This is a genomic window from Acetobacter orleanensis, assembly GCF_001581005.1.
Taxonomy (GTDB): Bacteria; Pseudomonadota; Alphaproteobacteria; order Acetobacterales; family Acetobacteraceae; genus Acetobacter; species Acetobacter orleanensis.
In genome coordinates this window covers 229,371-285,147 of the sequence record NZ_LHZV01000067.1, presented here as the reverse complement: position 1 = coordinate 285,147, position 55,777 = coordinate 229,371, and the positions used below count along the sequence as shown (strand labels likewise).

The following is a 55,777-nucleotide window of genomic DNA, read 5'->3' as shown; positions in this document are numbered from 1 at the left end:
TCTCCATCTCCGGTCGTGGCACCGTGGTGACGGGTCGTGTTGAGCGTGGTGTTGTGAACGTGGGTGACGAAGTTGAAATCGTCGGCCTGAAAGACACCGTGAAGACGACCGTTACGGGCGTTGAAATGTTCCGCAAGCTGCTTGATCGCGGTGAAGCTGGTGACAACATCGGTGCGCTGGTTCGTGGTACGAAGCGTGAAGACGTTGAGCGTGGTCAGGTTCTGGCTAAGCCGGGCTCCATCACCCCGCACAAAAAATTCAAAGCTGAAGCGTACATCCTGACGAAGGAAGAAGGTGGCCGTCATACGCCGTTCTTCACCAACTATCGTCCGCAGTTCTATTTCCGCACGACCGACGTCACTGGCGTTGTTCACCTGCCGGAAGGCACGGAAATGGTCATGCCTGGCGATAACTGCGCCATGGATGTTGAGCTGATCGCACCGATCGCCATGGATGAAGGCCTGCGCTTCGCTATTCGCGAAGGTGGCCGCACCGTTGGTGCCGGCGTGGTTGCTTCTATCACCGATTAATCGGTTAGAAGCCTAGGACTGGATGGCCCCGGCTGAGTCTTCAGCCGGGGTCTTACTTGGCGGCCGGGTAACCCCGGACCAGTAAAGTGTTGGACTAAGAAACAATGGACAACCAGAACATCCGCATTCGCCTGAAGGCGTACGATCATCGTGTGCTCGACAACAGCACAAAAGAGATCGTCAATACGGCGAAGCGTACGGGTGCGCGGGTTCGGGGTCCTATCCCGCTGCCGACGCATATCGAGCGGTTTACAGTGAACCGTTCTCCCCACGTGGATAAGAAAAGTCGCGAACAGTTCGAAATTCGGACTCACCGCCGCCTGCTCGACATTGTCGAGCCGACTCCGCAGACCGTGGACGCTCTCATGAAACTCGACCTCGCCGCTGGCGTGGATGTCGAGATCAAACTTTAAGGTCCAGACGATGCGCACCGGATTGATCGCAAAAAAGTTGGGCATGTCCCGACTGTTCAAGGAAGATGGCACACATGTGCCCGTTACCGTCCTGCATGTGGATTCCGTGCAGGTGGTTGATGTTCGTACCCCGGATCGGGATGGCTACACGGCCGTTCAGCTGGGTATGGGCAAAGCCAAGGTAAAAAATGTCTCTAAGCCGAATCGCGGCCATTTTGCCCGCACGAAGGTTGAGCCGAAGAAGAAGCTTGTTGAATTTCGTGTGGCGGATGATGCTACGCTGGAAATCGGCGCTTCTCTTTCCGCAGCTCACTTTGTGGTGGGGCAGAAAGTCGACGTGACGGGTACCAGTAAAGGTAAAGGGTTCGCGGGCGCCATGAAGCGCTGGAACTTCGCCGGTCTGGAAGCCTCGCACGGCGTTTCCATCTCTCACCGTTCACATGGTTCTACCGGTAACCGTCAGGATCCGGGCAAGACCTTTAAGAACAAGAAGATGGCTGGTCATCTCGGCGATGAGCGTATTACCACGCTGAATCTTGAAATTGCTGCGATCGATCCGGAAAAGAACCTGATCATGATCCGTGGTTCCGTCCCCGGAGCTAAAAACGGTGTCGTTCTGGTCCGTGATGCGATTAAAAAAGCCCGCCATGTCGATGCGCCGTATCCGGCCGCTCTCGTGACGGCGGAGGGCTGAGGTCATGGAAATCGAAATCAAAACGCTTGATAACGGCACCGCGGGTTCTGCAACGCTCCCAGAAGCGCTGTTTGCTGTCGCGCCGCGTAACGACATCATGGCGCGCGTTGTGCACTGGCAGTTGGCCAAGCGCCGCGCTGGTACGCACAAGGTCAAGGGCATGGGCGAAGTGTCCGGCACGACCAAAAAGCCGTACCGCCAGAAAGGCACCGGTAGCGCCCGTCAGGGTTCTCTCCGTGCGCCGCAGTACCGCACCGGTGGTGTGGTCCATGGTCCGGTCGTGCGTGATCACGGATATGACCTGCCGAAGAAGGTTCGTCGTCTCGGTCTGATCTCTGCGCTGTCCCAGAAAGCAAAAGAAGGCAAGCTGGTTGTCCTTCAGTCCGCTTCTGGCGTTGCACGCACGAGTGAACTGGCTGCGAAGCTGAAAACGCTGGGCTGGACGTCTGCCCTGATTGTTGATGCCGCTGTTGATGAAGGCTTTCTGCGCGCAGCAAGCAACCTGCCGCGCATTGATATCCTGCCGACAATCGGTGCCAACGTTTATGATATTCTTAATCACGAGGTCCTGGTGATTACCCAGGCTGGCCTCGAGGGTCTGAAGGAGCGCCTGGCATGACGAACATTCTTGCTCTGCGCAAGAAAGCCGAGCGTCTTTCTCGGGAAGCGATGTACGACATTGTTCGTGCGCCGTTGATCACCGAGAAAGCAACCGCGCTTTCAGAGAAGAATCAGGTGGTTTTCAAGGTTGCGATCTCTGCAACCAAGCCTGAAATCAAAGTGGCTGTGGAAACACTGTTCGGCGTCAAGGTTGTTGGCGTTAACACGCTTGTCCAGAAGGGCAAGACCAAGCGCTTCAAGGGGCGTCTGGGGCAGCGTTCTGATATCAAGAAGGCGTTCGTTCAGCTCGCGGAAGGTCAGTCCATCGACCTTACCGCCAAACTGGCGTGACGTGGGGTAGGAACAAATGGCACTGAAGCACTTTAATCCCGTCACGCCGAGCCTTCGTGGTACGGTTCTGATTGACCGTTCCGACCTTTGGAAGGGCAAGCCGGTCAAGCAGCTGACGGAAGGTAAAAACAAGACAGGTGGCCGTAACAATAACGGTCGCACCACGTCTCGTTTCCGTGGCGGCGGGCACAAGCAGTCTTACCGTTATATCGACTTCAAACGTCGTAAATTTGACGTGCTGGGCACGGTTGAGCGTCTGGAATATGATCCCAACCGTACCGCCTTCATCGCGCTGGTGAAGTATGAGGACGGTGAGCTGGCTTATATCCTGGCACCGCAGCGTTTGAAAGTTGGTGACAATGTCATCGCTGGCAGCCGTGTGGACATCAAGCCGGGTAACGCTATGCCGCTGGCCGCGATTCCGGTTGGCACGATCGTGCATAACATCGAGATGAAGCAGGGCGCTGGCGGCAAGCTGGCCCGTGCTGCGGGCACGTATGCGCAGCTGGTCGGTAAAGATTCCGGCTATGCGCAGATCAAGCTGCAGTCTGGTGAACTGCGTGTTGTGCGTGGTGAATGCATGGCTACTGTTGGTGCTGTGTCCAACCCGGACAACATGAACCAGCATATTGGTAAAGCTGGCCGCTCACGCTGGCTGGGTCGTCGCCCGCATAACCGCGGCGTTGTGATGAACCCGGTCGACCATCCGCATGGTGGTGGTGAAGGTCGTACCTCTGGTGGTCGTCATCCGGTTACGCCGTGGGGCAAGCCGACCAAAGGTTACAAAACTCGGGTCAACAAGCGTACGGACAGTCTGATTATCCGTCGTCGAAAGACCGGCAAGTAAGGGGCAATAGAAGATGGCACGTTCCGTCTGGAAAGGCCCGTTCGTCGACGGGTATCTGCTGAACAAAGCTGAAACGTCCCGCGCGTCGGGTCGTAACGAAGTGATCAAAATCTGGTCACGTCGTTCTACGATCCTTCCGCAGTTCGTTGGTTTGACGTTCGGTGTTTATAATGGTCAGAAGTTCCTGCCTGTGCAGGTGACGGAGAATATGGTCGGACACAAGTTCGGCGAATTTTCTCCCACCCGTACGTTCCATGGGCATGGGGCCGATAAGAAGTCGAAGCGGGGCTAAGATGAGCAAGCCGAAGCATCCGCGCACGCTCGCGGAAACAGAAGCGCAGGCTATTACGCGCAACATCCGGGTTAGTCCCCGTAAGTTGAACCTTGTTGCGGGTCTTATCCGCAACAAGCCGGCGTCTCAGGCTGTCGCAACCTTGACGTTCTCCAAGCGTCGCATTGCCCAGGAAGTCAAAAAGACTCTGGAAAGCGCGATTGCCAATGCCGAGAACAATCATCAGCTGGACGTTGACCAGCTGATTGTGAAGACGGCTGAGGTCGGGAAGTCCATTGTCATGCGCCGCTTCCATGCGCGTGGCCGTGGTCGTTCCGCCCGTGTGGAAAAGTTCTTCAGCCATCTGAAGATTGTTGTTGCCGAACGGGCTCCGGAACCCGAAGCAGCTTCTCCTGAGCAGAAGGCGGCCTGACGTATGGGACATAAAGTCAATCCAATCGGGCTGCGGCTCGGAATCAATCGCACATGGGATAGCCGTTGGTACGCTGACTCTGACTATTCCCGTCTGCTGCATGAAGACCTGAAGCTGCGTGCGTTCCTCCGCCGCAAGCTGTCTGGTGCTGGTGTGTCCCGCGTTGTGATCGAACGTCCGGCCAAAAAGCCGCGCGTGACGATCTATGCGGCGCGTCCGGGCGTTGTGATCGGTAAAAAAGGTCAGGACATTGACGCTCTGCGCAAAGAGCTGACCAAGATGGCTGGCACGGAAGTGGCTCTCAACATCGTTGAGATCCGCAAGCCGGAAATCGATGCAACGCTGGTTGCCGACAACATTGCTCAGCAGCTTGAGCGTCGTGTGGCGTTCCGTCGCGCTATGAAGCGTGCTGTGCAGTCCGCTATGCGTCTCGGCGCACAGGGGATCCGGATCAACTGCTCTGGTCGTCTGGGTGGTGCTGAAATCGCGCGTATCGAGTGGTATCGTGAAGGGCGCGTGCCGCTTCACACGCTGCGTGCCGATATCGACTATGGCACCGCTACCGCACATACGACGTATGGCAGCTGCGGCGTGAAGGTCTGGATCTTTAAAGGCGAGATCCTTGCGCATGACCCACTGGCTCAGGACCGCCGGGCGGCCGAGCAGGCCCCTCAGCGCTGAGGCGAAGGATAGAAGACAATGCTCTCTCCGAAGCGAACTAAATTCCGTAAGGCTCACAAAGGTCGTATTCACGGTCTGGCCAAAAGCGGTACGACGCTCAACTTCGGTACGTTTGGTCTGAAGGCTCTTCAGCCCGAACGTATCACTGCACGGCAGATTGAAGCCTCTCGTCGCGCTATCACTAGGGCGATGAAACGCGCAGGTCGCGTGTGGATTCGTATTTTTCCTGACCTTCCGGTCTCGACAAAACCTGCAGAAGTGCGTATGGGCTCCGGCAAGGGATCTCCCGAATACTGGGTGGCCCGTGTGAAACCCGGTCGCATTTTGTTTGAAATCGAAGGCGTGCCGCCCGAGATCGCGCGTGAAGCGCTGGCTCTCGGCGCTGCAAAGCTGCCGATCAAGACAAAGTTTGTGACCCGAATTGGAGATGCGTAAGATGGCGAAGGCAACAAAGCCCGCTGACCTGCGTGCCAAAACGGCCGATGAACTGAACACGATTCTGCTTGAGCTGAAGCGTGAACAGCTCAATCTCCGGTTCCAGAAGGCAACCGGGCAGAACGAAGGCCAGAGCCGCATTCGTGTGGTCCGTCGTGAAATTGCGCGCATCAAGACGATTGTCGCGCAGAATACTGAGAAGTCTGCGGCAGGTGCGAAAACATCTGCTGCCATTTCCTGAAGGGAGTTGGACGATGCCAAGGCGCGTCCTTACCGGACGTGTGACCAGCGACAAGATGGACAAGACCGTAACGGTTCTTGTCGAGCGTCGCGTCATGCATCCGCTGTATAAGAAGTTCATTCGTCGCTCTAAGAAATATGCGGCGCATGATGAAGAAAATGTCTGCAAAGTAGGCGATAGCGTGCGCATCATTGAATGCACGCCTATTTCCAAGCGCAAGACATGGGCCGTGGTGGCACGCAACGGCGAGGTCGTTGATGCGTCCTCCGCTGGCGTGTCAGCGTAAGGTAAGGATATCTAGTTATGATCCATCCCGAGACCAACCTCGACGTGGCCGACAATTCTGGTGCGCGTCAGGTGCAGTGCATCAAGGTGCTGGGCGGTTCCAAACGGAAATCCGCCTCGGTCGGCGACGTGATCGTCGTGTCTGTCAAGGAAGCCATCCCTCGTGGGAAGGTGAAAAAAGGCGACGTCCACCAAGCTGTTATCGTGCGTACCTCTTATCCGGTTCGTCGCCCCGATGGGAGCGCCATCCGCTTTGATAAGAATGCTGCTGTTCTGATCAACAAGCAGCAGGAGCCGATCGGCACCCGTATCTTCGGCCCGGTTGTTCGTGAACTGCGTGCGCGCAAGTTCATGAAGATCATCTCTCTGGCGCCGGAGGTTCTATAAATGGCTGCTCGCATTAAAAAAGGCGACACGGTTGTTGTCATCAGCGGTTCCTCCAAAGGAACCCAAGGTGAAGTTCTCTCCGTTCGCCCGGCTGAAAATCGTGCGGTTGTTCGTGGTGTTGCGCTGATCAAGCGCCACCAGAAAGCAACGCGTATGGGTGAAGAAGGCGGCATCATCACGCGTGAAGCTCCTATTCATCTGTCAAATCTGAAACTGGTCGACCCGGCCTCCAAGAAGCCGACCCGCGTTGGGTTCCGTGTTCTGGAAGATGGGCGGAAAGTTCGTGTTGCGAAAGCAACCGGCGAAGTGATTGAAGGCTGAGGGGGCGAGAATGAGTGAGTCCAAGGGCGTTCGTTCCGTTCCTCGTATGCAGGAACGCTATGAGTCCGAATTGCGTGCCAAGCTGCGTGAGCAGTTCGGTTACAAAAATATCATGCAGGTTCCTCGGCTGGAAAAAATTGTCCTGAATATGGGTGTTGGTGAGGCTGCGGGCGACCAGAAAAAGCTGGACGCCGCTGTTGCTGAAATGACGCTTATCGCAGGGCAGAAGCCGGTCAAGACTGTCGCTAAGAAAGCAATCGCTGGCTTCAAGATCCGTGAAGGTCTGCCGATTGGTTGTAAAGTGACGCTGCGTCGTGCGCAGATGTATGAATTCCTTGATCGTCTGGTCACAATCGCGATGCCTCGCATTCGGGATTTCCGTGGCTTGCCGGCGAACAAGGGATTTGACGGACGTGGCAACTTTGCTCTGGGTCTGAAAGAGCAGCTCGTTTTCCCGGAAATCGACTACGATAAAGTAGACGAAGTTCGTGGGATGGACGTTGTGTTCGTGACCAGTGCAAAGACGGATGCGGAAGCAAAAGCGCTTCTTAAAGCATTCGATCTGCCCTTTGCTGCCTGAGTGAAATAGAGTATCTGTCACCAGGTGTTGTTGTCTTGGAAAACCGTCGAAGGTTTTCGAAGGGTTCCGGAGGATAAAATTATATGGCTAAGACTTCTGCCATCACGCGTAATGCCAAGCGGGTACGCATGGCTGCGCGGGACAAGGAAAAGCGTGCGGCGCTGAAGAATATTGTTATGGACCGCTCGCTTCCTGTGGAAGATCGGTTTGATGCGTCTTTAAAGCTGGCTGAACTGCCGCGTAATGGTTCACGCGTTCGCGTGCGCCTTCGTTGCAAACTTACGGGACGCTCTCGCGGTAACTACCGCAAGTTTGAGCTGTGCCGCATTGCACTGCGTGATCTGGCGTCCAACGGGCAGATCCCGGGCCTGGTCAAAGCTAGCTGGTAAGGGCGCATAATGTCACTTTCTGATCCGCTGGGTGATATGCTCACCCGTATCCGTAACGCGCAGCGCGCACGTCATGTGTCCTGTGTGTCTCCGGCTTCCAAATTGCGTTCGAATGTTCTCGATGCTCTGCAGCGTGAAGGCTATATTCGTGGCTATTCCCACGAAGAAATCCGCAAAGGCATCACGCAGCTGCATATTGAGCTGAAATATTCCGAAGGCGAGCCGGTTATTAAGGAAATTCAGCGCGTGTCCCGTCCGGGCCGTCGTGTGTATTCCAAAATTAAAGAATTGCCGCGGGTGCGTGCTGGTCTTGGGGTTTCGATCCTGTCCACACCACGTGGTGTATTGTCTGATGTCGAGGCTCGCGCTGCCAATGTTGGCGGTGAAGTCCTCTGTCGTGTGTTCTGAGGAGGGATAAATGTCACGTGTAGGCAAATATCCCGTTGATGTTCCCGCCGGGGTGACTGTCTCGATTGCAGACGGTGTTTTCAAGGCGAAAGGAAAGCTGGGCGAGCTCGCTCTGCCGCTTTCTTCTCACATTGAGGCGGAAATTTCAGACGGGAAAGTTGCGGTGCGTCCGATTGGGACAGCAGCGCAGGCTCGTATGATGTGGGGTACAACCCGCGCTCTGATTGCCACGGCAATTAAAGGTGTTTCTGAAGGGTTTTCAAAGGCTCTTGAGATTAACGGCACCGGTTATCGTGCTGCGGTTCAGGGTTCTAATCTTGTGATGAACCTGGGCTATTCTCACGACGTGGTCTATCCGATCCCGCAGGGTATCAAGATCTCCACGCCGCGTCCGACAGCTATTCTTGTCGAAGGTATCGACAAGCAGCGCGTTGGTCAGGTTGCTCTTGATATTCGCAGTTTTCGTAAGCCTGAGCCCTATAAAGGCAAAGGTGTGCGTTATGAGACGGAAACCATTCGTCGCAAGGAAGGCAAGAAGAAATAATGAGCACTCAGCAGGAACTGCGGAACCGTCGGCGTGCTCGCCTGCGTTTTCAGCTCCGTCGCAAGGCTGGTGGTCGTCCGCGTCTGTCGGTCTTCCGGTCTGGCAAGAACATCTATGCACAGGTCATTGATGACGTGCGTGGATGCACCCTTGCTGCCGCTTCCAGTCTGGATAAAGAACTCCGTCCGTCTCTGAAAAGCGGCGGCAACAAGGACAGCGCTGGCGCTGTTGGTAAACTTGTTGCGCAGCGTGCTGTGGCTGCCGGCGTCTCCCAGGTTGTTTTCGACAGGGGGTCGTATCTTTATCATGGGCGCGTGAAAGCCCTGGCGGAGGCTGCCCGTGAGGGCGGTCTCTCCTTCTGAGGAAAGGATCACGTAATGGCTCGTGAACCAAGAGAAGGCGGTCGAGGCGGCCGTGATCGTGAACGCGAAGGCGATGAACTGGTTGATAAGCTGGTAACCATCAATCGCGTTGCTAAGGTTGTTAAGGGTGGTCGGCGCTTTGCCTTCGCTGCTCTGGTTGTCGTTGGTGACCAGAAAGGTCGCGTGGGTTATGGTGCTGGTAAAGCCCGTGAAGTGCCGGAAGCCATCCGTAAGGCAACGGAACGTGCCAAACGTGGCATGATCCGTGTGCCGATGAAGGAAGGCCGTACGCTGCATCACGATGTGGCTGGTCACTTCGGCGCTGGTAAGGTTATCCTTCGCTCTGCTGAGGCAGGAACGGGGATCATTGCCGGTGGCCCGATGCGCGCTGTTTTCGAAAGCCTGGGCATCAATGACGTGGTGGCCAAGTCCCTCGGGACGCGGAACCCGCATAACATGGTGAAAGCGACGTTCTCGGCGCTTGAGCGGTGTGCTAGCCCGCGTTCTGTTGCAAACCGTCGTGGTAAGAAGGTTGCTGAAATCTTCGGTAAGCGCGATCAGGGTGCTTCGGCTGTGGAGGCTACAGATGTCTGAGGCGAAAACCTTTAAAGTCATCCAGATTGCTTCCGGTAACGGTCGCAAGCCTGGTCAGAAAGAGACCCTTGTGGGTCTTGGCCTGAACAAGATCGGTCGTGAGCGGGTGTTGGAAGACACCCCCTCAACCCGCGGTATGGTCCGTAAGGTGGCCCACCTTGTGAAGGTGGAGGATTGATATGAATCTGAACGAACTGCGTGATAACGAAGGCTCTCGTTATCGCAAAAAACGTCTCGGTCGTGGTATCGGTTCTGGTAAGGGCAAGACGTCCGGTAAAGGTGTGAAGGGGCAGAAAGCACGTGAAGGCGTGTCCCTGAACGGCTTTGAGGGTGGTCAGCTGCCTATCTACCGTCGTCTGCCGAAGCGCGGCTTTAAGAACATCTTCCGCAAGGTTTATGCGCCGGTTAACCTCGGTGCGATTGAGAAAGCCTTTGCTGAGGGCAAACTTGAAGCTAACGCTGCCGTCACGGAAGAAACGCTGAAAAATGCTGGTCTGATCGGCACGGGTAAATATGCCGGTGTGCGTATTCTGGCTGAAGGCGAATTGACCCGCGCTGCCACGTTCGAAGTGTCTGGTGCGTCTGCTTCTGCAGTTGCAGCAATCGAAAAGGCTGGTGGGTCCATTAAGGTCCTGGTGGCTCCTAAGGCTGCTGAAGCCAGCGCATCCTGATGTTTCGGTCAGAAGGACAGTCCTGTACTGTTCTTCTGGCAGATTCGTCTCCAGATGTGGTCTGGGTTAACTCTTAGACTATCATGACAGCGTCCCGCGTTATGTGGTGGCGCTGTTTGTGTGAAAGGACGGATGCATGGCTTCCGCGGCCGAACAGCTGGCTGCCAACTTTAATGTGGGCTCCTTTGCCAAGGCAACCGAACTCAAAAAACGGATTTGGTTCACCCTTGGTGCGCTGATTATTTACCGTCTCGGCACATACATTCCGGTTCCGGGTGTGGATGCTACGGTCATGGGGCAGTTACTGGCCCAGCATCAGGGCGGTATTCTGGGCATGTTCAACATGTTCACAGGTGGTGCGCTCGGGCGTATGACCGTTTTTGCCCTGAACATCATGCCGTATATCTCTGCTTCGATTATTGTGCAGTTGATGTCGACCGCCGTGCCGTCACTGGAAGCCCTGAAGAAAGAGGGCGAGCAGGGACGTAAAAAGCTTAATCAGTACACGCGCTATCTTACTGTGTTTATTGCTTTGTTTCAGGCTTACGGCATTGCTGTCGGGCTTGAGAATATGCAAAGTGCGGCAGGGTCTGCTGTTGTACATCCCGGTGTATTCTTTCTGGTTTCATGCGTGATTACCCTTGTTGGTGGCACCATGTTCCTGATGTGGCTGGGTGAGCAGATTACGTCCCGCGGTGTGGGAAATGGGATCTCGCTGATCATTTTTGCTGGTATTGTGGCCAACTTGCCGCACGCCATGGCAAGCCTCTTTCAGCTTGGGTACACAGGGGCTCTTTCGCCCTTCTTCGTGCTGGTCTTTCTTGTTCTGGCTGCGGTGACGATTACGTTCATCGTCTTCATGGAGCAGGCGCAGCGGCGTGTGGTCATTCAGTATCCCAAGCGTCAGGTAGGGCAGAGAATGTTTGGGGGGGATACCACCCACATGCCTCTGAAAGTAAATACAGCCGGCGTCATTCCGCCGATTTTTGCGTCCTCCGTGCTGCTGATTCCGGTGACGATCTCAGGCTTTATGAACGGCAAATCCATGCCGGGCTGGCTCTCGTTTCTGGGCGAGGAACTGGGGCAGGGACAGCCGCTTTACATGCTGTTTTATGCCGCCATGATCGTATTTTTCTCGTATTTCTATGCGGCCGTCACGTTCAATCCGGCAGAGACGGCGGATAACCTGCGCAAGCAGGGGGGCTTTATTCCCGGGATTCGTCCCGGTGCGGCAACGGCGACGTATTTCGACAAAATCCTCACGCGTCTGACGACAATTGGCGCCGCGTATATGGTTCTTGTCTGTTTGCTGCCGCAAATTCTGATCAGCCGTTACAACGTCCCGTTCTATTTTGGCGGAACAAGTCTGATCATTATTGTCTCGGTAACGATTGATACCGTAACACAAGTCCAGTCGCATCTTGTTGCCCATCAGTATCAGGGGCTGATGCGTCGCTCCCGTGGTAGCAAGAAGCAGAGGGTTATCAGGCGATGAACGTGATTTTTCTGGGCCCTCCCGGTGCCGGGAAGGGAACGCAGTCCAAGCGGCTGGAAGAGCAGTACGGTCTGGTGCAGATTTCAACAGGTGACATGCTACGGGCCGAGGTGGCACGTGGCTCGGACATCGGCAAACAGGCGAAATCACTCATGGATGCCGGGCGGTTGGTGCCGGATGAGTTGATTATCGCCATGCTGCATTCCCGCATCGGGCAGCCTGATTGCGCGAAAGGATTCATCTTGGATGGATTCCCGCGCACACTTGGGCAGGCTGACGCGCTGGACAAAATGCTTTCTGCCGAGAATAAAAAAATAGATGTGGTTCTGTTTTTGGATGTTGATGAGGACATTCTGGCAGACCGAATCTCCGGACGCTTTACGTGCAGCAAGTGTGGCGCGACGTACAACGAAGTCTCCAAGCCTCCTAAGAAGGCCGGTGAGTGTGATGTGTGCGGCAGTCATGAGTTCACGCGCCGGGCGGACGACAAGCGTGAAACAGTTGTGGAGCGCCTGAAGGAATATCGGAAACTGACGGCTCCGATTCTTCCTTTTTACGAAAAAACCGGACGGCTTTATAAAATAAATGGAATGCTTTCGACCGCTCAGGTCACGGCAGACATTGAAGCTGTCATGGCGGGAAAGTAACAGCTCACGAAAAAGTGATCTGTTTTCGTTGACTTGTGCGGGTGGCCGGTATATTTCGCGGCCACTGATTGAAATCATGCATCCCCATGGATGCCAGTAGTGTTCGACCAGCGAGTTGAACCGACAGGAGTGTAAAGCGTGGCACGTATTGCCGGCGTGAATGTCCCGACGAACAAACGGGTTGTTATCGGGCTTCAGTATATTTACGGAATTGGCGCAACCAAAGCGGCTCAGATCTGCGAGAAAGTTGGTATTGCCGACGCAAAGCGCGTGAACGAGCTGAGCGATGACGAAATCGCAAAGCTGCGCGAAGTGATCGACACCGACTATCGGGTTGAAGGTGATCTGCGTCGTGAAGTCGCAATGAACATCAAGCGCCTGATGGATCTGGGGTGCTACCGCGGTCTTCGTCATCGTCGTGGCCTGCCGGTGCATGGTCAGAGAACCCACACCAACGCCCGTACACGTAAGGGTAAGGCTGTGGCTATCGCTGGTAAGAAGAAAGCCACGCGTTAATCTGATTTTTTGAGGATTTCCGGACGGCTTTTGCGGGCTTCTGGGCAGGGACTGAGGTAGGAAAACAATGGCGAAAGCCGCTACACCGCGTATTCGTAAAAAAGAGCGCAAGAACATTATTTCTGGCGTGGCACATGTTCTGTCCACGTTTAACAACACCATGATCACCATCTCTGATGCGCAGGGGAATGCTATCTCCTGGTCTTCCGCTGGTGCTCAGGGCTTCAAAGGCTCCCGTAAGTCTACGCCGTATGCGGCGCAGGTTGCTGCTGAAGATGCAGGCCGTAAGGCCCGTGAACACGGCATGGAAACGCTGGAAATCGAAGTATCCGGTCCCGGGTCAGGGCGTGAAAGCGCCCTGCGCGCTCTGCAGGCTGTCGGTTTTTCCATTACCTCTATCCGTGACATGACGCCGGTGCCGCACAACGGCTGCCGCCCTCGTAAGCGTCGTCGCGTCTAAGCATTAAGGCTGTGCGGCTACGGTATAGTAGCCGCCGTCTTTTCGCTGTTCTGTTAATTTTCGGAGAAATCGCTGCGATCCGCAGTGTTTTTTCATATTGAAAGGCCGGTACCTTGGTCCTTCAGAAAAACTGGCAATCTCTGATCAAGCCCGAAAAGCTTGAAGTCGAATCCGGTGTGGAACCGACACGTATTGCGACAGTTGTGGCAGAACCGCTGGAACGCGGTTTTGGTATGACACTGGGAAACGCCCTGCGTCGTGTGCTGTTGTCTTCCCTGCAGGGGGCTGCTGTTACGGCCGTGCAGATTGACGGCGTCCTGCATGAATTCTCTTCCGTTGCTGGTGTGCGGGAAGATGTGACGGACATTGTCCTGAACATCAAACAGCTCGCGCTGCGTATGCATGGTGAAGGGCCGAAGCGCATGGTGCTGACGGCGACTGGCCCCGGTGAAGTGCGTGCTGGCCAGATCCAGACAGGGCATGACATTGAAGTCATGAATCCTGATCTGGTGCTGTGCACACTGGATGACGGTGTGAAGCTGGGCATGGAATTTGTGGTAAACATGGGCAAAGGGTATGTCCCTGCCGCTGCGAACCGCCCGGAAGACGCGCCGATTGGTCTTATTCCGGTTGACGCCATCTATTCTCCCGTCAAGCGCGTCTCTTACAAAGTGGAGCCGACCCGTGTTGGGCAGGTGACTGACTTTGACAAGCTGCTGCTGACGGTGGAAACGAACGGCGCCATCACGCCGGAAGATGCTGTTGCTCTTGCTGCACGAATCCTTCAGGATCAGTTGCAGTTGTTCATTAACTTTGACGAGCCGCGTCCGGTTCAGGCTGAAGAACCGCAGGATGATCTGCCCTTCAACCGGAACCTGCTCCGTAAGGTTGATGAGCTTGAACTGTCTGTTCGTAGCGCAAACTGCCTGAAGAACGACAACATCATCTACATCGGGGATCTGGTCCAGAAGAGCGAGCAGGAAATGCTGCGCACTCCGAACTTTGGACGTAAGTCTCTGAACGAGATTAAGGAAGTCCTGACCTCCATGGGGCTTTCGCTGGGTATGAATGTGCCGGCATGGCCGCCGGAAAATATCGAAGATCTGGCAAAGCGGCTTGATGAGCCGTTCTAAGTCCATATCTCATTGACTAGGAACTGAACTATGCGTCACCGGATGGCCGGCAGAAAGCTCGGCGTAACCTCTTCTCACCGCGCGGCAATGTTTCGCAACATGGCCGTTGCTCTCATCAAACACGAGCAGATCACGACCACTCTGCCCAAGGCGAAGGAACTGCGTCCCGTCGTCGAAAAGCTGATTACGCTGGGCAAACGGGGTGATCTGCACGCTCGTCGTCAGGCTTATGCCATGCTGCGTGACGAAGTGATCGTGAAGAAACTGTTCTCTGCGGTTGCTGACCGTTACAAAGGCCGCACCGGTGGGTATTCCCGCGTGATGCGCGCTGGCGTGCGCTATGGCGATGCTGCTGATATGGCTGTGATCGAACTGGTCGACCGCGATATCAGCGCGAAGGGTCAGGATAGCGGCCCTCGCCCGGAAGTGACGGAAGCTCACGATCTGGCAGCCTAAGGCTTCCAGATTTTGAGTAAAGAGGCCGACGCTTGCATGTCGGCCTCTTCTGCCTTTCTGGCAGAGGCGTTCACACCTTAGTGGATGTTTTATCAGCTTGGATGTTGAGTTTTGCTCCGTCCTTTTGGCTGTATTGGGGAGGTCGCAAGATCTGCCTGTGTCGTCAGAAAGCTGACGATGAATCAAGCAAGAATTTTTTCGGTCTTTCCGAGCCGTGCTGCAAGGCTTCCATAAGCTCGTGGCGCGAAGTTCCTTTAACGAGGCGAGGCGTCTTTGATTCCATGTCGTCGCCGCATGAAGAGAGCATGGTAACCCAGCAGCTATATAGCTGGAAAAGCCGTATTTCGTAGAAAGGGTGGCAACTTGCTGCGCTGGCTCGGATCGAGCGGCAGCAATGCATATGGCCAAGAATCAATAAATCCGGGATGTCGGGAGCCCCAGCGTGCTGCTGTGGGAGCAATTCCACTGCAAATATTCCATTTTTTAATCACGAAAAATAATCGCGAAATTCACAAGTGACGTAAATACGATTAAAAAGCGATGTTGACAGGATATAGAATTTTAACACTACTAAGTATGGTATTAAACGCTTCTGCTTAGCGTGGTGGTAAAATGAAACGGTTCTTTTCCCGAGTGATGGTTTTAGCTGTGCTGGCCCTCTCTGTGCTGAGTGGTGTGGCGCAGGCTGGTACGCCGGTGCGGATTGGCTACATTCCGGTGCTGGGTTCTTCCGCATTGTTTGTTCTGGACGGAAAAGGCTGGGCGAAGGATGCTGGGCTGGACCTGACTCTTGTGCGCTTTACCTCCGGGCCACAGGCGATACAGGCGCTGGTCTCCGGCCGGATTGACGCTTACGTGGCGGGCGTTCTGCCGCTCCTGCAAGCGCGGGCGCACGGTGCGGATGTTAAAGTTGTGACGGCAGCCTCTGTTGAGGAACTTGAGGTTGTGTCTCGTGGCGCTTTAAGTGCTGCACTCCCGGCGGGAGCAGAAGGCGGCCTGTCGGCGGAGGCTCTGAAAAGCGTGCTTGAAAAGTTCAGACAGGCGCAGTCTCGCCTGCTGCGGATTGCAGCCCAGCCTCCCGGGTCTGTGCCTGATAGTCTGCTGCGGTTCTGGCTGCAAAAGCGGGAAGGGGTTAATCCCGTGGCGTCTGCCGTTACTATTGTTGGTGTGGATATTGATGCAGCGCAGCAAGCTTTTCTAGCTGGCGCAGTTGATGCGGCCGTCCTGAGAGAACCGGCTCTGACGGTCGTGCGTAGCCGCCTGAAAGATGTCAGAACACTCGCCAGCGGGCACGATCTGTTGCCTGATCAGCCGGGTTCAGTGCTGGCTATCGTCAATCCGGGCGCGCCGGAGAGGCAAGAGTGGGCCAAAACGCTTGGCAGTCTGTTTGTGCGGGCGACCACGTTGCTGGCGACGCACTCTGACGATGCCGTTCCTTTTGTAACCAAAGCACTGGGTGGCGGTATCCTGAGTGAAGATGTCATGAAGAAAGCGCTGGAAGGCTCAGCATCCCGTTTTGTAAGCGACCCGACACGTATTGTGGGTGGTGTGCGCCAGTTGCAGGATTTTGAGGTCGAGCAGGGACTTCTGCGCAAGGCACAACCGGTTGAAGAGCTGTTTGATCTGGACTTGTGGCAGCAGATCAAACCATGAAGGCTGCTCTTTCCCGGCAGCAGCGGGTCGGGTTGTCGGTTCTTGGTCTTCTGGTTTTTTTTGGAAGCTGGGAAGTCGCCGTCTGTTCCGGCCTGTTACCCTCAGGAATGGTACCCGCCCCGACCAGTCTGTGGCAGGCATGGGTGGATGAAGTACATGGTGGGTTCTGGCAACAGGCCATTCTGGACAGTCTGAGCCACTACGCGCTGGGGCTGCTGTTCGGTTCAGTGCTGGGCGTTCTGGCCGGTCTGCTGTGTGGCATGGTGCCTGTGCTGGACGCTTTTCTGTCTGGCATAGTGCATCTGTTGCGGCCTGTGCCGGGGCTGGCTTGGGTGCCGTTTGCGATTTTATGGTTCGGTTTGAACACGTCCGGCGCGACCTTTGTGATTGCGATTTCTGTATTCTGGATCAATTTTTACGCGGCTTATGCCGCCGTGCGGAGCGTGGATCCGGACTTATATGAACTGGCTTCCGCCTTTGGGCACGGTCGTTTTATGGGGCGTCTGGTCAAAATCGTGCTGCCAGCGTCTGCTCCGGGTGTGATGGCGGGCCTCAGAACCGGGCTTGGACAGGGGTGGATGTCTGTTGTGGCGGCTGAACTCTTCGGGGTGCCGGGTATTGGCGCACGGATGATGCAGGCCTCCAGTCTTCTGGCGACCGATGTGGTGGTGGTTTATATGCTAACCATGGCGCTCCTCTATGCCGTGACGGATTTTCTTTTCGGCTTTGTGCGTTTGCACGTCTTGCGGTGGCAGGCATGAGGGACGCAGCACCGCTGGCCCGGCTGGAAGATGTCGGGCTTTCTCATGATGGGGGAAGGACGTTCATCTTCCGTCACGTCAGCCTGACTTTGCACAAAGGCGAGTTTGTTGCTCTCCTCGGGCCATCAGGGGTGGGGAAATCCACAGTGCTGCGGGTGCTGATGGGGCTGAGCAAGCCGTCTGAAGGCGTGGTGAGAGGCCCTGTGCACGGGGAAGGGGATGCAGATGCGTGGCAGGCAGGGGCTTCCGGCACAAAGCGCCGTGCGCAGGCGCTGGTTTTTCAGGATCCGCGCCTGATGCCATGGCGCTCTGTCCTGCGTAATGTTGCCTTTGGTCTGGAAGGACTGGGGCTGAGCAAGCATGAAAAGCGAGAGCGGGCTCTGGCGGCCTTGCGGTTGGTTGGGTTGGAAGAGGCGGCGGATCGCTGGCCCAAGCAACTCTCCGGTGGGCAAAGGCAGCGTGTGGGTGTGGCGCGGGCGCTGACGGTTGATCCGGACCTGCTGCTGATGGATGAACCTTTCGGCGCGCTTGACCCGATTACCCGCGAGAGCTTGCAAGATGAACTGCTGCGGATATGGCAGCAGACGCACAAGACGGTGCTGTTTGTCACGCACGATATTGAGGAAGCGTTGAAGCTGGCCACCCGCATTCTTGTGCTTTCAGGCTCTCCGGCAGAGATTGTGGGAGAACTCAGCATTGGCGCGGAGCATAAGGCACCGGATTCATTAGAGTTCAGAGCGTATGCCGCCCGGCTGCGCGGCATGATTGCCGGAAAGCCGGCTTTGAGTGACGCGCCGTAAGAGCCTTCTTGAGACGTTAAATTTTTTTATGAGAACGTGTCATTCTGACGCATCTCTCGCGGCAGGAGTGCGTTATGAGGAGTTAAGAGAAGGGGGAGGTGCGCATGAGCGACAAAAAAACGGTCGAGCATAAGCTGGAGGACGGCATTGGCCGCGTTCAGGACAGTGCGGAAAATCTGTTAAACAAGGCAGCTGATCAGGTAGACGGAAAAGCCTGTAGTAAAAGCTGTGTTGCGCTTGATGCTGTGCGGGACTGCGTTGCGGACCAGCCGGTTATTGCCACGGCAGTCGCCGGGTTGTTTGGTTTTTTTGTGGGTGCGCTGATTGCCCGTAACTCCTGATTTCAAAATATAGGCTGAAACACTAGTTTAAAAAGGCAAAGGATATACGCACATGTTGAAAATGGCGCTCTTCTTTCTGGTAATTTCCATTATCGCCGGTCTGTTTGGCTTTGGTGGCATTTCTGCTGCGGCTGCCGGAATGGCGAAAATTCTATTCTTTATCGCGATTGTTCTGTTTGTGGTGTTTCTGGTTCTTGCTGTGATGGCAGGAAAGTCACTTACGTCATAAAAGGTTTCATCCGCGTTCTTTGAAAAAGCCCTTCTCTGAAAAGAGAGGGGCTTTTTTATGTTTGGGCTGAGGCTTTGAAAAGGGCTGTTCGTGTTGGCATAAAGCTCTGGTGTTGGAGAAATTACCGTTGTCGAAGAGGACTGCTGAGGCGGTAGGCTTCTCCAAAGGGCGCGATAAAAGCTCCGGACACAGGGTCATGTCTGGTATCTTCACCAAATTGTACGTGGATGGACAGGCCTTTCCATAAGCGGATGTCGCCCTCGCTGTGGCCGTCTTCGTAACGCGTCATGAAAGATTTTTCAGTTGGCGGGAGGGCAGACAGATGACGTTTGCCATGGATGGTGAAATCTTCTGAAAACCACGAAGGAATGTGAGGCGAGGTTGGGTCTGGCGGTGCCTGAAGGGAAAGTGCCTGAGGCGAGAGAACAGTTGGCGAGAGAACAGTCTGCATTCTGAAGTCTGACGACAAGGGGGCAGCCGGACTGCAAGGCGACGACAGCAGGGAGAGCGCCAGCAAGGTGCTGGGTAAAGCCAGCTGTGAGACCGCAAATTGTGTCCGTGCGCGGTATAGGCCCATAAAAAAAGTCCCTGCTGCAAACAGCAAGGACTTTATTGCGAAATCAAGATAAAACCAGAAAAATCAGTTTTTGTCTTTTTGGATAAAGGACGGTAGGAACGGATTATCAGTCTGCATGGAGTTCTTGCTCGGCAGTTCGGAGGCATTCCAGCCGCCGCCCAGATTTTCAATTAACGTCACAGAGTCCAGCATCCGGCTTTGCTGAATTTGTAGCGCGGTTTCAGCATTGGAAAGGGCTGTTACTTCAGACGTGATAACAGTCGTATAAATTTCCGTGCCCGCCATATACTGGTTGAGCGCAACCGTTACGGCCCGGTTGGACGCCTTGACGGCGACATTCTGCTGCTCAGCCTGCTGGGCCAGAACGCGCAGATTGGCTAACTGATCTTCCACGCCTTGCAGGGCGGTCAGCACCGCCTGACGGTAGGTCGCGACGTAATAGTCATAATTGGCGTTGGCTTCATGCACGGCGGCGGTGCGGCTGCCACCGGAGAACAGGGTTTCTGTGGCCGAAGCGCCAAGGGACCAGATCCGGTTGGCCACCTGCACCAGTGTCCCCACCGGGTCCCCGCTATAGGAATAGGAGGCCTGAAGTTTGACGTCCGGATAGAACGCAGCAATGGCTGCGCCAATCTGGGCGTTATATTCTTCCATCCGGCGTTCGGCTGCGGCCACGTCCGGGCGACGTTGCAGCAGGTCTGCCGGAACGGTGACCGGAATGGCCGGAATGCTGCGGGGGAGCGCGCCGGGGGCGATGGAGACTTCCGCCGGAGGCTTGCCGATTAGGATGGCAATGGCGTGCTCATACTGGGCGCGGGCGGCCTGCGTGGCCGTGGACTGGGCGCGGGTCTGTTCCAACTGCGTCTGGGCTTGCAGCAGGGTGGTGGGGGTGGCTGTCCCGGCGTCATACTGGTTTTTGGTGATCTGGTAGGAGCGTTCATAGAACTTCACGTTCCGTTCCAGCAGGTCATGCAGGCTGTCCTGATAGCGCATGTTGAAATACGCTGTGGCCAACTGGGCCTGATAGGACAGGCGGGCATTGGCGAGGTCGGCCGCGCTGGCCTGAGCCTCTGTCACCTGCGCCTGAATCTGGCGGCGGATTTTGCCCCATAGGTCCAGATCCCACGAGGCGGTCGGCCCCATGCCATAGGTGTTTTCCGTGGTGTTGGACGGGCGGGATGCTGAAAGGGAGGAATCACCGTAATTGATGATGGTGCCCGAAGAACGGGAGCCGCGCCCCGAACTCTGCCTGTTGAAGGAGAGCGAGCCGCTCAGCGTGGGGTAAAGCTGGGCCCGGACGGAATTGATGGTCGCGCGGGCGTTGCGGTAGCGGGCATCATATTCCAGCACGTTCTGGTTGTTCAGCGCGACCTGTGTTTCCAGTCCGTTCAGGATGGGGTCATTATAAATGGTCCACCACGTGCCCTTGGGCAGTTCCGCCAGTGCGGGTCTGGCGTAGTTCCAGCCGGGTGCCGGGCGCAGTTCCTTGAACTGCGGGGAGACAATGGCCGCCGGGCGCTTATAGTTGGGGCCAACCATGCAGCCTGTCAGAACCAGCGGTGCCAGCAGGATACTCAGGCGGCGCGAAGACGGGCGGAGAGGGAAATGCTTCATCGGGCTATCAGGTATCTTGCAGGTTGTGAGTGAGGTAGGGAGAACTTGGGTGCCGCCTTGCAAAGCGGAGGCGTAGGCGATCCAGCACGAGGTAAATGACAGGCGTAGTATAGAGGGTGAGCGCCTGACTGACGATCAGACCACCCACAATCGCAATTCCCAGCGGGCGGCGCAACTCTGATCCGTACCCATTCGCAACAATCAGGGGGGCCGCGCCAAGCGCCGCCGCAACGGATGTCATCATGATCGGGCGGAACCGCAGCAGGCAGGCGGTACGGATAGCCTCAAGTGAGGAGAGGTTGTGGGTCCGCTCGGCGTCAATCGCAAAATCCACCAGCATGATGGCGTTTTTCTTGACGATGCCGATCAGCAGAATGACGCCGATCATGGCGATGAGCGAAAACTCCTCGCCCGCCAGTTGTAGCGCCAGCAGAGCGCCGACCCCGGCGGAGGGTAGGGTGGAGAGAATGGTGAGCGGATGTACATAGCTTTCATACAGCACACCCAGCGTAATATAGACCGCGCCCAGAGCGGCCAGAACCAGCAGCGGTTCATCATTCACGGCCTGCTGGAACTGAGCGGCATTGCCCGCAAAATTGCCGTGGATGGTGGGTGGCATATGCAAAGCCACCTGTGTTGCCAGCAACACCTGCGTCGCCGTGCTCAGAGAGACACCTTTCGCCAGATTGAAGGAGATGGTGGTGGCGACTGACATGCCCTGATGGTTGATGGACAGAGGCGTTCTGGCGGGAACCAGTTTCGACACCAGTGTCAGAGGGACCATGGTTTCGGAGGACGTGCTGACCGCCGACCCATTGGAGGCCGCGGCCCCGCCAGCCAGAGCGTTGGCGATCTGGTTTTTGAAGGACTGGCTGCTCTGGGTGGAAAACTGGCTGTTCCCCGAGGCATTCAGCCCGGACGTTCCACGCCGCACGCGTACGGTGTTGGACCGTGTGCCACCCCCAGCGGACCCGCCTGACACACTGATCCACACCTGATTGAGGGCATCCGGGCTGGACCAGTATTGCGGGTCTGCTTCCATCACCACATGATACTGGTTGAGCATATTATAGATGACGGAGGCCGAGCGCTGGCCGAAGGCGTCATAGAGCGTGTTGGAGAGAAGCTGCGGTGTGATCTGCACGCGCGCGGATGTGCTCCGGTCAATCTGGACATCAATGGCGGACCCGCCTTGCTGAACATCGGAGGAGAGATCTGTAAACTCAGGGCGGTGTTGCAGGACAGCCCGAAGCTTGCTGGTCCATGTATAGAGCTCTGAGGCGGACTCTCCCTCCAGCGTATATTGGTAGGCGGCGTTGCTCTGCCGCGCTCCGGCTCGGACAGCGCCGGGCTGCATCAGGAAAAATTGCGCGCCGACCAGATGGCCCATCCTGCGGGTGATGCGGGCAATGAGATCCGTCGGCGTGTCCGTGCGCTGGGATTTGTCTTTGAGTTGCAAAAACAGGTTGGCCTGATTGGCGCCACGGCCACCGATAAAGCTGGAAACGCTCTGTACGTCCCTGTCCTTCAGAACGATTTTCTGAACCTGCATCAGCTTCTGGGTCAGAGCTGTGAAGGAAATGGACTGATCACCCATCAGATGGCCCATCATCATGCCGGTATCTTCGGTGGGGAAGAAGCCTTTGGGCATGCGGATGAACAGCGCGACAATCAACGCCAATGTCAGCGGCAGGCTGAGCAGCACCAGTTTGCGGTGTGTCAGTGCTATGTCAAGCGTGCGGGTATAGCCTGCCTGTAAACCGTTGAGAGTGAGGGTGATAAAGGCCGTCATGCGTTGCAGGATTTTCGGTGTCTTGCCGGGTTTGTGGGGGGCGAGCAACTGGGCGGCCATCATGGGGGTGAGGGTGAGGGACAGCACCATGGAGATCAGAATGGTGACGGAGACGGTCATCGCAAATTCATGGAACAACCGCCCCGCCAACCCACCCAGCAGCAGAATGGGGAGAAACACCGCAATCAGGGAAATAGAGATGGAGATGACGGTAAAGGCCACTTCTCCGGTGCCACGGATGGCCGCGTCCCGCGCGGAATAGCCCATCTCGATATAGCGGGCGATGTTTTCCACCACCACAATGGCGTCATCCACCACAAAGCCGGTGGAGACGGTCAACGCCATGAGGGACATATTGTCCAGCGAATAGCCGAGTGCGGCCATAACGCCGAACGTCGCCACGATGGAGGTTGGCACCACCACGGCGGGAATGAGCGTCATCCTGACGGAATGCAGGAACGCCAGCACGACCAGCACCACCAGCAGGATGGAGATGATGAGGGTGTATTGCGTATCCGCCAGAGAGGCCCGGATGGTGAGTGACCGGTCCAGCCCCACATGCAGGTCCACCCCGCCGGGCAGGGCGGCCCGCAGGAGCGGCATTCTGGCGTTGATCTGGTCCACCGTCTTGATGGTGTTGGCTCCGGCCTGCGGAAAGACGACGGCAATGACGGAACGTGAACCGTTGTAATATCCCGCGTTGCGGAGGTCTTCCACGCTGTCCCGCACATAAGCGACGTCTGACAGCCGTACCGGACGGTTGTTGCGCCAGGCAATCAGCAGGTCCCGGTAATCCTGCGCGCTGCGCGCCTGATCGTTCGTATCCAGCGTAAAACGCTGGCCGTTCTGGTCCACAATGCCCTTGGGGGTGTGGGCGTTGGCGGAGGCAAGGGCGGCCCGGACATCTTCAAAACTGATACCGTATTTGTAGAGCGGATGCGGGTTGATTTCCACGCGCACGGCAGGCAGCGCACTCCCGCTGATTTCCACCTCGCCCACGCCGTCAATCTGCGAAAGCTGCTGTTGCAGAACATTGGTGGCGTAATCATAGAGTTGCGGCTGGGTGTGGGTGTCGGATGTCAGCGCCAAAATAAGAATAGGAGCGCCGTTGGGGTTGGCTTTGGAATAGGACGGATTTTGTCGCAGAGTGGAGGGCAGGTCCGCGTGGGCGGCCTGAAGGGCGGCTTCCACATCCCGCGCAGCGCCGTTGATGTCACGCGAGAGTGCGAATTGCAGGGTAATGCGCGTGACGTTCTGGGAAGACTGGGACGTCATTTCCGTGAGGTCCGCAATCTGCCCCAGATGCCGCTCCAGCGGAGCGGCAACAGTACTGGCGATTTCCGATGGAGAGCCACCAGCCTGCCGAGCCATGACCTGAATGACAGGAAAATCGACATTCGGCAGGTCTGACACCGGAAGTCTGCTGTATCCCAGCACTCCAGCCAGCAGGAGCGCTACGGTCAGCAGAATGGTGGCAACAGGCCGGTCAATGAAGATCCGGCTAAAATTCACGAGTGAACCTGCCCGGCAACCGGCGGTTGCGTGGGGGGCAGGTCATTGCGGTGCCGCCATGTGTTCCAACGGTGCGCCCATGTATCCAGCGTCAGATAAATAACGGGCGTGGTAAACAGCGTGAGCAGCTGGGAGAGTGCGAGACCGCCGATAATGGTCAGACCCAGCGGATAACGCAGTTCAGACCCCGTGCCGTTGGAAATAACCATCGGCACAGCGCCCAGCATGGCGGCCAGAGTTGTCATCAGAATAGGACGAAAACGCAGGGTCGCGGCCTGACGGATGGACTGGAGGGAGTCCATGCCGTGCTCGCGCTCGGCCTCCAGTGCGAAGTCGATCATCATGATCGCGTTTTTCTTCACAATGCCGATCAGCAGTACGATGCCGATAATGCCCATCACGTCCAGATCCACCCCGGCCACAATCAGCGTCAGCAGCGCGCCAATGGCGGCGGAGGGCAGGGTGGAGAGAATGGTGATCGGGTGAATGAAGCTTTCATACAGAACACCCAGCACAATATAGACCGCGACCAACGCCGCCGCGACGAGGAACAACTCGTTGCCTAGCGACCCTTCAAACGCTGCCGCCGTGCCCTGAAAGGACGTCTGGAAGGAGGGCGGCAGTTTGATCGCCTCCTCCACTTTACGGATGGCGGCGGTGGCATCCCCCAGCGCGTAGCCGGGTGCCAGGTTGAAAGAGATGGTCGTGGCGGGAAATTGCCCGAAATGCGTGATGAGCAGCGGGGCCTTGCCTTTGGTGACTTTTGTCACGGCGGCCAGCGGTACCAGCCCGGAGGTGGGGGAACGAGTGGGGCCGGAGGAGCTTTCCCCGGAATTGCCGCCAATGCCCGGCAGGTAAATCTGGTTGAGGGACGCCAGATTGGTCTGGAAGGCTGGGTCGGCTTCCAGAATCACGCGGTACTGGTTGGACTGGGTATAGATGGTGGAAATCTGCCGCTGGCCGAAGGAGTCATACAGCACGTTATCAATGGTCTGCGGCGTGATGGAGTAGCGCGCCCCGGTGGTGCGATCCAGCGTGACATGCGCCACCAGCCCTTCGGCCTGAAGGTCGGACGTCACATCGGCCAGAGCAGGTTCCTGCCGCAGCCGGTCCAGCAGTTTAGGAATCCACGTGTTAAAGGCTTCCCCGTCCGGATTTTCCAGTAGGAACTGATACTGCGTTGCGGTGACGGTCGTATCCAGAGAGAGGTCCTGAACCGGCTGCATATAGAGTTTGATACCCGCAACCTGAGAGGTTTCCTGCTCAAGCCGCCGGGCAATGGCTAATGCGTTAGCTGATCGATCATCATGCGGACGGAGATTGATGAGGAAGCGGCCCTGATTCAGCGTGGCGTTCTGCCCGTCCACCCCCACAAAGGAGGAGAGGGAGACCACATCCGGGTCTTTCAGCAGCACGCGGGCCAGCGCCTGCTGGTGCTCCTTCATGCTGTCAAACGAGATAGCCTGAGATGCTACGGAAATCCCCTGAATGACGCCGGTATCCTGCGGGGGGAAGAATCCTTTGGGGATAATCAGGGCCAGAACGCCGGTCAGCACGAGTGTGCCGAAGGCGACAAACAGAGTCAGAACCCGGTGCGCCAGCACGACATCCAGCGCGCGGTCATACCCGGCAATCAGCTTTTCCGTCGCCACTTCCATGCGGGCGGACCAACGCTGGAAGGCTGTGGTGGCGCTGGCGGCGTCATGCGGGCGTTCGCTGAGAACACGGGCGCACATCATCGGCACCAGCGTCAGGGACACCACGGCGGACAGCACGATGGTAATGGAGAGCGTCAGCGCGAATTCATGGAACAGGCGGCCCACCACATCGCCCATGAACAGCAGCGGGATCAGCACGGCAATGAGCGAGATGGTCAGCGAGATAATGGTAAAGCCGATTTCTCCAGCCCCCTTGATGGAGGCGGACATCCGGTCTTCCCCCGCTTCCACGTAGCGGGAGATGTTCTCGATCATCACGATGGCATCATCCACCACAAAGCCGGTGGCGATGGTCAGGGCCATGAGCGAGAGATTGTCCAGCGAGAAGCCAAGCAGATACATGATGGCCAGTGTGCCAATAATGGACAGCGGCACGGACAGGCTGGGGATGATGGTGGCCGGAATATTGCGCAGGAACACAAAGATAACGGCAACAACCAGCACCAGCGCCAGAAACAGTTCAAACTCCACATCCGCGACAGAAGCGCGGATGGTGGTGGTGCGGTCTGTCAGCGGGACGATATCAATACCCGGTGGCAGCGCCTTGCGTAGCTGGGGGAGGGCCGCCTGAATATTGTCCACCACGGCAATGACATTGGCACCCGGCTGGCGCTGCACATTCATGATCAGGGCCGGGGTGGTGTTGGACCACGCGGCAAGCTGGGTGTTTTCCGGGCCGATGACCACACTCGCCACGTCCCGGATACGGACCGGGCCGCTGTTCTGATAGGCAATGACCTGATTGAGCAGCATATCCACATTGGTAATCTGCCCATCAACCCGCAGCGTGGCCGCACGGGTTGCGCCATCGAACGTGCCGGTTGGGGAATTGACGTTGACGTTGCCGATGGTGGTGCGCAGCGTATCCATATCAATCCCGTAAGACGTCAGCTTGGGGATATTGACGCGAACACGGATGGCTTTGCGGTTGCCGCCTGAAAGCGTGACCAGACCGACACCGGAAATCTGGCTGATTTTCTGGGCCAGACGGGTATCCACATAGTCTTCCACTTCCGGCAGGGGGATGGTGGAGGACGTAATGCCCAGTGTCAGCACAGGGGTGTCCGCCGGGTTGACCTTGGCGTAAACCGGCGGGGCGGGCAGGTCGGTTGGCAGAAGAGAACTGGCCTGATTGATGGCCGCCTGCACTTCCTGCTCCGCCACATCCATGGACATGGTCAGGTTGAAGCGCAGGGTAATGACGGATGCGCCCCCGGAGGAGCGGGACGTCATCTGGTCCAGCCCCGGCATCTCGCCAAACTGGGTTTCCAGCGGGGCGGTGACGGAGGTTGCCATCACATCCGGCCCGGCGCCCGGATAAAAAGTTTCAACCGTAATGGTGGGGTAATCCACCTGCGGGAGCGCCGAAACCGGGAGGAAGTGGTAGCCCAGAAGCCCGCTCATCAGAATGGCGAGCATCAGGAGTGTCGTGGCGACAGGCCTGCGGATGAAGAGGCTGGAGGGGTTCACTGGGCAGGCGTACCGGCAGGAGCAGGAGCGGTCTCTGCGGCCTTGATGTCAGGAATGGTGACCTTGCTGCCCGCGCGCAGATGGTCCACCCCGTCTGTCACCACGCGGTCTCCGGCTTTCAGGCCGGTTTTCACCACGGTGTTGGTGCCATCGGAAATGCCGATATTAACCTGACGTACTTCTACCGTGTTGTCGGCCTTGACCACATAGACAAACTGGCCGGAGGGGCCAGTCTGGAGAGAGGTGGAGGGCACCAGAATGACATCATCCAGATCCTTCACCAGCAGACGCGCATTGACGAACTGGTTGGGGAACAGATGCTCGTCCTGATTGGGGTAGATCGCACGCAGGCGCACGGTGCCGGTGGCCGTATCAATCTGGCTGTCCAGCGCGCTGACGGTGCCCTCCGCGATTTTGGTGCTGTTTGAGCTATCCCACGCCTGAACCTTCAGGGAGCCTTTGGTGCGGAGCTGTTCGGCTACCTGCGGAAGCTGGTCCTGCGGCAGGGTGAAAATCACGGAGATTGGCTGCATCTGTGTCAGCACGGCAAGGCCGCCAGACTGACCGGCGGTGACGTAGTTTCCCTTATCCACGGCGCGGATACCAATGCGTCCGTCAACTGGTGCCGTGATGTGGCAGTAAATCAACTGGAGTTTCTGGTTGTCCACCAGAGCCTGATCGGACTTGACGGTGCCTTCATACTGCTGGACCAGAAATTCCTGATCCCGCGCTGTCTTGGCGTCAATACTATCCTGTTTGATCAGGCGCTGATACCGGGCGTTATCCACGCGCGCCTGCGCAAGCTGGGCCTTGTCCCGCTCAAGCTGGCCTTCATACTGGGCAAGCTGTACTTCATACGGGCGGGGGTCGATTACGGCCAGAAGGTCTCCGGCGTGGACGTGCTGTCCTTCCGTAAAGAGCACCTGCATCAGGTAGCCTTCAACGCGGGTCTGCACCGTGACGTTGGTGATCGGCACAACCGTACCAAGTTCTGTCAGCACAACTGGCATGGTGCCGGTTTTTACGATCTGCACGGCAACGGGCTGGGCGCCATTGCTGTCCGCTGCGGCGTGGTTACCCGCATGCCTGCCCGTTTTTGTGGCGTGATGCGGCCGCAGAAAGGCAAAGGCCAGCACACAAACGCCTGCGAGCGCGACGCCGCTCCAGATAAGACGTTTTTTCCGGTTGGATGTGCGGGGGGGCGAGGGTGAATCGGATCGTGTGTCCGTGGTCTGATCATCCATAGGGCGCGCGGCTCGTTTCACCTGACAAAGAGAGTGGACAGCAAGAGCTGCAAGGCAGCCCTGCGGGTAACAAATGAGGACAGTAGCAGCTTTTTCAGACCGTTCAATTTCAATCCGCAAAAGAAACCAACGGCCGGAAACAGGGCTTCTGTTGTAACAGAGAAGAAGCTCCAAGTTTACACGGGGCAACGGCTCTATCCAAGGTTATTACGGATCAAAAACTCTGTTCCCCGTAAGTTTAATATAATTTTTAATCTGTTGGAGCCGGTGTCAGGTTTTGTTGCCGCTCATGCTGGCGCCCGCCTGTGGAGAGAGGCAGGCTGCTGCCGGTACGGCCAGCATGGAAATCCCCCCGGTGACCAGAAAGGCGGTCGAGAAATCATGCAGGGTCGGTGCGGCATGTTGGCGCAGGATATGGGTAAGGGTGAGGGTGCCCGCGGCGGTGCAGATGCCAACCGAGAGCATAAGCTGTTGCAGGGTGGAGTAGAGGCTGGTGGCCGCACTCATGCGCTGCTTGGAAATATCCGCATAGGCAATGGTGTTATAGGCTGAAAACTGCGTTGCCTGCGCCATTCCGGCTACAAAAAGAATGAGAGACAGCGTCCAGAGCGGCTGACCTTTGTGAAATCCGGCAATCAGCGCGAAGAGAATGGCTGCGGAAAATCCGTTCGCCATCAGCACCCGCCGGAACCCCCAGCGCGCCAGTGTTGCGGGTACGAAGGGGCGCATGGCGATGGCCCCGAGCGGCGCAATAAATGTCACGGCCCCGCTTTGCGCCGCGTTAAGGCCCGCACCCATTTGCAGAAATGTTGGAAACAGAAACGGCAGGGACCCCACGGCGACACGGGAGGCAGCACCCCCCAGTACGGAAATGGCGAAGGTCGGTACCCTGAACAGGCTGAAGTCCAGCAAGGGGGTGTCCGTATGGTGCGCATGCAGGCCGTAAAGCCCCATCATGCTGCTGCCACCCACCAGCATGCCCAGCACAAGAACACCGCCACCTTCACCGTGGCTGAACAGTTCCGCCGCTATTGAGAGAATGGCCAGTCCGCCGCCAGCCAGCACCATGCCGCGCAGGTCAAACCGTGGTGGGTTGGGCGCGCGCGTGTTGGGAATAAAGCGGCGGGTGAGCAGCAGCCCCACAAGCCCTACGGGAATATTGAGGTAGAAATTCCACCGCCACGAAAGGTAGGTGGTGATAAAACCACCCACTACAGGCCCCATCAGCGGGCCGAGGGTTGCTGGCAGCATCATCCACGTCATGGTGCGCACCAAATCCTCCCGCGCGGTGCCGCGCAACACCACCAGACGCCCCACCGGCACCATCAAAGCCCCGCCAATGCCCTGCAAAGTACGCATACAAGCCAGAAAAATCAGGCTGGTAGAGGTCGCGCACAGAATTGAACACGTCATGAACATGAGGATGGCGCCGGTCAGCACCGTGCGGCTGCCCAGCCTGTCCGCCAGCGCGCCAGAGGCGGGAATAAAGATGGCCAGCCCTATGATGTAGGAGGTCAGCGCCACGGACGTGGAGATTGTATCCACGTTCAGACTGTGCGCGATGGAGGGAAGAGCCGTGGCAAGAATGGTGCCATCCAGTTGTTCCATAAAGAACATGGAGGCGACAATCAGGGCGATCAGGTGAGGGCGGCTGATGAACGGCATGCTAGTCAGAGACGTGTTTTTGCGGTCTGATGCAACAGAAGACCGTGTTCAAACGCTATTTTATAGCGACCGAACGAACGATTATCCGGAGCGGTCTAAAAAAGGAGAAAGTTTATGGCTGACGATAAACTCAAAAACCTCGGTACGAAACTCGAAGGTGTTGCCGATGAAGCCAAAGGCCGCCTGAAAGACGCAGCCGGCGGCCTGACGGGCGATCTGGGGTTACAGGCCGAAGGAAAGTTCGATCAGTTCTCCGGTATGGCGCAGCAGGAATTTGCTGATCTGTATGAGGAAGGTGAGGGCGTGGTGGAAAAAGCCGTGACCTTCGTGCGGGATAAGCCCTTGCTTTCACTGGGTATTGTGTCGTTCGTGGGTGTGCTGATTGGCTGGCTGGTGTTCCCGCGCTCCAAGCGTTCCTGAAAAATCATTTTCACCGGGACTCTTGCGCGTTCCGGTGAAAAGTGATTCTCCTCTTTCCACGGAGTCGCAATTTGTGCGACTCGGTTATTTTAACCGAGTCCTGCAAAATGAGTGGAAAGAGGGGCCATGCCGGATTTTACACGGGAGCAGCAACACGGCGGACGCGTCGCCGGTGTTGATGAAGTCGGGCGTGGCCCGCTTGCTGGCCCCGTGGTGGCTGCCGCTGTGGTGTTTGGCGCGGGCGTGCCGGATGACCTCGCCGCCGTTATTGATGATTCCAAAAAACTGAAGCCTGCTGTGCGTGAGGCCATTGCGGCCCGCCTGCCTGCTGTGCCCGGCATTGAAATTGGTCTGGGTGCCGCCTCCGCTTCTGAAATTGATACTCTTAACATCCATCATGCGTCTCATCTGGCCATGCAGCGCGCCGTGGCGCGGCTGCCGCGCCTGCCGGATTACGTGCTGGTGGACGGCAATAAGCTGCCGTCCTTCGGTTGCCGGGCAGAAGCTGTGGTGGGTGGGGACAGGCTGAGCCTGTCCATTGCCGCGGCGTCCATCATGGCCAAGGTGGTGCGGGATCGCATCATGGCGCGTCTGGATGTCCGCTGGCCCGCTTATGGCTGGGAGCGCAACGCCGGATACGGCACCGCCGTCCATCGGGACGCTCTGAACAGCGTGGGGATTACCCCCCATCACCGCAAAACATTCGGCACTGTGCGCCGGCAAATTGAACATCTTGTTATGGAGGGCCGGGCATGAGCGGCGCAAAATCAATCAGTATGGACCTGCCTCTTGATCAGATTCTGCGTGGCGAATGCGTGGAAACCATGCGTACCCTGCCGTCAGGCTCGGTCGACTGTGTGTTTGCTGACCCGCCGTATAATCTCCAGTTGCGCGGTGAACTGCGTCGCCCGGATGATTCTCTCGTGGATGGCGTGGATGATGACTGGGATAAGTTTTCTGATCTGGCCGAGTACGACCGCTTTACCCGCGCATGGCTGACGGAAGCGCGCCGCGTCCTGCACAAGGACGGCACGATCTGGGTGATTGGGTCCTACCATAACATTTTCCGCATCGGCGCGATTTTGCAGGATCTCGGGTTCTGGATTCTGAATGATATTGTCTGGCGTAAATCCAACCCGATGCCCAATTTCCGTGGTCGTCGTTTTACCAATGCGCATGAGACGATGATCTGGGCCGCCCGTAGCGAGGACAGCCGCTACCGCTTCAACTATCAGGCCATGAAGGCTCTGAATGATGATGTGCAGATGCGGTCTGACTGGTATCTGCCGCTCTGCACGGGCAATGAGCGCCTGCGCAACGAGCATGGCCTGAAATTACACCCCACCCAGAAGCCGGAAAGTCTGCTGCATCGTGTTCTGCTGGCCTCCACGGCAGTGGATGATGTCGTGCTGGACCCCTTCACTGGCACAGGCACAACGCCCGCCATGGCCAAGCGTCTGCGCCGCCGGTTTATCGGCATTGAGCGCCACCCTGACTATGTGGAAGCTGCTCTTGGCCGCGTTGCGCGGGAAGAGCCGCTGCCGGATGAGGCTGTAATGACCACGCTGGATAAGCGGGAAGCGCCGCGTGTGCCGTTTGGCAGTCTGGTCGAGCAGGGGCTTCTATCGGCTGGTGTGGTTCTGGCGGATAAGAAACAGCGTGTGCAGGCAACGGTTTCTCCCGATGGCACACTGGTGAGCGGAGACAAACGTGGCTCCATTCACAAAATGGGCGCGATGCTGACCAATGCGCCGTCCTGCAACGGTTGGACCTTCTGGCATTTTGAGCGGGATGGGGTGTGGTTGCCGCTGGATGTGCTGCGTCAGGAAAGTCTGGTGCAGTCAGGCCATGGGGCCAGCAACGTCATTTCTGTCTGAGCGCGCGTTCTGTTTGAGTGCGGCATGGCTAAACTGTCTGAGTGGAGAGGGGCGGGTCCATGCAGGCCCGCCCTTTTGCGTGGTGCGCATGTCAGCAGGCCGCATACATAAAAAAGCCGCCCGTAACAGGCGGCTTTTTTCGTGGCTTGAAAAGGGTGTGTTCAGCTTCCGCCAAACCCGAGGAAGCCAATTTCCGGGGCTGCTTTGCCGCCTGACATATCATAACGGCTGCTGGTTGCGGACTGGCCTTTATGCCGCCCCGCTGAGCCGCCAATCGTCAAATGGCCTGCACCGTCTTGCGTATCCATTCCACGGGTTTCCGTCGCAATATCAGTGCGCGGGCGGTCATCACTGCCGCGCATGGACAGGAGCAGGAAGATGATGGGGTTCCGGTTGAGGTCGATCGACATATCCAGCGGGGTCTGACCCAGCATATTGCGATGGTTCAGGTCCGCACCACGGTTGACCGCTTCCTTGGCGGCAAGCAGGCTGCCCCGGTTGATGGCGTCAAACAGCGCGGCGGTAGGCTCCATATCCGTGTTGGCATGCTCACCGTCATCCTCATCGGAGGCTTCCGCGCCCGGAACGGAGGCGGGCGGTGCCGCGCGCTTCATGGCCTTGGCGGCTTCCGCTTTTTGAGCCGCTGCTTCAGCAGCGGCCTGTGCTTCCGCCTCGCGGGCGGATTGCGCCCAGACGGGCGTGGCGCAGGCAAGAAAAAGACTGCCACCAATCATGAGAGCAGCCGGAGTAAAGCGGAAGGAACGGGTCATGATCTGTCCATAGGTGGAACCTGATTTGTTATTTATCACACACCTGTGCGGGCGGAAAGAAAAACGCTCATCAGCGCCGTCCTTCCCGCCACCAGCCCGCAAAAAGCAGACAGAGGGAGAGGCCAAGCATCAGCCATGCCGGTAGAAGGGGTGTGGCACTTCTACCTGTCACGACATGCGCGTTCCGATGCGGGAAGCCCATCCAGCCCGCTCCATGCAGTGTGCTGTCGTCCGTCAGACGCAGAGCCGGGACAGCGGGGGCTGTGCTGCTTTCACCTGTCCAGAACACGCCACCGCCTGACGCGTTGACCACAGGAGCAAGTCGGCTGGCCGTCGCCCGGAGGTCTGCAAATTCCAGTGGGTCTGGCTGGACCAGAGCGGCAAAGGCTTTGTGCGTGCCATCATCCACCTGCCAGATGCCCGGCTTGTCCGCCTGCATCCGGCCCAAGCTGAGGCCGGACCCATCGGCGGCGGCATGCAGCGGCAGGCTGACAGACGGGCTGGGAGAAGGGCCGCCAGTAGGACTGCCAGTCGGGCCATCGGACGGTGTGCCGGGCGGTGTGACAGTCACGCTCTTCCGGGCTGAGGTCTCGGCACTTCGGCGGGTGACGGTCAGTTCTCCTCCGGCAATGGCGGCGGTGAGCTGCTCTTCTTCCAGTTCCGGCTCTTTCATCAGCCAGTGGGAAATTCGGCGCAGCAGTTCAGCCTGCGGGCCGCCGCCGCCTTCCCCACGGGACCACAGCCAGATCTGGTCAGATAGCAGGAGGGCGACGCGGCCCTGATCCACATGGTCCAGCACCAGCAGCGGGGCGTTGTCCGGCCCGCTCATCAGCGTCTGGCCATGTGTGGTGTCAGGCTTGAGGGCGCGGTACCACGGTCCCCACTGGCCGGGGATGGTCAGGGCGGTGTCCGCAGGACTGTTCGGCGGCGGCGCACCGGGCAGGGCGGCGGTCACGGGATGGCGGCGGCCCTCGGCTGTCAGTTGCGGGCGGAAACGCTGTTCGACCAGCCCACCTTCAGACGGCACATGCGCGGGCAGAATGTCGCCCACCGGGGTATCCTGCAACGTGCCGGGGCCGACAAATTCCGGCCCGCCTGTCAGCAACAGCCCGCCGCCTTTGCGCACAAAGTTGGCGATGTTGTTCAGATAGGCGTGCGGCAGGATGTTCCGGTTTTCAAACCCGTCCAGAATGATCAGATCGAACTGGTTGATCTTGTCCTGAAACAGCTCCCGCACGGGAAAGGCAATCAGAGCCAGATCAGACAGCGGGGTACCGTCATCCTTATCCGGTGGCCGCAGGATGGTGAAGTGAATCAGATCAACCGAGGGGTCAGCCTTCAGCAGCCGCCGCCAGACGCGCTCGCCCTGATTGGGGGTGCCGGAAATCAGCAGCACGCGCAGCCTGTCCCGAATACCGGTAATATGGGTGACAGACTGGTTGTTAAGCTGGGAGACCTCGCCTTCCAGTGGTGCGACGGAGAGGCTGACCAGCAGTTGCCCCGGATGCGGGACCGGCAGGGAAATATCCTGCGGCGTGCCTGTGCGGATGGGGATGACAACCGGGTCTTCCCCATTGACGCGCAGGGTGACGTCTGTCTGTGCGCCGGGGGCGGTGCCCGGACCGGCATCATCCACCTGAATACGCAGCTTTGCAGGCTGGCCGACAATGGCATAGGGCGGCGCCTGAAGGATGCGGAGCTGCCGGTCCTTTTCCTCGCCTTTGGCAGGCAGAAGCACATGCAGGGGCAGGGTGAGATGCTGGCCGTCCGGCGTTGTGGGGCGCAGGCGCTCGGGCAGGCTGGCGGGGATATCGGCCACCTGACCATCTGTCAGCATGATGGCACCAGCAAGTTGATCGGGCGGCACGTCGGCGGCGGCCTGATCCAGCGCATCAAACAGACGGGTGCCGTTATGGCCGGAATTCCGGACGGTGACGGTCCGCAGTGTCAGCCCCTCCGTGTGTGCCTGCGCCAGTGTGCTGGCGGCCTGCCGGGCAATGGCTGAGCGTTGGCCGATGGACATGGAAGGGGACTGATCCACCAGCAGCAAAGCCGTTTCTGGCAGCCTGTGCCAGCTTTCATGCAGGCGCTGCGGTCCGGCAAGCCACACCAGAACGGACAGCAGGGCCGCAAGCCGGAAGAACGCGCCTTTTGTGCGCCGCAGGAGCGCGTAGAGGCACAGGAGCACGGCCAGACCGGCCAGTGTTTCCAGCAGCCAGACCGGCACAAGCGGCGCAAAATCAAGGGAGCGGACAAGAGACTGAGGCATGCTGTTATTCCCCCAGCCGCTTGAGCAACATGGGCACATGGACCTGATCGGCCTTGTAGTTGCCGGTCAGGGCGTAAATGATGGTGTTGACGCCGAACCGATAGGCCAGTTGCCGCTGGTCCGCGCCCCCCGGTAGGACGGCAAACGGGGTATTCCCGTTTTCATCCACCGCCCAAGCGTGCGCCCAGTCGGCGGAACCAATAATCACCGGGCTGACATCATCATTTTCCGCTTCGCCCTCCCGCGCAACCCAGACGGGCTGTTCCGCATAGCGGCCGGGGAAGTCATGCAACATATAAAATGTATGGGCCAGAACATGATGGTCCGTCATGGTCATCAGGGGTGGAATCGGCAGCCCCGCCGTCACGCGCCGCAGGGCGGAGCGGGTGCCCGGCGCATCCCCCGCATAGGGGCCAGCCTCGCTCTGGTTGCCGGAATTCTGACTGCCGGAATCTTGGCCCTGTGTGTCGATCAGCAGAATACCGCCGTGCGCCATGAAGGACGTCAGGGCCGCCGTCATGGCCGGGGAGGGGGCGGCGTCCGGCGTGATGGGCCAGTAGAGCAGCGGATAGTAGCTCAGGTCATCCTGCCCCGGCCTGACGCCATCCGGATGACCGAGCATGGCGGAGGTGCGGGCGTTGGTATAGTCGGACAGGCCCTGAAGCCCCTGCCGGGAGACGGTATCAATATCATCATGCCCGGTGATGACGTAAGCCAGCCGCGTTTCCAGCGCCGCGCCGGGTACTGATTTGGCACCGGGGGCGGGGTGGCCTGAAGAAGAGGGCGGCGAAGAAGACGAAGCGACTGGCGCAGTTGCGGTCGCTGGGGGGAGGGCTGCGGCGCGGTCAGCGGAAGGCTCAGAGGCCGGGGCAGACACAGCAGGGGCCGGAACAGGTGCTGGAGGAGATGCCGGAGCAGAAGCTGGTGGTAAACCCTCCGTCTGTGCGGAAGCGAAAGCCGGAACCGTCAGCACACAGGCCAGCAACAGGGAGACACCCTGTTTGCCGGAAAGCAGCTTGCTCAGGCCGCGCAGGGACAATCCAGCCCGCATGGCCAGAACCAGCAGACCATCCAGAAGGAGCAGAGCGACCGCCGCGCACAGCAGGAAGGGGGCCAGCGCGGTGTCCGGCCTGCGTCCGCTGGGGCTGGTCAGAACGCCGACTGGTGCCGCGGCGGCAAGAGCGTTGATCTGACTGCTGGCGTTCAGAGCGCGGCGGGCCGCGCGTGGACCATACAGGCCCGGAGGGTGTGCGGGAGAGGCTGCGGTGTGTGCAAACTCGCTGGCTTTCAGGCCACGCGCGGCGGGTGGTGGGGGACCGAGCACACCGTCTCCATCCAGTGTCAGCACGGGAGCCAGAAGAGTATCATCCGCAGGAATGGTGACGCCATTGGCGTGGTCTGTCAGCCGTTGCAGCATGGCGACAAACAGGCCGGACAGCGGCAGGCTGGACCAGTCCGCCGTGCTGCTGACATGGAAGAGGATAATATCCCCTTTGCCCAGCGAGGCATGAGTGACGAGGGGTGTGCCATCGGCCAGACGCGCCCAGCTATGGGCGGCAAGGTCTGCCACGGGGCTTGCCAGAACCTGCCGGGAAATGGTGACATCCGCCGGAATATCCAGCCCATGGAAAGGTGATGAGGCATCAAACGGCGCCAACTTTTGGGGTGCGCCCCATGTCATGGTGCCGCCAAGCTGGCGGGAACCGTCCAGCAGGGTGACGGGCAGCAGATCAGCCGTCGGGTCAGCGGGCGTACCGTTCGCCGCATCGTGGCCGGGCTGGGTATCCAGATCATCGCCTGCCGGTGCGCCGGGTGCGTTTGTGCTCCCGTCTGTGTTCGTCCCGTGCTGCGCACCGGCCAGAGCAGGCCCAGCAAAGCGGATCAGAGTGCCGCCGTTTTTCACCCAGTCAGTCACCTTCTGTCGGATGGTCGGGTTTGCCAGCGTGCCGTCTGGCGCGATGATAACCGAGAGTGGCTGGGCCAGAAGCGCGGAGGCCGTGCCTTCATGCAGGTCAGCCGTGGGGGCAAGGGCGCGGCGCAGGTAGAAAAGCGGGCCGATCAGGGGCGTATCCGCCGCGCCGGAGGTCATCAGCCCGATGGGACGCAGGCGGTCGCCTTCATCAAACAGAAGCGTGGTGATCGCGCTGCTCTGAGCGGCCAGAGAAAGCTGGTCAATCCGGTTCCGTACGGCTGTTGGCAGGGTGACGGGCACATCCATCTGGGCGGCACCAGCGGGCAGCGCCAGCGGCAAGACAGCCAGCGTGCCACCATCCTGCGCATGCACACGGATGGACAGGGAGCGCGGCGCGGGAGACGGCAGCGCCAGAAGACGCGCCATCTGTGTGCTATTGCGTTCAACCGCCGGGGCCAGAGCCAGAACGGACGCCTCCGGAAAACGAATTTCCTGCACAGACCCAAAAGCGCGCAGAGCGTGGGCAAAAGCGTCATCCCCGGCGGAGGCGACACCATCCGCCAGATACTGCACACTGCCCTCCGTATGGGGCACGGTAGCCAGTGCATGGGCTGCGGCGGCGCGGTCGGTGCGCCATGGGGCTGGCCGCATACTGTCCAGTTCCTGCCTTACGGAAGCAGCCGCGCGGGGCATGGGTGACTGAGTTGCGTGTCCATCGGCGGTGGGGGCGGTGCGGAGGAACAGAATGCTGCGTCCGGCGTGGTCGGCATCATCCACCAGTCCCTGCGCGGTGGCGATGCGGCGGCCCCAGTCGGACGCGGAGAAAAAACCGTCATCCATCACCAGCAGGAGCGGGCCGTGCCCGGAACTGGGCAGTCGGTCCCCCGGCAGCACCGGCTGGGCCAGCCCGAGCACCAGACAGGTTACGGCGGCAAGGCGCACCAGAAGCAGCCACAAAGGGGAACGGACCGCATCCGTCTGATGTGGGTGCAGGGCGCGGAGCAGGGCGATGGCGGGGAAAATCTGCGCGCGCGGGGCGGGCGGTGTTGCCCGCAGCAGCCACCAGACAAGCGGAAGCGTCAGCAGACCGAACAGGGCAACGGGGGCGAGGAAAATCATGAAGGCACCCCGCCCGACCCCGAAACGGATTGACCTGAACCGGATCGGCCAGAAATGGTCCGGCCAGAAATGGTATTGTTAGAAACGGCCTGTCTGGAAAGGAACTGGCCGGAAAGAAGAGCGTGGAGCGCGAGCAGCGTGGGCATGGGGGGCTGGTCCGTGCTGTGCAGAACAAGATCATGCCCGTAGCGGGTGGCAAGGGTGGTCAACCGGGCATTTCGGGCGTCAACCAGCCGCACATAATCCTGTTGCAGGGTCTGCACGTTGGGCAGATCCACCTCGGTTTCCCCTTCCAGCCCCTCAAACCGCACACGGCCCTGATACGGCAGGGTGCGTTCCGCCGGGTCCGCTATCTGCACCAGATGGGTGCGCACGGGGCGACCGGCCAGATGGTGCAGGCAGGTCTGAAAACTCTCTTCAGGGCACAGAAAATCACTGACAATCAGAAGCTGAGCGTAGCGTGGCAGCACGGTGGAGGGGGGGAGCGCAGGGCGCGTGGCCTCCGGTGCTGCGGCCAGTTGGGCGAGGCCAAGCGCCAGACGCTCCAGCGGGCTGCCGCCGGGCGGCAGGATTGCGGGGCCAGAAGGCGTAAGGAGTTGGACGCGCTCCCCGTTCCGCAGCAGGAGGGCCGCTGTGGCAAGGGTTATCAGAAGTGCGCTGTCCAGTTTTTCGGGCAGCGCGGCACTGGAGCGCCACGCCATGGAGGGGGACAGGTCACACCAGATGAAAATGGTCTGGGGGGATTCCGCCTCTGTTTCCCGCACATAGGCGTGGAGGGTGCGGGCGGACTGCCGCCAGTCGATATGGCTGGCGGGTTCACCGGGCAGAGCCTGCCGGTATTGCCAGAAGGTCTCGCCGCCGCCGGAGCGTCGCAGGCCGTGCTGCCCGGCATAAAGGGTGGCGGCAATATGGTCTGCCTGAAGTACCAGCCCCGGCAGACGCGCGGCTAGAGCGGAAGCTGAGTTGGTGCGGTCTGCTGTAGCGAGTGGAGATGACGGCGCGGACCGCCGCACGCTGCTGCGGAATGCTCCAAACAGGCCGCCAGAGCTAGCATCCGCTGTGCTGTGGCCGTGCATGCCGGTGGAGGCAGAGGCCGATTGCGCGGCAGATGGCGCTGCCTGACGGAACAGGCGGCGCATCAGAGTAGCGGGAGAAAAAACTGGCCGGGCCAAAGGGTTAGCCCAGCCGGTTGACGAGCCGGGTGAGCACATCATCCAGTTGCACGCCATCCGCCCGGGCGGCGAAAGTCAGGGCCATACGGTGCGCCAGCACGGGGCGAGCCAGAGCAATGACATCATCCAGACTGGGGGAGAGCCGCCCGTCCAGCAGGGCGCGGGCGCGCGTGGCCAGCATTAGCGCCTGCGCGGCACGCGGGCCGGGACCCCACGCAATCTGGCTGCGGAGGGTTTCATCGGGAGAGGTTTCGGGGCGTGCGGAACGGACCAGCGCCAGAATGGCCTCCACAATTTTTTCACCCACCGGCAGGCGGCGGACCAGCGTCTGGGCCTCCATCAGTCCGGCGGTGTCCATAATCGGCTGGACCTGTGCCTCCTGCGTGCCGGTGGTGGCCAGCAGCATGGCGCGTTCGGCCTGCTCATCCGGGAAAGTCAGCGGGATCTGCAACATGAAGCGGTCCAACTGCGCTTCGGGCAGAGGGTAGGTGCCTTCCTGCTCCAGCGGATTCTGGGTAGCCAGCACATGGAAGGGGCGGGGTAGCGGATGCTCGGCCCCGGCAATGGCCACGCGATGTTCCTGCATGGCCTGCAACAGGGCGGACTGGGTGCGCGGGCTGGCGCGGTTGATTTCATCCGCCATCAGCAATTGGCAGAACACCGGGCCGGGCACAAAGCGGAAGCTGCGGCGGCCTGAGGCATCTTCATCCAGAATTTCACTGCCGGTAATGTCGGACGGCATCAGGTCCGGCGTAAACTGCACCCGGCGCGCATCCAGCCCCAGAACGGTGCCAAGCGTTGTCACCAGAAGGGTTTTGCCCAGCCCCGGCGCACCAACCAGCAGTGCATGGCCACCGGCCAGAATGGCGGTCAGCGTCTGGCTGATCACTTTCTCCTGACCAAAAATGATGCGGGATGTTTCCTGCCGGGCGCGCTGGAGGCGTTCACAGATCATATCCGCTTCCCGCACATCAGGGAGGGAGGCGGCTGGCTGGCTGGCGAGGGGCGATGTGTCTGATGAGGTCATGGGTCCAGTCTGACAGATACAGGGCTTACATCAAGCGGGGTATCATCCCTATATCATGCTCAAAGCAGTGAAACAGTCACGAACAGGATGCTCCACCGGTGAATGCTGAAGGCCAGACCAACAAGAACGCGCTCCCCTGCCACACCGCTTGTGCGGATGATGTCACGGATGAGGCCGCAAAGAGCGAGGCTTTGCGGAAGCTGCCGTTTCTTATTCGTCGTGATGGCGTCTGGCTTTATCGTGGCAGCCCCATCAAGCGAAAAGAAATGGTCTGCCTGTTTGGCTCTCTGCTAACGCGGGATGAGACAGGCGGATATCTGCTCCGCTCTCCGTTCGAGACGGGGTATATTGAGGTGGAGGACGTGCCCTTTCTGGCGGTGGAGCTGGACTGGAAGGGGTGTGGCCGCATGCAGAAGCTGTGTTTTCGCACCAATGTGGATGAACCCGTGGTCGCCAGCCGCGAGCACCCGATTCGCGCTGTCTGGAGTGTGCCGAGTGAGGCCTGTGGGGGCGGCGGATGCCCGCCCTATCTGCTGGTGCGGGCCGGGGATGGACAGTTTCCAATAGAAGCGCGGCTTTCCCGCCCGGTCTGGTATGAACTGGCGGCACTGGCGGAGCCGGGCCAATGCGGGGGCGAACCCTGCATGGGCGTGTGGAGTTGTGACTGCTTCTTCCCGCTCGCCCGTATGCCTGCCGACCCCTCTGACCCATGACATCCGATACACAGGCAACACAGACGCATCTGACCAGCCAGCAGACAGAGGCTCTCGGGCTGATCTGGCAGGTTCTACCACAGGCGCGTCTGGTTGGCGGTGTGGTGCGGGACCTGCTGAAAGGGCGGCCTGTTGCCGATATTGACCTCGCGACACCGGAACCGCCGGAGCAGGTGCTTGCAACGCTGAAAAAGGCAGGAATCAAGGCTATTCCAACCGGCTTGGCGCACGGGACAGTCACGGCGGTGATCGAATCTGCCCCCTATGAAATTACCACTCTGCGGCAGGATGTGGAGACGGATGGGCGGCATGCCGTTGTAGCGTGGACGGCGGATTGGCGGGAAGACGCCGCCCGGCGCGATTTTACCATCAACGCCATGTCCCGTGGGCGGGACGGCGTTTTGCATGATTATTTTGGCGGGCAGAACGATCTCGCACAAGGCCGGGTGCGCTTTGTGGGAGAGGCCGCGACGCGTATTGAGGAAGACGCCCTCCGGATTCTCCGGTTTTTCCGCTTTCAGGCCCGGTATGGCAGTCACCAGCCGGACGCAGAGGCCATGCAGGCCATTACGACTCATACTGGTCTGTTGCGTGGGCTTTCTGTCGATCGAATCTGGTCCGAACTCAAACGGATTCTGACAGGCCCCGCTGTGCCGGAGGTGCTCGGTCTGATGGAGCGGACAGGTGTGCTGACAGCACTGTTCCCGGAGTGGGCGATCCATAGTCTCACCAAGATCGACGCCCTTAATCGTCTGGTCATGGCGCGCGCGCGCCTGACCCGGATGGTGGAGGCGGGCGCACCGGCGGACGCGGTCCTGCGTCTGGCGGCTCTGGTTCCAGATGAGGCTGGCGCACTGGCCCAGCGGCTGAAACTGTCAAATGCGGAAGTCGCTTTTCTGAAAGCTGTGACCGGCGAACCCGTTCCGCAACCGGGCATGACGGAGGCTGACCTGCGCCGCCTGCTGGCGCGGGACTCGCCGGAGGTTCTGCTGGGGCGGACATGGTTGCGTCAGGCGGACGCGTCAGGCGGAGGTGCGGCACAGGCGGAGTGGCTTGCTCTTCGCGCCAGATTGTCTGCTATGACACCGCCGGTTTTCCCGCTGGCGGGGCGGGATGTTCTGGCCGCAGGCTACCCGCCGGGGCCAGAGGTTGGGGCCATGCTGGAGCAGGTGCGGACATGGTGGCTGGCCGAGGGGTGCACGCCCGCGCGTGAGGCCTGTCTGGCAAGGCTGAAAAACTTTTAAAACCACAAACAGAGGTCGCCCCTTTGCATAGCGAGGCAGGAGGCTGGTAGAGGTCTCGCATGAGTTCTGCAAAGCCTGATGGTGCGGCTGCCGCCAGCCGCCGTTCCCTGCTGCCTGATGACACGCGCGTTCTGCTGAAACGCCTCTGGCGGGAGCAGGTGCGTTTGCACCCTGCGCGTATTACGGCAGTTGTTGTGCTGACGGTGCTGACCGCGGCGCTAACAGCCCTGTATCCGCTGGTGATCCAGCGGGCGCTGGACATGTTCTCCACGCATGATTCCCGCATCCTGTATCAGGTGCCGCTGCTGGTGGTGCTCATCACCATTTCCAAAGCAGCGTCCCAATATGCGCAAACACTGGCGGCGCAGGGGCTGGTGCTGGTGGTGATTCGTGGTTTGCAGGGCGAGATGTTTGACCATCTGGTGCAGACGGATGTGACCCGTATCGAGCGGGAGCCACCTGCAAAACTAGCCGCCCGGTTTACGACAGATGCCGTCTCCATCCGTGAGGCAATGATCCGCGCCGTCAATTCTCTGGGGGATGTGGTCACGGTCGTCGGGCTGATTGCCTCCATGTTCTATATGGACTGGGAACTCAGCCTGATTGCTGGCCTGCTCTACCCGATTGCCGCCGTGCCGATCCAGAAGCTCGGCAAGCGCGTACGCCGGGCTTCTGGCGGTATGCAGGAAAGAATCGGGGAAACGGCAGCCTTTCTGACCGAAAGCTTCGCACAGGCCCGCACGGTGCGCGTCTATGGCATGGAGCAGAAGGAAAGCGCACGGGCGGCTCTGTCTTTTGACCATCTCTATAACGCCATGCTCCGTATTACCCGTGGCCGCGCGCGCGTGGACCCTTTGCTGGAAGCGCTGGGCGGTTCTGCCGTGGCGGCTGTTCTTGGGTTTGCTGGCTGGCGTGCCGCGATGGGCGGGGCGACGCTGGGGGATTTTTCCGGCTTTGTAGCCGCTCTGCTGCTGGCGGCTCGCCCCTTGCGGGCGCTGGGCGCGCTAAATGCGGCTTTGCAAGAAGGTCTGGCCGGCCTTGTGCGTGTGTTTGACGTGATTGACGAAAGACCCGCCGTGCTGGAACGGCCCGGCGCGATTACCCTGCCACCGGGCCATGGTCATCTGGCGTTTGAAAAGGTCGGGTTTGTCTATCCGGATGGGCGTGTAGGGCTGGAAAGCCTGAGTTTTGAGGCGGCCCCCGGCTTTACCGTCGCATTGGTCGGTGCGTCTGGCGCGGGAAAATCGACAGCACTTTCTCTCGTGCCGCGCCTGCATGACGTGACGTCCGGCAGAATTATGCTGGACGGGGTGGACCTGCGGGATCTGACACTGCCCAGCCTGCGGCATGCCATTGCCTATGTCAGTCAGGACCCGCTGCTGTTTGACCTCTCCATCCGCGATAATATCCTGATCGGGCAGGAAGATGCGTCGGATGAGGCCGTGCGGGAAGCCGCCCGCGCCGCAGCAGCGGAACCGTTTATTCTAGCCTTGCCGAACGGATATGACACGGTGGTTGGCCCCGGTGGCCAGCGCCTGTCTGGTGGCCAGCGGCAGCGTGTGGCGCTGGCCCGCGCCTTGCTCCGTAATCCTCGCCTGCTGCTGCTGGATGAAGCGACCAGTGCTCTGGATAGCGAGAACGAGGCTGCCGTGCAGGAAGCGTTGGGCACGTTGCGGCATGCGCGCACAACCATTGTGGTGGCGCACCGCCTTTCCACCATTCGCTCGGCGGATCTGGTCGTGGTCATGCGGGAAGGGGAAGCCGTGGAATATGGCACGCATGACGAATTGATTGCGCAGGATGGGCTGTATGCCCGGCTGGTTCGCACACAGGGGTTGGACCGCTAACGCCGCGCTTTTTTTCTCTTGGTCTGACAGGGGTTTCTGGTCTGAACAGGCTTGGTGGGCTTCATGCCCGCTTGAAGCCTTTTTGGGATCATGCCACATACTGACCGAACCGATCGGTCAGCGCGCCGGAGGCATGAGCTTCCGTGACTGACTTTGTAGTATGAAGAGTGTCTCAGGGACGGGAAACAGAATGGCCGACGACCATAACGAACAGTCTGATGCAACGTCTGATAACGGGAGCGCCCCGCCAGCGAAGAAGAAAAGCGGACGTGGCAAAATTATTCTGACATGCGTTGTTATTGTGCTGGCGGTAGCGGCCGGGGTTTACTGGTTCCTGACGCGCAATGAGGTGGAAACGGACGATGCGTTTACCGCAGGCCGCGCCGTCTCCATTGCGCCGCATGTCGGGGGATATGTGACGGAACTGCTGGTGAATGATAACCAGTTTGTCCGTAAAGGGCAGGTTCTGGCTCGCATTGACCCTAGAGACTGGCAGGCCGCGCGTGATAAAGCCGCAGGCCTTCTGGAAAAATCTCAGGCCGGTATGCAGGCCAGTGGCATGATGCATATTGTCGCCATGCAGAGCTATCCGGGCCAGTTGGTGCGGGCACAGGGGAACCTTGCCGCCGCCAAAGCGCAGTTGTTCAAGGCGGAAACCGATTATAAGCGGCAGCATTCCGTGGAGCGCGCCGCAACCTCGCAGCAGGATATTGATTATGCCCGCGCTGCGCTGGAAGCCGCTAAGGCGCAGGTGCTGGAAGCGCAGGGTATGGTGCAGATTGCAACCCCGGTGCAGCCCAACATCAAAAACGCCCAGATCACCATCAGCCAGCAGGAAGGTCAGGCCAAGGCCGATCAGGCTGAGCTTGATAACGCCAACCTGAATCTGGAATGGACTGTTCTCCGCGCTCCGTGTGACGGCTGGATTTCTCAGCGTAATCTGGAGCAGGGCAATTACGTCCGCGCGGGGCAGGTGGTGCTGTCCATTGTGGAGCCGGAAGTCTGGGTTGTTGCCAACTACAAGGAAACGCAGATCACGCGTATCCGCCCCGGCCAGAGCGTGGATATCAAGGTGGATGCCTACCCATCCCTCAAGCTGCACGGGCATGTCGATTCCCTTCAGAAGGGCACCGGGGCGACCTTCAGCGCCTTCCCGCCTGAAAATGCGACCGGTAACTACGTGAAGATCGTGCAGCGTGTGCCGGTGAAAATCCTGATTGATGATGGGCTGGACCCCGCGCAACAATTGGCTCTGGGTATGTCTGTAGTCCCCGTGGTGCATGTGGATACGCAGGGCCATGCCGATGCCGCGCCGCAGGATGTGCAGCAGGCTGTTGCCCAGCGCCAGAAAGCAGCGGCCACCGCTGGCCATGAGACCGCCGCGCCATGAGCGCGCAGGACGAGGTTGCCGCCGGAGGGTGGAAGCCCAAACATAATCCGTGGTCTGTCGCCTTCATTGTGACGATGGCGGCGTTTATGGAAATTCTGGACACAACAATCGTCAACGTGTCCCTGCCGCACATCGCCGGGAGCCTTTCCAGCACCTACGATGATGCGACATGGACACTGACGGCCTACCTCGTTGCGAACGGTATTGTGCTCACCATCTCCGGGTGGCTGGGCAAGGTCTTTGGCCGGAAACAATATTTTCTGGTCTGTATTGTTATGTTTACGGTCTCTTCCTTTCTGTGTGGTATGGCCACCAGTCTGGCGGAACTGATTGTTTTCCGCATGATGCAGGGTTTTTTTGGCGGTGGCCTGCAACCCAACCAGCAATCCATTATTCTTGACAGCTTCCCGCCAGAAAAACGGGCGGCAGCTTTCGGGCTGACGGCTATTGCCGCCGTGGTCGGGCCGGTAATCGGCCCGACGCTGGGCGGCTGGATTACCGATAACTTCTCATGGCGCTGGATTTTCTTCATCAATGTGCCGTTCGGTTTTCTGACAACGCTGGGTGTCGCAGCGCTGGTGGAAGACCCGCCATGGGCCAGAAAGCGGAAGGCCCCGATTGATGTGATCGGTATCAGTCTCATCACCATCGGGTTTAGCTGTCTGGAAGTGATGGTGGACCGAGGGGAGGATGCGGACTGGTTCGGCTCCACCTTTATCCGCATTATGGGGGTTCTGGCCGTGCTGGGGCTTGGTGGCGCCGTGATGTGGCTGCTGCATACAGACAAGCCTGCGGTGGACCTGCGGGTGTTCAAGGACCGCAATTTTGCAGTGGGCACGGCCATGATGGGGGCCATGGGCGCGCTGCTTTATGCCTCCGCCATTATCGTTCCGCAGTTTGCCCAGCAGGTTATGGGCTATACGGCTACGCTCTCCGGCCTCATTCTCTCGCCGGGCGGGATTGCCGTCATTGTGCTGATCCCGTTTGTGGGCAAGCTGATGAGTATCATCAGCGTGCGCAGTGTGATCGCGTTGGGCTTTGGCTTGATGGGGCTTGCGCTATTCTTTTCCGCGCAGCTCACGCCTCTGCTGGACTTCAAGCATCTGGTGCTGTTCCGTATGAGTCAGACGGCGTGCCTCGCCTTCCTGTTTGTGCCGCTGTCCACCATTGCCTATTCCACCATTCCGGAACGCCTGAACGCGGATGCCTCGGCCTTGTTCAGTATGTCCCGTAACGTGCTGGGCTCTCTGGCTATTTCAGGGGCAACGGCGATGCTCATGGAGCGCAAACAGGCGCATCAGGCGCACATGGTCCATTGGATGACGCCGTACAACCAGCCCTATAATGAGTATCTGACACAGGCGCAGAACGCGGGGATAAACCGGGGCATGACGCCTGAGGCCGCGCAGAGTGCGGCGCAGCATGTGCAGTTTCTGGAGTTTTCCCGTCAGGTGGCCATGCTGACCTATAATGAGGTCTTTATGATCCTCGGGATTGGGGCTTTCCTATGCGTGCCGTTCTGCTTCCTGCTGTCCAACATCAAAAGCGGCGGTAAGGCGACGGGCGCACACTAAAAGCGTTTGGTCCAGCAGTTAGGATAAAGGGGGAAGAGAACGCGTCTCTTCCCCCTTTTTTATGCGCTCAGACAGGGGCGGCGAAGGGTGCGAAATCCTGCACCAACCGCTCATAAATCGGTTTTTTAAACCCGACATTTCCAGAGGGTAGATCGGCCAGTTCAATCCACTGGAAGGCGTCAAACTCCGGGGGACGCTGAGCGTCCAGACGGATGTCGGCATCCGTGCCGGTAAAAGCCAGAGCGAACCATTTTTGCGTCTGCCCACGGAAGCGGCCGCCGAGTGCCTTGCCGATCAGGTAATCCGGGAGGTCATAGGTTATCCAATCCGGGTGTTCTTGAAGCAGTTTCAGGCTACGCGCTTCAAGCCCAAGCTCCTCCTGCACTTCCCGAAAAACAGCGGTTTTCGGGTCTTCTCCGTCATCAATGCCGCCTTGCGGGCATTGCCATGTGCCTTCAGAAAGAGGGCCACCCGCACCCGGTTGGTCCGTGCGGCGGGCGATCAAAATGCGACCATCGGCCCGAAAAATCATGGCGGCGACATTGGGGCGGTAAGGCAGACTTTCGGCTTTTGGGGGAAGGCTCATTAGGGGTGTCCAAAGGGTGTCGGGGTTGTCCGGCTATCGGTAGGGGCGGGGGTAATCTGGACATGCACCGCACCTTCGGCTGCCGTTGGTTGCGGCGGAGGTTTGGGGGCAGCCGGTGGAGGCGGTGGCGGCATGACCAGCATGCTGACAGGCACGAGCGTAATGCCAATTGTTTTCAGATGCGGGAGCCACGCCCTCAGGCAGGAGAGTGCCACGGGGCGCAGTGGTCCCATGACGCCAATGGCGTGGCCGTTCTTGCGGGCAAGCTGCTGGAGCTTGAGCAGCAGAATATCAATGGTGACAATATCCGCATCGGTATTGATCGCGACATCGGCTGTGCCAATGGGGCCGGGTCCGTGCGGGGCGGTCGCGGGTGTTGCGTTGAGATAAAACAGGCCGCGCTGGTTCAGGCTTGCAAGCAGGGGCGTGAACGCGGGAGAATGCGCATAATCTCCACCCGTCTGCCCGGAAAAGGCATTCGTCACCCCGGCATAGCCTGCCAGATGGGAGAGAAGCGCGTTGAGCGTCTCTTTGTTATGTTCCACACTGAGAGACGGCGTGAGCGCGTCCTGCCCGGTAATTCCCTTGCCATTCCTGCTCTCAGCATCAGAGCCCTGTATCGGTAGCGAGAGCAGCGTTTCATGGTGGTGTGTTCTGGCCCGCTCCATCAGGCTCATAGGGTCGGCGGCAAAGGGAGAAACAGCCAGAGAAACAGGGCCGGGGAGGGTATCGATCGCCTGATTGCTGAGTTCATCATCAGACTGACCAATTCCGTCAATCAGAAGGGCAACCTGTGCGTTGTCAGCGGGAACCGGCACCACCGGGGCGGCATAGGCCAGCCCGGGCAGAAGGCCATGCGGCCCGGGCTTGGGCAGTGCAAACCCACCGGGACCAATCTGATCAGAGAGCAGATCACCCATCGGGGCTGGAATATCAGTTTTGTTGGCGAGAGCAGTGAGGACGGCGGGCGATGTTGTGCCCACATCAATGTCCTCGCCGCTCACAGCCGCATAGGGCGGCCCCATGACCTGTAAGGTCAGCGCCAGAACGCCAGCCAGAGCCGTGCAGCCCCCCCAGAAGCGGATAAAGGCCCGGCCAGACGCAGGCATCTGCTGCCACAGAGAGACCCCGGAAGGCTTCTCAGGCGTGCCAGAAGATGGGCTGGACATGGCGCACGGGCCTCCTGCTGGTGTTAGTGGTGGGTATGGCTGTCTTTGTCGGCTTTATTGTTCTCTTTGTCCTTATCCGCCGGGGGTTTGGCGGCAGGCAGAGAGGCAGACGGGTCCGGCGCGGGCAGTCCAGCCATGGAACGGACAACACGCAGGCCCTGCTGGAGCTGGAAGTCCGTTGCAGGCTTTGTGTAGTCAAATTCCGGCCAGTTGGCAGGAGGTTCGCCCGTTATGTCCTTGGCAATGGCCGGCAGGTCCGTACGGGGTGCTGCTTTGGTCTGGTTTCCGCCCTGATTTTTCAGAATATGTTCAAGGTCGGCTTCATGCAGGCTGAAGCCGGGGTCTTCCCGCGTTTCTTTCACGGCGATATCGGGCGTAATCCCCAGCCCCTGAATGGAGCGGCCAGACGGCGTGTAATAGCGGGCCGTTGTCAGACGGATGGCCCCGTTGCCCGGAATGGGCATGATAGACTGCACGGAGCCTTTGCCAAAGGACTTCGTGCCCAGCAGCACGGCGCGGTGGTGGTCTTGCAACGCGCCGGAAACAATTTCAGACGCAGAGGCGGACCCGCCGTTGATCAGCACCACAATGGGCAGACCATCGGTAATGTCTGTCCCGTGGGCATCCCAACGCTGGCTGTCCTTGGGGTGGCGGGCGCGGGTGGAGACAATCTCACCAGAGCGGATAAAGCTGGATGAGACATCAATGGCCTGATTCAGCAAGCCGCCGGGGTCATTCCGCAGATCCACCACCAGCCCGGCCAGCTTGCCGCCCGCCTGCTGCTTGAGCTGGTTATAGGCTTTGAGCAGACCTTTTTCCGTTTCCTCATTGAACTGGGCGATACGGATATAGCCAATCCGGTCATACAGCGCGGATTTAATGACTTCGATGTGGATGTTCTCACGCGTGAGTGTGAGAATAATCGGCTTGGGGGTTTTCTCCCGCACCAGTGTCAGCGTGATTTTGGTGTTCGGCTTGCCGCGCATTTTCTTCACGGCTTCATCCAGCGGTGTGCCATCCACGGGGTGGCCATCCACGGCAATAATATAATCACCCGGCTTGATGCCCGCACGGAAGCCCGGTGTGCCATCCACTGGGGAGACAACGCGGATGTGCCCGTCCTGCTGTTGCAGTTCCAGACCGAGGCCGCCGAACTCGCCCTTCATCTGCACCATCATGTCCGCATACTGTTTTTCGGTCATGTAGGAGCTGTGGGGGTCAAGCCCGGTCAGCATGCCGTTCAGGGCATTGGTGATCAGGTCTTTATCAGAAACCGGCTCGACATAATCCGCGCGCACAAGGTCCAGCACAGTGCCGAACAGGGTGAGCAGGCGATAGGTTTCGGCATGGTTGCTGGTGGGGGAGGCATCCGGAGCCTTTTCCGCCATGGCGGGGGAGGCGAGCATGCCTGCGCCGGGCAGCGCACCGGGGTGGGAAGCCACGGCAAGGCCTGCCAGAAAAGTGGCGCCAAGCATCAGACCTGTGCGGAACTTCATGCGATCTCGTCTCCTGTCGCCGGGTATGGCACCCGTGCGCTCGTGTCCTGTCGAATGTTACAGCGTTGGGCTGCGTCTTGCGTTGTAGCGCAAAGTGCAGCCTGTGTCCGCCATGCAGTCGGGCGAGATTAGCTGCTTCCGCCGGACAGGCAAACCGTCAGTCCATTTTTCCTTACAGGAAGGGAGCCGGATTGACGGGTTTCTGCCCGTGCCGCAACTGGATAAACAGCGTGCCCGAACTCCCGGAAGACCCCATATGCCCGATAGGCGCACCTTTGGCGAGGCCTTGCCCGGTGGCTACATCAAGCCCGGAAAACCCAGCCATAACAAAGCGATAATGCTGGCCGCAATTTAGAATAACCATCTGCCCGTAGGTGCGGAACGGCCCTGCGAAATCAACGCGGCCAGAACAGGGCGTGCGAACACTGGCTCCCGGCGCTGTGCGATAGGTTATGCCGGTTGCGGGACCAGATTCGGTTGGAGATCCCCATGAACTGACAAGCGAGCCCACCACCGGGCGCGTGCCCCCACCAGCAGGCGGATGGTCTGACAGGCCGGGGCCAGCGGCGGAGGCCATGGCCGCCATTTTCCGGCGAGCTGCGTCCGCTCGTTCCTGCGCGCGGCGGCGGGCGGCTTCATCCCGCGCGGCCTGATGGGCTTTTTCAGCGGCGGCAATTTCTTTTTGCAGGGCCGCTTCCGCTCCGGCCTGCAGGGCGTCCAGCCGGGAGACGGCGTCCTGAAGGCTGGAGGCCCGTTGTGTCGCGTGCTGCAACTGCGCGGCAGCCGTGCGGGCGGCGGCATTGGCCTGCTGCTGGGCCGCGCGGGCCTTTAGCGCCTGTTGCCGGACCTGATCGCGCTGATGGCTTTGCGTTTCCTGCAACTGGCCCAGCTTGGCCAGTTTGGCGGTGAGTTCCGCATCCAGCGCAGTCAGTTTTTCCTGCCGGGCGCGCATGTCTTCCGCCTGATGTTCCAACCCACGGGACAGGCCGCGTAGCACCAGAAAGCCCGTAACAGCCTCCCCCTGCGGCACGGGAGCAGCCAGCAATGTATCAGACGGATAGAGGGAGAGGCGCTCGGCCAACGGCAGGACCGGAGCAAGGGCTTTGGCATCCTCCCGCAGCCCCTCACGCAGGCTGGCCTGTTCCTTGCGGAGGTCGGCAATGCGGGAATCGAGGTCCGAGACCTGCTGTTCCGTTGTCTGGAGTTGCGCTGTGGCTGAGACTGTCGCCGCAGAAAGAGCCGTCGCTTTGGCCGCACTTTGCACGGCAACGGCCTGAGCGGCCTCATTTTTGGCGCGCGATGCCGTGACCGCCGCCGCCTGAGCGGCTTTCTGCCGGTCCATGGCCGCGCGCTGGGCCTGTGTGGCTGCCAGAGCCGACTGCGCCTGCCTGACAGACCGCTCGGCTTCGGCCTCCGCGCTGGTTGTGCCTGTGCGGGGTGAGGACGACGTGGCGCGTGAACTGGAAGAGGGATGCTTGCTGCCGGAGGTGCCGGATGCCCGGTGAGACGGGCTTTTCGCACTGTGATGATTCGCACTGTGATGAGCGGCGTGGCTGGTACTTTTTTTGGCGGCGACTGCCTGACCCTGCGGAATGCACGCTAGCAAGGCGAGTATCCCTACAGGCAGTGCGGCAAAAACCTGCCCCCCACAGGCCGGATTTCTCCGTCCGCGCAGGGCAGACGGAGACGGACAGAGCGGAGAAGGCCGGGCGAAAAGCATTCAGTCCGTTAGCAGGGAAGTCCCTGTCATGTCATCAGGTTTGGGCAGGCCCATCATGTCCAGCAGGGTGGGGGCGAGGTCAGCCAGCCGCCCGTCTTTCAGCTTTTTCGCACCGACGCCAAAAGCTACCAGCGGCACCACGTTGAGCGTATGGGCTGTATGTGGCACGCCGGTCTCCGGGTCTTTCATGGTCTCGCAGTTGCCGTGGTCCGCCGTGACCAGCAGAGAGCCGTTCTGTTTTTTGAGGGCTTCCATGATGCGGCCCGTGCCGGTATCGACGGTTTCCACCGCTTTGATGGCGGCTTTCAGCACACCGGTATGGCCAACCATGTCCGGGTTCGCAAAATTCAGGACAATCAGGTCATACTTCCCGCTCTCAATGGCGGCGACGGCTTTGTCCGTCAGTTCCGGTGCGGACATTTCAGGCTGGAGGTCATAGGTCGCGACTTTGGGGGAGGGCACCATGATGCGGTCTTCCCCTTCAAACAGGTCTTCACGCCCGCCATTGAGGAAGTAGGTGACGTGCGGATATTTTTCCGTCTCGGCCATGCGGAGCTGGGTGCGTCCGGCGCGGGCCACGACTTCCCCCAGAATATTCTCCAGCGAGTCCGGCGGGAACAGCACCGTCAGGCGTTCGGCCAGCGTGTCGCTATAATGCGTCATGCCCAGAACAGTGGAGAATTTGACCACTTTGCCACGGGCGAAGCCGTCAAAGCCCGGTTCAAGCATGGCGTCCAGAAGCTGACGGATACGGTCGGCGCGGAAGTTGAAGGAGAGCAGACCATCTCCATCCTTCATGCCGGTATAGCCGTCCAGCACGGTCGGGACGATAAATTCGTCGGAAATATCGGCCTGATAGGCTTGTGTGATGACATCCTGCGCAGTGGCGGCCTTCGGGCCTTCCGCGCTGACGAGGGCGTTGTAGGCTTTCTCCACACGGTCCCAGCGTTTGTCACGGTCCATGGCGTAATAGCGGCCGGAGACGGTCGCTATTTTCACGCTCTCCGGCAGGGCAGCGCGCAGCGTGTCCAGATAGCCTTGCGCGGAGCGGGGCGGGGTGTCGCGTCCATCGGTAAACACATGGAAGGCCACGGGCACCCCGGCGTCAGCCACCATACGGGCAAGGGCTGCGGCATGGTCCTGATGCGCATGGACGCCACCGGGAGAGACAAGGCCGAGTAGGTGGCAGGTGCCACCGGTTTTTTTCAGTGTGTCGATAAAGCCGGTCATGGCGGCGCTGCGGGCCACGCTGCCGTCCCGGATGGCGGTGGTAATACGTGGCAGTTCCTGCATGACAACGCGGCCCGCGCCGATATTCAGGTGCCCGACTTCGGAATTGCCCATCTGGCCTTCTGGTAGGCCGACATCTTCCCCACAGGTGCGCAGAAAGCTGCGCGGCCCATTTTTCCAGAGCGCGTCAAAAACCGGAGTGTGGGCCTGCTGAACCGCGTTATCCGAGGACTCTTCTCGCCAACCAAAGCCGTCAAGAATAACCAGCATGACCGGATGTTTTGTGTGGGCCGGGCGTTTTGTCTGGGACGGTGCTGAAGCACTCATGGAACCATGCCTTCTTATTGTTTTAGGGCCATATTATTTCAGGGCTTGAGTATGCCACTAAAACAGCCGGAGACAAAGTGCCGGGCAGGCATGGTTCCACCGTGTCAGGCGCGGCGAACGATGTAGTGTTCGCCTAAGGCTTTGGTAATCAGGGCCGCGTGTTCCGGGTCCCGCGCTTCGATCATCACTTCCAGTTCGGCAGCCTGAACGGAAGGGGCTGCAAACAGGCGCTGATGCGAGACTTCAATAATATTGCCGCCAGCTTCCCCAATGCTTTTGGAAATATCAGCCAGCACACCGGGGCGGTCCGGAATTTCCATAATCAGACGCAGGATGCGGCCATCACGTAGCATGGCGCGCAGGAGCGTGTTGGCCAGAATACGGCTGTCGATATTGCCGCCAGAAATGGGCAGCGCGACCTTTTTGTCCCGGAACAGGTCAGGGTAGGTCATGACGGCGGCAAGCCCGACAGCGCCTGCGCCTTCAGTAACCTGCTTCGCTCCTTCGGCCAGCAGGGTGATGGCGGTTTCCACCGCACATTCCGGCACCACCAGCACGCGGGAGACCAGCTTGCGAATGACCTCATCCGGGCGCTGGCCGATCTGCATCACGGCAATGCCCTCGGCGATGGTCGCCCCCCCGGACGGATGCGTGGCCGGAGCGGGGAAGGCGGACAGGGAATTATAGCTTTCCACCTGCACACCAATCAGTTCCACTTCAGGGCGCATGGCTTTGGCCGCCACGGCGCAGCCACCCAGCAGACCGCCGCCGCCAATGGGGGCGACCAGCATGTCCAGCGGCCCGGCATCCGCAAACAGTTCCATCGCGCAGGTGCCCTGACCGGCCATAACCGCAGGGTCATCATACGGATGGATAAAGGTGCGGCCTTCACGCGCCTGAAGGTCCTGCGCAAACAGCAGGGCTTCCGCAAAGCTTTCGCCTTCCAGAATGACGCGGGCACCCCAGTTGCGGGTACGCACTACTTTGGCGGCGGGGGTGAAGCGCGGCATGACAATAACGGCGTCAATGCCCAGCAGGCTGGCATGGCGGGCCACACCCTGCGCATGGTTGCCAGCGGAAACAGCAATCACGCCGCGACGACGTTCATCGTCAGACAGCAGAGCCAGCTTGTTAGCCGCTCCGCGTTCCTTGAAAGAGCCGACAGCCTGAAGGTTTTCAAGCTTCAGAGTAATCTCCGCGCCCGTGACCTTTGAGAGAGACTGAGAGGAAATCGTGGGGGTGCGGAGGACACTCCCGCTTATCCGCGCGGCGGCGGCGGTGATATCCTCAAATTTCAGCATCTCAGATGAATTTCACAGACAGGATCTCATAAGTCCGGTCACCGCCGGGGGCGGGAACGGAAACGGTATCGCCTTCCTGCTTGCCAATCAGGGATTTGGCGAGCGGGGAGGAGATGGACAGCAGGTTCTGCTTGATGTCGGCTTCATGCACGCCAACAATCTGGTAGGTCGCTTCCTTGTCCGTCTCTTCATCAACCACGGTGACAGTCGCACCGAACTTGACGTGATCCCCAGACAGGGTTGTGGGGTCAATCACTTCCGCTGTGGAGATGATGCTTTCCAGCTCAAGCACGCGGCCTTCGGTAAAGGACTGCCGCTCACGCGCAGCGTGGTATTCCGCGTTTTCGGACAGATCGCCGTGGGAGCGGGCTTCCGCAATGGCGCGGATAATAGCCGGACGTTCTACAGATTTCAGATTACGCAGTTCGTCTTCGAGCCGCCGTAAGCCTTTTTCCGTCATCGGAGTTTTCTGCAAGACATGTCCCCAGAATAAA

58 protein-coding genes (1 of these 58 running past the window's edge) are annotated in these 55,777 nt (G+C 59.2%); 41 read left to right on the top strand and 17 right to left on the bottom strand.

The annotated features are described in order from the left end of the window. From tuf to AD949_RS13890, 33 genes are all read left to right on the top strand, one after another. Positions 1–530 carry the 3' portion of an elongation factor Tu gene (tuf, locus tag AD949_RS13185; protein ID WP_048834597.1) on the top strand. It extends 661 nt beyond the left edge of the window, so only the last 530 of its 1,191 coding nucleotides appear in the window; its start codon lies beyond the left edge, outside the window; the stop codon is at positions 528–530. Positions 531–634: 104 nt separating this feature from the next. Beyond that, entirely contained in the window at positions 635–943 is a 309-nt protein-coding gene (rpsJ, locus tag AD949_RS13180) for a 30S ribosomal protein S10 (protein WP_007282720.1), read from the top strand. Positions 944–953: 10 nt separating this feature from the next. Beyond that, positions 954–1,637: a 50S ribosomal protein L3 gene (gene rplC / locus AD949_RS13175; protein ID WP_048834598.1), complete on the top strand. Its 684-nt coding sequence runs from the start codon at positions 954–956 to the stop codon at positions 1,635–1,637. Between the two features lie 4 nt (positions 1,638–1,641). Then, positions 1,642–2,256 carry a 50S ribosomal protein L4 gene (gene rplD, locus AD949_RS13170; protein ID WP_048834599.1) on the top strand — a complete coding sequence of 205 codons (615 nt, stop codon included), beginning with the start codon at positions 1,642–1,644 and terminating at the stop codon, positions 2,254–2,256. Continuing rightward, positions 2,253–2,588, top strand: coding sequence for a 50S ribosomal protein L23 (locus AD949_RS13165; RefSeq protein WP_048834600.1), 336 nt, complete (start codon positions 2,253–2,255; stop codon positions 2,586–2,588). The genes rplD and AD949_RS13165 overlap by 4 nt, the downstream gene beginning before the upstream one ends. Before the next feature lie 16 nt (positions 2,589–2,604). Beyond that, the gene (gene rplB, locus AD949_RS13160) at positions 2,605–3,435 is read left to right on the top strand and encodes a 50S ribosomal protein L2 (RefSeq protein WP_048834601.1); all 831 of its coding nucleotides are present in this window, start codon (positions 2,605–2,607) and stop codon (positions 3,433–3,435) included. Positions 3,436–3,448: 13 nt separating this feature from the next. Beyond that, positions 3,449–3,727, top strand: a complete 279-nt coding sequence (gene rpsS / locus AD949_RS13155; RefSeq protein WP_048834602.1) for a 30S ribosomal protein S19 — start codon at positions 3,449–3,451, stop codon at positions 3,725–3,727. A 1-nt stretch (position 3,728) separates the two neighbouring features. After that, positions 3,729–4,139, top strand: a complete 411-nt coding sequence (gene rplV, locus AD949_RS13150; RefSeq protein ID WP_048834603.1) for a 50S ribosomal protein L22 — start codon at positions 3,729–3,731, stop codon at positions 4,137–4,139. A 3-nt stretch (positions 4,140–4,142) separates the two neighbouring features. Beyond that, positions 4,143–4,820 carry a 30S ribosomal protein S3 gene (gene rpsC / locus AD949_RS13145; RefSeq protein WP_048834604.1) on the top strand — a complete coding sequence of 226 codons (678 nt, stop codon included), beginning with the start codon at positions 4,143–4,145 and terminating at the stop codon, positions 4,818–4,820. 18 nt (positions 4,821–4,838) lie between these two features. Then, positions 4,839–5,255, top strand: a complete 417-nt coding sequence (rplP, locus tag AD949_RS13140; RefSeq protein ID WP_025826454.1) for a 50S ribosomal protein L16 — start codon at positions 4,839–4,841, stop codon at positions 5,253–5,255. Between the two features lies 1 nt (position 5,256). Next, positions 5,257–5,496, top strand: coding sequence for a 50S ribosomal protein L29 (gene rpmC / locus AD949_RS13135; protein ID WP_048834605.1), 240 nt, complete (start codon positions 5,257–5,259; stop codon positions 5,494–5,496). Between the two features lie 13 nt (positions 5,497–5,509). Continuing rightward, positions 5,510–5,782 (top strand): 30S ribosomal protein S17, encoded by a 273-nt coding sequence (gene rpsQ, locus AD949_RS13130; RefSeq protein ID WP_048834606.1) that lies wholly within the window; start codon positions 5,510–5,512, stop codon positions 5,780–5,782. A 17-nt stretch (positions 5,783–5,799) separates the two neighbouring features. Then, complete coding sequence (gene rplN, locus AD949_RS13125; RefSeq protein ID WP_006557767.1) at positions 5,800–6,168, top strand: 50S ribosomal protein L14; 369 nt, start codon at positions 5,800–5,802, stop codon at positions 6,166–6,168. Further along, the gene (gene rplX / locus AD949_RS13120; RefSeq protein ID WP_048834607.1) at positions 6,169–6,489 is read left to right on the top strand and encodes a 50S ribosomal protein L24; all 321 of its coding nucleotides are present in this window, start codon (positions 6,169–6,171) and stop codon (positions 6,487–6,489) included. A 10-nt stretch (positions 6,490–6,499) separates the two neighbouring features. Beyond that, a complete protein-coding gene (rplE, locus tag AD949_RS13115) occupies positions 6,500–7,069 on the top strand; it encodes a 50S ribosomal protein L5 (protein ID WP_048834608.1) in 570 nt (189 codons plus the stop codon). 83 nt (positions 7,070–7,152) lie between these two features. Further along, positions 7,153–7,458 (top strand): 30S ribosomal protein S14, encoded by a 306-nt coding sequence (gene rpsN / locus AD949_RS13110; RefSeq protein WP_048834609.1) that lies wholly within the window; start codon positions 7,153–7,155, stop codon positions 7,456–7,458. A 9-nt stretch (positions 7,459–7,467) separates the two neighbouring features. Next, the gene (gene rpsH, locus AD949_RS13105) at positions 7,468–7,866 is read left to right on the top strand and encodes a 30S ribosomal protein S8 (RefSeq protein ID WP_048834610.1); all 399 of its coding nucleotides are present in this window, start codon (positions 7,468–7,470) and stop codon (positions 7,864–7,866) included. Positions 7,867–7,876: 10 nt separating this feature from the next. After that, positions 7,877–8,410 (top strand): 50S ribosomal protein L6, encoded by a 534-nt coding sequence (gene rplF / locus AD949_RS13100; protein ID WP_043552259.1) that lies wholly within the window; start codon positions 7,877–7,879, stop codon positions 8,408–8,410. Continuing rightward, the gene (gene rplR / locus AD949_RS13095) at positions 8,410–8,772 is read left to right on the top strand and encodes a 50S ribosomal protein L18 (RefSeq protein WP_048834611.1); all 363 of its coding nucleotides are present in this window, start codon (positions 8,410–8,412) and stop codon (positions 8,770–8,772) included. The genes rplF and rplR overlap by 1 nt, the downstream gene beginning before the upstream one ends. 15 nt (positions 8,773–8,787) lie before the next feature. Next, complete coding sequence (rpsE, locus tag AD949_RS13090; RefSeq protein ID WP_048834612.1) at positions 8,788–9,366, top strand: 30S ribosomal protein S5; 579 nt, start codon at positions 8,788–8,790, stop codon at positions 9,364–9,366. Further along, positions 9,359–9,544: a 50S ribosomal protein L30 gene (gene rpmD / locus AD949_RS13085; protein WP_025826473.1), complete on the top strand. Its 186-nt coding sequence runs from the start codon at positions 9,359–9,361 to the stop codon at positions 9,542–9,544. The genes rpsE and rpmD overlap by 8 nt, the downstream gene beginning before the upstream one ends. 1 nt (position 9,545) lies before the next feature. Then, the gene (gene rplO, locus AD949_RS13080) at positions 9,546–10,037 is read left to right on the top strand and encodes a 50S ribosomal protein L15 (protein WP_048834613.1); all 492 of its coding nucleotides are present in this window, start codon (positions 9,546–9,548) and stop codon (positions 10,035–10,037) included. A 136-nt stretch (positions 10,038–10,173) separates the two neighbouring features. Continuing rightward, positions 10,174–11,532, top strand: coding sequence for a preprotein translocase subunit SecY (gene secY / locus AD949_RS13075; protein ID WP_048834614.1), 1,359 nt, complete (start codon positions 10,174–10,176; stop codon positions 11,530–11,532). Continuing rightward, entirely contained in the window at positions 11,529–12,179 is a 651-nt protein-coding gene (locus AD949_RS13070) for an adenylate kinase (protein WP_048834615.1), read from the top strand. Before secY ends, AD949_RS13070 begins: the two co-directional genes overlap by 4 nt. A gap of 138 nt (positions 12,180–12,317) precedes the next feature. After that, positions 12,318–12,695 (top strand): 30S ribosomal protein S13, encoded by a 378-nt coding sequence (rpsM, locus tag AD949_RS13065; RefSeq protein WP_025826479.1) that lies wholly within the window; start codon positions 12,318–12,320, stop codon positions 12,693–12,695. Between the two features lie 67 nt (positions 12,696–12,762). Continuing rightward, entirely contained in the window at positions 12,763–13,155 is a 393-nt protein-coding gene (rpsK, locus tag AD949_RS13060) for a 30S ribosomal protein S11 (protein ID WP_006557780.1), read from the top strand. Positions 13,156–13,268: 113 nt separating this feature from the next. Further along, complete coding sequence (locus tag AD949_RS13055; RefSeq protein ID WP_048834616.1) at positions 13,269–14,288, top strand: DNA-directed RNA polymerase subunit alpha; 1,020 nt, start codon at positions 13,269–13,271, stop codon at positions 14,286–14,288. A 30-nt stretch (positions 14,289–14,318) separates the two neighbouring features. Continuing rightward, the gene (gene rplQ, locus AD949_RS13050) at positions 14,319–14,744 is read left to right on the top strand and encodes a 50S ribosomal protein L17 (protein WP_048834617.1); all 426 of its coding nucleotides are present in this window, start codon (positions 14,319–14,321) and stop codon (positions 14,742–14,744) included. Positions 14,745–15,380: 636 nt separating this feature from the next. After that, positions 15,381–16,397, top strand: coding sequence for an ABC transporter substrate-binding protein (locus AD949_RS13045; protein WP_244463270.1), 1,017 nt, complete (start codon positions 15,381–15,383; stop codon positions 16,395–16,397). Further along, the gene (locus AD949_RS13040; RefSeq protein ID WP_048834619.1) at positions 16,394–17,158 is read left to right on the top strand and encodes an ABC transporter permease; all 765 of its coding nucleotides are present in this window, start codon (positions 16,394–16,396) and stop codon (positions 17,156–17,158) included. The genes AD949_RS13045 and AD949_RS13040 overlap by 4 nt, the downstream gene beginning before the upstream one ends. Beyond that, on the top strand, positions 17,146–17,958 hold the full coding sequence (locus tag AD949_RS13035) for an ABC transporter ATP-binding protein (protein ID WP_371277350.1): 813 nt from the start codon (positions 17,146–17,148) through the stop codon (positions 17,956–17,958). The genes AD949_RS13040 and AD949_RS13035 overlap by 13 nt, the downstream gene beginning before the upstream one ends. Positions 17,959–18,062: 104 nt before the next feature. Continuing rightward, a complete protein-coding gene (locus tag AD949_RS13030) occupies positions 18,063–18,299 on the top strand; it encodes a hypothetical protein (protein ID WP_048834621.1) in 237 nt (78 codons plus the stop codon). Between the two features lie 52 nt (positions 18,300–18,351). Further along, entirely contained in the window at positions 18,352–18,528 is a 177-nt protein-coding gene (locus tag AD949_RS13890) for a DUF1328 domain-containing protein (protein WP_048834622.1), read from the top strand. Positions 18,529–19,168: 640 nt separating this feature from the next. On the opposite strand, the gene AD949_RS13025 is transcribed toward AD949_RS13890, so the two are convergent. From AD949_RS13025 to AD949_RS13005, 5 genes are all read right to left on the bottom strand, one after another. Beyond that, positions 19,169–20,719 carry an efflux transporter outer membrane subunit gene (locus AD949_RS13025; protein ID WP_048834623.1) on the bottom strand — a complete coding sequence of 517 codons (1,551 nt, stop codon included), beginning with the start codon at positions 20,717–20,719 and terminating at the stop codon, positions 19,169–19,171. Between the two features lie 7 nt (positions 20,720–20,726). Continuing rightward, positions 20,727–24,023: an efflux RND transporter permease subunit gene (locus AD949_RS13020; RefSeq protein ID WP_048834624.1), complete on the bottom strand. Its 3,297-nt coding sequence runs from the start codon at positions 24,021–24,023 to the stop codon at positions 20,727–20,729. Further along, positions 24,020–27,211: an efflux RND transporter permease subunit gene (locus AD949_RS13015; protein ID WP_048834625.1), complete on the bottom strand. Its 3,192-nt coding sequence runs from the start codon at positions 27,209–27,211 to the stop codon at positions 24,020–24,022. Before AD949_RS13015 ends, AD949_RS13020 begins: the two co-directional genes overlap by 4 nt. Beyond that, on the bottom strand, positions 27,208–28,455 hold the full coding sequence (locus AD949_RS13010; RefSeq protein ID WP_048834715.1) for an MdtA/MuxA family multidrug efflux RND transporter periplasmic adaptor subunit: 1,248 nt from the start codon (positions 28,453–28,455) through the stop codon (positions 27,208–27,210). Before AD949_RS13010 ends, AD949_RS13015 begins: the two co-directional genes overlap by 4 nt. A 270-nt stretch (positions 28,456–28,725) precedes the next feature. Beyond that, positions 28,726–30,120, bottom strand: coding sequence for an MFS transporter (locus tag AD949_RS13005; RefSeq protein WP_048834626.1), 1,395 nt, complete (start codon positions 30,118–30,120; stop codon positions 28,726–28,728). A 114-nt stretch (positions 30,121–30,234) separates the two neighbouring features. Here AD949_RS13005 and AD949_RS13000 point away from each other — a divergent pair, with 114 nt between their 5' ends. The 3 genes from AD949_RS13000 to AD949_RS12990 all read left to right on the top strand — a co-directional run bounded on the left by AD949_RS13000 (position 30,235) and on the right by AD949_RS12990 (position 32,417). Further along, a complete protein-coding gene (locus AD949_RS13000; protein ID WP_048834627.1) occupies positions 30,235–30,540 on the top strand; it encodes a CsbD family protein in 306 nt (101 codons plus the stop codon). 126 nt (positions 30,541–30,666) lie between these two features. After that, complete coding sequence (locus tag AD949_RS12995; protein WP_048834628.1) at positions 30,667–31,296, top strand: ribonuclease HII; 630 nt, start codon at positions 30,667–30,669, stop codon at positions 31,294–31,296. Next, complete coding sequence (locus tag AD949_RS12990) at positions 31,293–32,417, top strand: site-specific DNA-methyltransferase (protein ID WP_048834629.1); 1,125 nt, start codon at positions 31,293–31,295, stop codon at positions 32,415–32,417. The genes AD949_RS12995 and AD949_RS12990 overlap by 4 nt, the downstream gene beginning before the upstream one ends. Before the next feature lie 161 nt (positions 32,418–32,578). Here the strand turns inward: AD949_RS12990 and AD949_RS12985 are convergent, their stop codons facing one another. The 5 genes from AD949_RS12985 to AD949_RS12965 form a co-directional block, all read right to left on the bottom strand. Next, a complete protein-coding gene (locus AD949_RS12985; protein ID WP_052944495.1) occupies positions 32,579–33,187 on the bottom strand; it encodes an ankyrin repeat domain-containing protein in 609 nt (202 codons plus the stop codon). Positions 33,188–33,257: 70 nt separating this feature from the next. Beyond that, the gene (locus AD949_RS12980; protein WP_048834630.1) at positions 33,258–35,456 is read right to left on the bottom strand and encodes a hypothetical protein; all 2,199 of its coding nucleotides are present in this window, start codon (positions 35,454–35,456) and stop codon (positions 33,258–33,260) included. Between the two features lie 4 nt (positions 35,457–35,460). Then, positions 35,461–38,487, bottom strand: coding sequence for a DUF4159 domain-containing protein (locus AD949_RS12975; protein WP_048834631.1), 3,027 nt, complete (start codon positions 38,485–38,487; stop codon positions 35,461–35,463). After that, positions 38,484–39,701 (bottom strand): DUF58 domain-containing protein, encoded by a 1,218-nt coding sequence (locus AD949_RS12970; RefSeq protein ID WP_244463265.1) that lies wholly within the window; start codon positions 39,699–39,701, stop codon positions 38,484–38,486. The genes AD949_RS12975 and AD949_RS12970 overlap by 4 nt, the downstream gene beginning before the upstream one ends. Beyond that, the gene (locus tag AD949_RS12965) at positions 39,664–40,686 is read right to left on the bottom strand and encodes an AAA family ATPase (RefSeq protein ID WP_048834632.1); all 1,023 of its coding nucleotides are present in this window, start codon (positions 40,684–40,686) and stop codon (positions 39,664–39,666) included. The genes AD949_RS12970 and AD949_RS12965 overlap by 38 nt, the downstream gene beginning before the upstream one ends. Before the next feature lie 191 nt (positions 40,687–40,877). On the opposite strand from AD949_RS12965, the gene AD949_RS12960 reads away from it, so the two are divergent. From AD949_RS12960 to AD949_RS12940, 5 genes are all read left to right on the top strand, one after another. After that, on the top strand, positions 40,878–41,399 hold the full coding sequence (locus AD949_RS12960) for a DUF1285 domain-containing protein (RefSeq protein WP_048834718.1): 522 nt from the start codon (positions 40,878–40,880) through the stop codon (positions 41,397–41,399). Beyond that, positions 41,396–42,643 (top strand): CCA tRNA nucleotidyltransferase, encoded by a 1,248-nt coding sequence (locus AD949_RS12955; RefSeq protein ID WP_052944496.1) that lies wholly within the window; start codon positions 41,396–41,398, stop codon positions 42,641–42,643. Before AD949_RS12960 ends, AD949_RS12955 begins: the two co-directional genes overlap by 4 nt. A 59-nt stretch (positions 42,644–42,702) precedes the next feature. Further along, positions 42,703–44,490, top strand: coding sequence for an ABC transporter ATP-binding protein (locus tag AD949_RS12950; protein WP_048834633.1), 1,788 nt, complete (start codon positions 42,703–42,705; stop codon positions 44,488–44,490). Positions 44,491–44,680: 190 nt separating this feature from the next. Beyond that, positions 44,681–45,880: an HlyD family secretion protein gene (locus tag AD949_RS12945; protein ID WP_048834634.1), complete on the top strand. Its 1,200-nt coding sequence runs from the start codon at positions 44,681–44,683 to the stop codon at positions 45,878–45,880. Next, the gene (locus tag AD949_RS12940) at positions 45,877–47,454 is read left to right on the top strand and encodes a DHA2 family efflux MFS transporter permease subunit (protein ID WP_048834635.1); all 1,578 of its coding nucleotides are present in this window, start codon (positions 45,877–45,879) and stop codon (positions 47,452–47,454) included. Before AD949_RS12945 ends, AD949_RS12940 begins: the two co-directional genes overlap by 4 nt. Before the next feature lie 67 nt (positions 47,455–47,521). Here AD949_RS12940 and AD949_RS12935 read toward each other — a convergent pair whose 3' ends face one another. From AD949_RS12935 to greA, 7 genes are all read right to left on the bottom strand, one after another. After that, entirely contained in the window at positions 47,522–48,040 is a 519-nt protein-coding gene (locus AD949_RS12935) for an RNA pyrophosphohydrolase (protein WP_048834636.1), read from the bottom strand. Continuing rightward, positions 48,040–49,209, bottom strand: coding sequence for a divergent polysaccharide deacetylase family protein (locus AD949_RS12930; RefSeq protein ID WP_048834637.1), 1,170 nt, complete (start codon positions 49,207–49,209; stop codon positions 48,040–48,042). The genes AD949_RS12935 and AD949_RS12930 overlap by 1 nt, the downstream gene beginning before the upstream one ends. A gap of 23 nt (positions 49,210–49,232) precedes the next feature. Then, positions 49,233–50,705: a S41 family peptidase gene (locus AD949_RS12925; protein WP_048834638.1), complete on the bottom strand. Its 1,473-nt coding sequence runs from the start codon at positions 50,703–50,705 to the stop codon at positions 49,233–49,235. Between the two features lie 172 nt (positions 50,706–50,877). Further along, positions 50,878–52,425 (bottom strand): murein hydrolase activator EnvC family protein, encoded by a 1,548-nt coding sequence (locus tag AD949_RS12920; protein ID WP_052944498.1) that lies wholly within the window; start codon positions 52,423–52,425, stop codon positions 50,878–50,880. Next, positions 52,426–53,982, bottom strand: coding sequence for a 2,3-bisphosphoglycerate-independent phosphoglycerate mutase (gene gpmI, locus AD949_RS12915; RefSeq protein ID WP_082064559.1), 1,557 nt, complete (start codon positions 53,980–53,982; stop codon positions 52,426–52,428). It lies immediately after the preceding gene. Between the two features lie 104 nt (positions 53,983–54,086). Next, on the bottom strand, positions 54,087–55,283 hold the full coding sequence (locus AD949_RS12910; RefSeq protein ID WP_048834639.1) for a threonine ammonia-lyase: 1,197 nt from the start codon (positions 55,281–55,283) through the stop codon (positions 54,087–54,089). Position 55,284: 1 nt separating this feature from the next. After that, complete coding sequence (gene greA / locus AD949_RS12905) at positions 55,285–55,758, bottom strand: transcription elongation factor GreA (protein ID WP_048834640.1); 474 nt, start codon at positions 55,756–55,758, stop codon at positions 55,285–55,287. Positions 55,759–55,777: the final 19 nt, after the last annotated feature.

What these genes read in the sequence shown, in the direction of transcription:
- rpsJ (WP_007282720.1), top strand. Translation starts at nt 635, where the DNA reads ATGGACAACCAGAACATCCGCATTCGCCTGAAGGCGTACGATCATCGT.
- rplC (WP_048834598.1), top strand. Translation starts at nt 954, where the DNA reads ATGCGCACCGGATTGATCGCAAAAAAGTTGGGCATGTCCCGACTGTTC.
- rplD (WP_048834599.1), top strand. Translation starts at nt 1,642, where the DNA reads ATGGAAATCGAAATCAAAACGCTTGATAACGGCACCGCGGGTTCTGCA.
- AD949_RS13165 (WP_048834600.1), top strand. Translation starts at nt 2,253, where the DNA reads ATGACGAACATTCTTGCTCTGCGCAAGAAAGCCGAGCGTCTTTCTCGG.
- rplB (WP_048834601.1), top strand. Translation starts at nt 2,605, where the DNA reads ATGGCACTGAAGCACTTTAATCCCGTCACGCCGAGCCTTCGTGGTACG.
- rpsS (WP_048834602.1), top strand. Translation starts at nt 3,449, where the DNA reads ATGGCACGTTCCGTCTGGAAAGGCCCGTTCGTCGACGGGTATCTGCTG.
- rplV (WP_048834603.1), top strand. Translation starts at nt 3,729, where the DNA reads ATGAGCAAGCCGAAGCATCCGCGCACGCTCGCGGAAACAGAAGCGCAG.
- rpsC (WP_048834604.1), top strand. Translation starts at nt 4,143, where the DNA reads ATGGGACATAAAGTCAATCCAATCGGGCTGCGGCTCGGAATCAATCGC.
- rplP (WP_025826454.1), top strand. Translation starts at nt 4,839, where the DNA reads ATGCTCTCTCCGAAGCGAACTAAATTCCGTAAGGCTCACAAAGGTCGT.
- rpmC (WP_048834605.1), top strand. Translation starts at nt 5,257, where the DNA reads ATGGCGAAGGCAACAAAGCCCGCTGACCTGCGTGCCAAAACGGCCGAT.
- rpsQ (WP_048834606.1), top strand. Translation starts at nt 5,510, where the DNA reads ATGCCAAGGCGCGTCCTTACCGGACGTGTGACCAGCGACAAGATGGAC.
- rplN (WP_006557767.1), top strand. Translation starts at nt 5,800, where the DNA reads ATGATCCATCCCGAGACCAACCTCGACGTGGCCGACAATTCTGGTGCG.
- rplX (WP_048834607.1), top strand. Translation starts at nt 6,169, where the DNA reads ATGGCTGCTCGCATTAAAAAAGGCGACACGGTTGTTGTCATCAGCGGT.
- rplE (WP_048834608.1), top strand. Translation starts at nt 6,500, where the DNA reads ATGAGTGAGTCCAAGGGCGTTCGTTCCGTTCCTCGTATGCAGGAACGC.
- rpsN (WP_048834609.1), top strand. Translation starts at nt 7,153, where the DNA reads ATGGCTAAGACTTCTGCCATCACGCGTAATGCCAAGCGGGTACGCATG.
- rpsH (WP_048834610.1), top strand. Translation starts at nt 7,468, where the DNA reads ATGTCACTTTCTGATCCGCTGGGTGATATGCTCACCCGTATCCGTAAC.
- rplF (WP_043552259.1), top strand. Translation starts at nt 7,877, where the DNA reads ATGTCACGTGTAGGCAAATATCCCGTTGATGTTCCCGCCGGGGTGACT.
- rplR (WP_048834611.1), top strand. Translation starts at nt 8,410, where the DNA reads ATGAGCACTCAGCAGGAACTGCGGAACCGTCGGCGTGCTCGCCTGCGT.
- rpsE (WP_048834612.1), top strand. Translation starts at nt 8,788, where the DNA reads ATGGCTCGTGAACCAAGAGAAGGCGGTCGAGGCGGCCGTGATCGTGAA.
- rpmD (WP_025826473.1), top strand. Translation starts at nt 9,359, where the DNA reads ATGTCTGAGGCGAAAACCTTTAAAGTCATCCAGATTGCTTCCGGTAAC.
- rplO (WP_048834613.1), top strand. Translation starts at nt 9,546, where the DNA reads ATGAATCTGAACGAACTGCGTGATAACGAAGGCTCTCGTTATCGCAAA.
- secY (WP_048834614.1), top strand. Translation starts at nt 10,174, where the DNA reads ATGGCTTCCGCGGCCGAACAGCTGGCTGCCAACTTTAATGTGGGCTCC.
- AD949_RS13070 (WP_048834615.1), top strand. Translation starts at nt 11,529, where the DNA reads ATGAACGTGATTTTTCTGGGCCCTCCCGGTGCCGGGAAGGGAACGCAG.
- rpsK (WP_006557780.1), top strand. Translation starts at nt 12,763, where the DNA reads ATGGCGAAAGCCGCTACACCGCGTATTCGTAAAAAAGAGCGCAAGAAC.
- rplQ (WP_048834617.1), top strand. Translation starts at nt 14,319, where the DNA reads ATGCGTCACCGGATGGCCGGCAGAAAGCTCGGCGTAACCTCTTCTCAC.
- AD949_RS13045 (WP_244463270.1), top strand. Translation starts at nt 15,381, where the DNA reads ATGGTTTTAGCTGTGCTGGCCCTCTCTGTGCTGAGTGGTGTGGCGCAG.
- AD949_RS13040 (WP_048834619.1), top strand. Translation starts at nt 16,394, where the DNA reads ATGAAGGCTGCTCTTTCCCGGCAGCAGCGGGTCGGGTTGTCGGTTCTT.
- AD949_RS13030 (WP_048834621.1), top strand. Translation starts at nt 18,063, where the DNA reads ATGAGCGACAAAAAAACGGTCGAGCATAAGCTGGAGGACGGCATTGGC.
- AD949_RS13890 (WP_048834622.1), top strand. Translation starts at nt 18,352, where the DNA reads ATGTTGAAAATGGCGCTCTTCTTTCTGGTAATTTCCATTATCGCCGGT.
- AD949_RS13025 (WP_048834623.1), bottom strand. Translation starts at nt 20,719, where the DNA reads ATGAAGCATTTCCCTCTCCGCCCGTCTTCGCGCCGCCTGAGTATCCTG.
- AD949_RS13010 (WP_048834715.1), bottom strand. Translation starts at nt 28,455, where the DNA reads ATGGATGATCAGACCACGGACACACGATCCGATTCACCCTCGCCCCCC.
- AD949_RS13005 (WP_048834626.1), bottom strand. Translation starts at nt 30,120, where the DNA reads ATGCCGTTCATCAGCCGCCCTCACCTGATCGCCCTGATTGTCGCCTCC.
- AD949_RS13000 (WP_048834627.1), top strand. Translation starts at nt 30,235, where the DNA reads ATGGCTGACGATAAACTCAAAAACCTCGGTACGAAACTCGAAGGTGTT.
- AD949_RS12995 (WP_048834628.1), top strand. Translation starts at nt 30,667, where the DNA reads ATGCCGGATTTTACACGGGAGCAGCAACACGGCGGACGCGTCGCCGGT.
- AD949_RS12990 (WP_048834629.1), top strand. Translation starts at nt 31,293, where the DNA reads ATGAGCGGCGCAAAATCAATCAGTATGGACCTGCCTCTTGATCAGATT.
- AD949_RS12985 (WP_052944495.1), bottom strand. Translation starts at nt 33,187, where the DNA reads ATGACCCGTTCCTTCCGCTTTACTCCGGCTGCTCTCATGATTGGTGGC.
- AD949_RS12980 (WP_048834630.1), bottom strand. Translation starts at nt 35,456, where the DNA reads ATGCCTCAGTCTCTTGTCCGCTCCCTTGATTTTGCGCCGCTTGTGCCG.
- AD949_RS12975 (WP_048834631.1), bottom strand. Translation starts at nt 38,487, where the DNA reads ATGATTTTCCTCGCCCCCGTTGCCCTGTTCGGTCTGCTGACGCTTCCG.
- AD949_RS12970 (WP_244463265.1), bottom strand. Translation starts at nt 39,701, where the DNA reads ATGATGTGCTCACCCGGCTCGTCAACCGGCTGGGCTAACCCTTTGGCC.
- AD949_RS12965 (WP_048834632.1), bottom strand. Translation starts at nt 40,686, where the DNA reads ATGACCTCATCAGACACATCGCCCCTCGCCAGCCAGCCAGCCGCCTCC.
- AD949_RS12955 (WP_052944496.1), top strand. Translation starts at nt 41,396, where the DNA reads ATGACATCCGATACACAGGCAACACAGACGCATCTGACCAGCCAGCAG.
- AD949_RS12950 (WP_048834633.1), top strand. Translation starts at nt 42,703, where the DNA reads ATGAGTTCTGCAAAGCCTGATGGTGCGGCTGCCGCCAGCCGCCGTTCC.
- AD949_RS12945 (WP_048834634.1), top strand. Translation starts at nt 44,681, where the DNA reads ATGGCCGACGACCATAACGAACAGTCTGATGCAACGTCTGATAACGGG.
- AD949_RS12940 (WP_048834635.1), top strand. Translation starts at nt 45,877, where the DNA reads ATGAGCGCGCAGGACGAGGTTGCCGCCGGAGGGTGGAAGCCCAAACAT.
- AD949_RS12935 (WP_048834636.1), bottom strand. Translation starts at nt 48,040, where the DNA reads ATGAGCCTTCCCCCAAAAGCCGAAAGTCTGCCTTACCGCCCCAATGTC.
- AD949_RS12930 (WP_048834637.1), bottom strand. Translation starts at nt 49,209, where the DNA reads ATGTCCAGCCCATCTTCTGGCACGCCTGAGAAGCCTTCCGGGGTCTCT.
- AD949_RS12925 (WP_048834638.1), bottom strand. Translation starts at nt 50,705, where the DNA reads ATGAAGTTCCGCACAGGTCTGATGCTTGGCGCCACTTTTCTGGCAGGC.
- AD949_RS12920 (WP_052944498.1), bottom strand. Translation starts at nt 52,425, where the DNA reads ATGCTTTTCGCCCGGCCTTCTCCGCTCTGTCCGTCTCCGTCTGCCCTG.
- gpmI (WP_082064559.1), bottom strand. Translation starts at nt 53,982, where the DNA reads ATGAGTGCTTCAGCACCGTCCCAGACAAAACGCCCGGCCCACACAAAA.
- AD949_RS12910 (WP_048834639.1), bottom strand. Translation starts at nt 55,283, where the DNA reads ATGCTGAAATTTGAGGATATCACCGCCGCCGCCGCGCGGATAAGCGGG.